Origin of the sequence: Ewingella americana ATCC 33852 (assembly GCF_000735345.1) — a bacterium.
Lineage (GTDB): Bacteria > Pseudomonadota > Gammaproteobacteria > Enterobacterales > Enterobacteriaceae > Ewingella > Ewingella americana.
Window position 1 is genome coordinate 1 of sequence record NZ_JMPJ01000076.1, and the last position, 55,941, is coordinate 55,941.

Here is a 55,941-nt window from a genome sequence, read left to right on the forward strand (position 1 = left end):
GTGATTTACAAATCATTCTGTATATCGAATTCCCACAAATGCTGCGTTTTTCAATTCCTGGCGTGATGAATGAACTGACCTCAATCCTGAAAAATACCCCTTTTGCCTACACCGTAGGGATAACGGAAATTCTGGGGCAGGCCAAAGCCTTAACCGCCTCCACCATGTTGGGAATGAATATCTACCTGATTGCCGGGATTTTGTATTTCATCATTTACCAATTCTTCGTTTTCATTATGAAAAAAACCAAAAATAAATACGCGGTTGAATAAAAACCGGGAGGAAAGCGTGTCGATTTTAAAAGTGTCCGATTTGGTGAAGCAGTTTGACGGCAACCGGGTATTAGATGGCGTCAACCTTACTATCGCCGCCGGTGCGACTCAGGTCATTATGGGGCCTTCGGGCTGTGGCAAAACCACGCTGATTCGCTGCCTAAATTTGCTGGAGCAACCAACCTCGGGGCAAATTAGCTTTCATGGTGAAGATTTGCTAGGTAAAGAGGTGGATGTGCGCCTGCTGCGCAGCAAAATCGGCTTTGTTTTTCAGAGCTTTGCGCTCTACCGCCATCTCAGCGTGTTAGACAACGTGACGCTGGCTTTGCGTAAAATTCAGGGGAAAAGCAAAGAGCAGGCGCGTGCTCTGGCACGGGAAGAGCTGGCCTATTTTGAGATGTCAGCCCACGAGAAAAAGTTTCCGGCCCAGCTGTCCGGCGGGCAAAAGCAGCGCGTGGCGCTGGCGCGAACGCTGGTAATGAAACCTGAAATTGTTATTTTGGATGAGCCTACCTCGGCCCTCGACCCTTTGATGAGTCAGGAAGTGGCGCAATTAATTAAGAAGCTCGAGAGCCGCAAAGTCACCACGGTTTGCGTGACCCACGACATCGCCTTTGCTAATGAAATAAGTGACAACGTCGCTTTTATGTACGGCGGGAAGATTATGGCGCAAGGCTCGGTGAGCCAACTGGCCAACTCTTCCACCCTTCCTGAAGTGCAGCGCTTCTTTGGGAAAATGCACTATGAGTGACAGCATGCTCAGCTTCTACCACGACTTTCTCGACCAGTGGCCGCTGATCTATTTAGGCATTTGGGCGACGATTAAGCTGACCGTGGTGATCTCCGTCACCGGCTTCCTGCTCGGTGTGGTGGTGCTCTACCTCAGCTTGAGCAAAAATAGCCGCCTCGCTCGCTGGGTTGAAGCCTATAAGTCCTTTTTTATCGGCACGCCGCTGATCTGCATTATCTACATTCTCTATTATGGGCTGCCGACCTTGGGATTCAGGATGTCTCCGTTTGAAGTGACGGTGCTGGGCTTCACCTTGAACATTGCGGCCTACAACGCGGCGTATATGCTAACAGCCTACAACGGGCTAGACAAAACCCAGTTGGAAGCCGCGTCGGCGCAGGGTTTTAGCCGTTTACAGATCTACAGCTATATCATTTTGCCGCAGGTGTTACGTACCTCTGTCCCGGCACTGACCAATCAGGTGATCCATAACCTTAAAGACAGCTCTTTGGCGTTTTTGGTGCAGTATCCCGAGCTGTTTGCGCGGATGCAGGAGCTGGCCGCGGGTAATTTCGAATTCTTCAAAACCTATTCGCTGACCGCGGTGTTCTACATCCTGATGGCTTCGGTTATCTACTTTTTCGCGAAAAATATTGAACGACGGGTGCAGGCTGTCTAACAAGGTCGATTTGGCGCAGGCTGAGGAGATTATTGCCTCAATTTTGACAGAAAGAAAAGATGGCGGAGAGCACAAAATCAAAAGCCAGCCATAGTGTTTCAGTTATTCTGAATAGGTTGCAAACCCGTATTCACACCTATTCTTATAATTTGGAGCTGCTATGTTTGACTCTACCGCCTTCCCCATCACTACCCGCTGGCCTGCGCAGCACCCGGATCGCCTGCAACTCTATTCACTGCCCACCCCTAATGGCGTGAAAGTGTCGATTATGTTGGAAGAGATCGGCCTGCCTTATGAGGTGCATCTGATTGATATTGGTAAAAATGAAACCTGGACGCCGGAGTTTTTGGCGCTAAATCCTAACGGCAAAATCCCGTCAATCCTCGACCCGAACGGGCCGGACGGCAAACCTTTGGCGTTGTTCGAATCTGGCGCGATTTTGCTGTATCTGGCGGAGAAAACCGGCAAGTTTTTGTCAAAAGACCCAGTAACTCGCATCGAAACCCTGCAATGGGTGTTCTTCCAGATGGCGGCCGTCGGCCCAATGTTCGGGCAGCTCGGCTTCTTCCATAAGTTTGCCGGTCGCGCATATGAAGATAAGCGCCCTTTGGAGCGTTACCGTAAAGAGAGCGAGCGCCTGCTGAACGTGCTGGAAACGCGTCTTGAAGGCCGCGATTGGATCATGGGCGATGAATACAGCATTGCGGATATCGCCCTGCTGGGCTGGGTTCGCGCCATTCCTACTTTCTATGGCGCGGGCGAACTGGTCGGCTACGACAAACTAAAAAATGTTCCGGCATGGCTGGCGCGTGGGATTTCGCGCGACGCCGTTCAGCGCGGATTAAATATCCCGGCACGCCCGCAATAATACAGAGTTAAAGTTTTCCCCAACACGTGTCGCATTGTAGTGATATCAAACAATATTCGCGACACAGCCCCTGTTGAAGACTCTCAGGGGCTGATTGGGGAAGCCAATGATCTACAATAATTTGCCGCCTTTGATGGCGGTTACGCAGGAAACGCCCTGCAAAGTATGTTCAGGCCACGCCACCTTGCATGGGGTTTGCGACCTAAACAAGTCGTGCGAAGAGCGGCGAGGCAGCTTTTTACCCCTTGCCGGTGTTCCTATCTATTACCACCGCTGCGACGCCTGCGGGCTGATTTTCACCCGAGCCTTCGACCGTTGGAGCAAAGCTGATTATCTACAGCACATCTACAATGAAGATTACGTCAAAGTTGACCCGGACTATGTCGACATTCGTTCTCGCGACAACGCCGCGCTAATTATCAGTTTCATCAAACCCGGGTTGCACCCAAAAGTTCTGGACTACGGCGGCGGCAACGGGCGCTTGGCCAAGCTACTTAATGATGCCGGGATTGATGCCCAGAGCTGGGACCCAATGAATGAAGAACCCCTCTCCGCGCATTTGGGAAGTTTCGATTTAGTCACGGCGTTCGAGGTGCTCGAGCACACGCCCGATCCGCTGGCGAGCCTCTGTCAGGCTTTATCTTTAATCAATGAATCCGGCGCGATGCTGTTCTCTACCCTGCTGTCGAATGCCGCATCACGACGTGGCGTGAATCACTGGTACATTTCACCTCGAAATGGCCATATCACTATATTTACTCGCGCAGCTTTAACCAAACTGCTGGGCAACTTTGGTTTTCAACTCCATTCAGTGAATGAAGGGCTGCATATTGCGGTGCGGGCATAGCGAGGAAAGAGACATTTTGTCATTACTTTCTAATCTATTTTTATATCAAACACTGACCTTCTTTCGCCAAGCCTGCTCCTTCGTAGGCTTTTAAAAACCTTCTTTTAGTTACAACATACAATTAGTTTGATTAACTTCAACCGTGTATCATGCACCATTGTGCAAATCATCCTTCGCTAATCAGCGACAAAGGTTTCAACAGCTTCTAAGCAGACGTGGATTTTATAAAGTCGAGAAAGGCGCGCAGGCTACAGCTCATATATTGGCTGCGCGGGTAGTAGAGTTGCAGGTTAGGACGTTCCGGCAGCCAGGACTCAAGCACTGAAACCAGTTTGCCGCTTTCTAGATAAGGTTTGGCCTGATAATAGTTAAGATAGCCCACCCCTGCCCCGCAGAGCGTGGCTTCCAGCGCCGAGTCCAAGTCATCTAAGACGATATTGCCCGAGGGTGCGATCTCCACCTTCCCTTCTGGCCCCTCAAATTCCCAAAGATAGGGACGCCCGGTTTGTAGCCGAAAGACGATGCATTGATGCCTGCTGAGCTCGCGAGGATCAACCGGCGGCGCGTGATGAGCGAAATACTCCGGAGTGGCGGCCACAGCTATCTTAATTTTCGGCCCAATTGGCACGGCAATCATATCGTTTTCCAGCGCAGTGCTGAGACGAATTCCCGCGTCAAAATTCTGTTTCACGATATCGACCAGTTTATCGTCCGTGGTGATCTCCACTTTAATGTCTGGATATTGGCGGACAAATCCGGCCACCAAAGGCACTAAAACCAAGCGCGAAAACAGCGGTGAAGTGTTGATCTTCAGCGTGCCCATCGGCGTGGTGCGGTAAGAGTTAACTTCATCGAGCATGGTGTCGATTTCATCAAATGCCGGTCGCAGGCGAACATACAGATTCTCCCCCGCTTCGGTCAGCGAAACGCTACGCGTAGTGCGATTAAACACCTGAATTTTCAGCCGTTGTTCCAACTGCTTGATCGCGTGACTCACCGCCGAAGCGGATAAACCTAATTCATCCCCCGCCGCTCGGAAGCTTTTGTGTCGCGCCACGGCAATAAATGCGGCGAAGTCGGCATGCTTTAATCGCATTGATGAAAATCCTTCAGTAACCCATCTCAATAACTGCGTTTCACAAAATTATCCCTTGTTTGTAGAGTAATAGCCATATGAAAACAGACTGAGATAACCTAATGAAAACTGAGAAATTATATATGATCTGGGCTCATCCGCGTACCACTTCCCTCACCGCGCGGGTGGTAGAAGAGATGCAGGGTCAGGCTGCTGAACACGGGATCAAAGTAACCAATCTTGATCTCTACCGTAGCCATTTCGATCCAGTACTGGCCGAGGCCGACGAGCCTGATTGGGACAATGCGGCGAAGCATTATTCCGACGATATTCACCGTTTGTATGCCGAAGTAGAAGCCAATGACACCGTGGTGATGGTGTTCCCCGTCTGGTGGTTCAGCTTCCCGGCCATCATGAAAGGCTATATCGACCGCGTGTGGAATAATGGGCTGGCCTATGGCGACGGCAGCACATTGAAAGGTAAAAAGTTCCGCTTTATCGCGCTGGTCGGCGGCACTCAGGCCACCCACGAGAAGTACGGCTGGGAAAAGAACATGACGGATTACGCCATCGGCATGATGAAATATCTTGAAGTGGACGACACTAAAATCGACTTTCTTTACAACACATTAGGCTTGGAAGAGCAGGTTCGCGCCGACCACTTCCAACAGCTGTTTACGCAGGCTCGTGGCATCATCAGCGACTTAGTTAAATAAACCGCTTCACAACCGAAACTGCTCAGCAATCAGCTTCTCAAGTGCCGACACCGCTTGAGAAGCTGATGTAAGTACATCGAATAAATGATCTCAGCTTTCGACTTTTCTAACTCTTAATGTCCTGAGTAGCAATTCATATAAGCTATCCACAGCAAAAGACCCCTGAGAACTACGGCTTCTGAACAGTGATACCTCCATAGGTTCAAGAGGGCCCAAAAGATGTTCACTGCCAAGCACTTGCAAATGAGGCGGCACGCTGCACTGAGTCAGAACCGCCACAGCCAAGCCACTTTCCACTGCGGTGATCTGCCCGGACAGGCTGGAACTGTTATACACCACTTTATATCTCCGCCCTTGAAGTGCTAATGCGTTGATAGCACTACGTTTAGCAAGGCTTGTGCTTTCATAAACCGCGATAGGTAATGGGTCTCGTCTCCAGACCTCAAACTGTGAAGAGCCTACCCACACCATCGGCTCATAAAATAATAATGCTCCTTGGCTGGGATGTTCACGGGAGACGAGCGCCAAATCGAGATCGCCCGCCTCAACGCGAGGAATTAATGACGTTGATTGCTCGCAACTCAGCTCAATCTCGACTGACCCAAAGTTAGGCGCAAATCTCTTTAGGGCCGGAGTAAGGTATTTTGCTGCATAGTCATCAGGAACACCCAAACGAATACGCCCTGTTAACTCCTTACCGTGGAACGCTGCCTGCGTTTCAGCATGCAGGTCGAGCATCCTGCGAGCATATCCCAGCAGTTTTTGCCCTTCAGACGTGAGTTGATGCTGACGTGGACCGCGAAGTAAAAGCTGACAGCCTAATGCGGATTCCAGCTTTTTAAGTTGCATGCTGACTGCAGACTGTGAGCGATAAACCTCAGGTGCCGCGGCCGAAAGCGATCCCGCATCGACTACCGCAACAAAACATTTGAGCCAATCCATCTGCAGGTCTTGATAATGCACAGTTAAGCCTTGTATTCGTTTATCAAATATTAACGTCAATTATTATGCGTTTTTATAGATCACACAACACTGGCATAGTGACTTCCTGTTTGTGCTCTCACTGTTTGGAAGGTCATGAGGTCCCAGATGACGTATCACGAACCCGATTTATCTCAACTTAATCATTCACTGATATGGGCTGGTTTTCGGCAACTTATTCCGGTTTCGCTGTTTGTGGCTATTTTTGGTGCCGCCTTTGGGCTCGCCGCATCGCAGAAAGGGATGGATCAGACGTCGGCGGCAATGATGAGTTTGCTGGTTTTTGCCGGCTACGCTCAATTTGCCGTACTGGAGCTTTGGGCGCCTCACGTCCCTGTATTAACACTTATAGCTACCGTTTTTGCCATTAATGCCAGACACCTGTTAATGGGGGCCACCCTCTACCCGTGGTTGCGCTGTTTAACACCAGCCAAACGTTACGGGATCATGATGGTGGCATCCGATGCTAACTGGGCTATGTCCATTCAGGCATTCAGCAGGGGAAAAGCGGGGCTGGGATTACTCTTTGGTGGCGGTCTTGCGTTATGGCTATTTTGGGTAGCAGGCACCCTAGCAGGGCTCTATTTCGGGAATGCTATACAAGATCCCAAAAACTATGGCCTTGATATGGTCATGGGCTGTTTTCTCCTTTCCATGGTGTTTGAAGGGGAAAGAAATCTGAGGTTGTTTGTTGTCTGGGCGGTAGCGGCCAGTGCATCGCTGATAGCGTATAAATGGTTACCGGAAAACAGCCACGTGATCGCCGGAGCCCTCGCCGGTGGCATCGCGGGAGCTATGTTGAGAGATGAAAAATGAGTATTGAGACTGTAGGGACGGGACCTCTGATTATTATAATCGTTATGGCTCTTGTCACTCTTGCCACCCGATGGGGCGGTGTCTGGATTATGTCTTTTGTTCCATTTAATAACAGAATAAAAGCCTTTATTCAGGGTATGTCAGGCTCCGTTCTCATGGCGATTTTAGCCCCTGTTGCTCTCACGGGTGACAAAGGCGCTCAGATGGCATTATTGACCACTGCTCTCGTGATGCTGGTGTTTAAAAGGCCGTTGATTGCTATCACTTTTGGGATTGTCGTTGCAGCCTTGGTTAGACATTTTTCAATATTCTAAGCCGGCACCGCCGTAAGGTCATTGACGCATAATGTTGATATTTAGCGGCTTATATTTAAGACTTCGCCAAAGAGAACAAAGAAAAAAGCCGTTTGTTTTCCTCAGAGTAGCTTGCTGGCTAAGTGATAGATGTCCGGATAAGTACAGTCAGGTATCTGACCCAAAGTCATCATAAATTCTCAGTCCTGCCCTTGTTCTCGTGGGGAAACCGGATGGGGACACTTTTTATCTTCGGGCTTACTTGCGTATATATTACAGATGGGTTTATATCGGAGATCTGCTATTTTTTGCCTGTCACCCACTGTCTTATCCTGAGGTTTTTTATCCCTCACGGGCCACCAGGTTAGAAGATTTGCAAGCTGTTCTAGAAATTCGTGGATCATAATCCTCACAAAGTTGTCTTAAACACTGTAGACAGAGATACACTCAGTACAGTGTTTAGATTTAAATGAATAGTTAGTAACAGTAAATATGAACCTAAAAAAATGAGCCTATGGCGACGAGTGCTCCACACTCTTCTTGTGACAGGTGTTACGTCGTTAAATGGTTTGCTTGTCGTCGTCTGTTGTTATCGGGCATATCTTGTGTCAATCAAACTACAAGTCATTTGACTACCAGCCGAATTATACTTGCGGCTCCCCCAATCGCAGCAAACCCGGCCCCGAGCAACAACGATATAACGGGTCCATTCTGTCCTGCCATACTAAAGCTAAGCGCTACGAGAGCAGTTCCAGTTGCTTGGCCGATCAACCTAGCAGTCGCCACCACTCCGCTAGCGCCGCTGGAGCGGGCTGAAGGAGCGGCTAACATAATGGATTTTTGATTCGGGGACTGAAATAGACCAAATCCAAAACCCGAAACAATCATAGCTATCACTATGCATAAGATCGGTGCGGAATTGGAGAGTAAGGTAAAGAGCAGCATTCCGGCCGACAAGAGTATAAGCCCGAGTCCACCAAGGCTGGCCGGTGCCAAGCGATCGGACAAGTGCCCAGCGAGCGGTGCCATCAAGGCAACGACCGCCGACCATGGTGTCATGACAAAACCCGTCGTCTGAGAGCTCATTCCAATTGCGTGCTCAAGATAAAACGGCAATGCAACAAATGCGAGACCCTGTGCTGTGAATGCACAGAAGCTAGTGAAAGCAGAGAGTGCAAAGATGGGGCGCATCAAAAGATCCAAAGGCAGCATGGGCGCTGGGTTGTTACGTTCATAGGTGGCGAGAGCCACCAAAGCGACGACGAAAAGAAGTAATGCTCCTGCCGAATATATCAGTGGATCCCCTTGAGCCGTCGCGCCAAGCCCGTAGATCAATGCCGCAAACGCGATTGTGGTCAAAACCGCGGCAGGAAGATCAAATTTTCCCAATGCCCGGGGCGAGTCCGGTAAACTGAAAACAGATAACGCACAGGCAATAACGCCGATAGGCACGTTAATAGCGAACAGCCACTGCCATGCACCAAATGAAAGGATAATCGACGAGGCTGTCGGGCCAAAAGCGAAAGCAACCCCGACAACAAGCGCATTTAATCCAAGACCCCGACCAAGAATTTTTCCCGGATATAAAAGTGCGATCAGCGCAGTGTTGACACTCATTATCGCGCTCGCGCCAACGCCCTGAAACGCCCGGGCAGCTATAAGGCTAGATAGATCAGTTGAAAAAGCACAGGCACCCGAAGCGATGGTGAAAATCACTAAGCCACCAATGTAAACTCGGCGATGACCAATAACGGCTCCCAACGCCGCAAATGGTAGGAGCGTTGCGACCGCGAACAACTGATAGGCGTTTATGATCCAGACAGAGGTGCCTGCGTCCGTATCGAGGCTGCGGGCTATCGTCGGTAATGCTGTATTAGCGATTGCCGTATCCAGAATCGCAAGCGCGATCGAGACCATCAATGCAGCCATTGCAAGTCGCGATTGATTTGAAATTTTTGTAAAGTGCTGTGGAATCTCGGCACCCGAATTAGTTCGATTTACCATCTAAATGATTCACGCTTATGTAGGAATGTTTTCGCATGAGCGAAGGCTGGAAGAATAAGATCGCCTTGGCGTCCAGTCTTCGTGCTTGGTATAACGCTTTGTCGTATTCCTAATTTCTGTAGCTGACTGGCTATTTCTACGCCGCCCGGAAAACGCCTAGAACGGCTACCAGTCGCCACGCAGTTGCTGATGAACTATTGAATTAGGTTTAGAGATATAAGACCGCGTTGGAATTAGCTCATAGTGCGGATCGGATCGCCCTTCAACCAAGCAGCGAGATTATCGACTGCTTGTTGGAAAAAGACATTATACGTGCGCCGTGTCACATATCCGAGGTGAGGGGTCGCTATCACATTATCCATAGTGCGGAATGGATGCGATGGTGCGAGCGGCTCGTTATCGAAAACGTCCAGAGCAGCCCCGGCTATTGTACGTCTCTTAAGCGCGTCGATCAGAGCCGTCTCATTAACAAGTGGACCACGTGAAGTGTTTACTAACCATGCTGAAGGCTTCATCAAAGCAAGATCGCTTGCGTCGATTATCAAGCGACTACGCTGCGATAAGACGAGATGAACTGTCAGCCAATCAGATTGGCGCAGCAGCGTTTCTTTGTCGACCAGCTCGACGCCCGCGGCCTGAGCTTTTTCGGCAGTCAAATTCTCACTCCAGGCAATGACGCGCATGCCAAAAACTCGTCCAATAGCCGCGATTTTCGTGCCGATACGACCCAACCCCATTATTCCAAGTGTGGCTCCCTCGAGATCCTGCCCAACAGTTAGTTGCCATCCACCGTTACGTAACGAATGTGTTTCAACGGGGATATGCCGCGCCGAGGCCATTATTAAAGCCCAAGCGAGCTCCGGCGCGCCGTTACCAACGCCGTCCGTGTAAGTTACCGTCACTCCCATTTTCTTGGCAGTATCAAGGTCGATAGATGCGTTGCTCGGTGCATTCGAGCCGATGTATTTTAGATTCGGTAACCGTGTAAGAAGCGCATGATTGAACGGGGTCCGCTCTCTCATCACGCAAATTGCATCAAAGGATTGCAGTCTCGACACTAAAGCATCGATGTCCGTAAGGTGATCTCTGAAGACCGTGACCTCCGCGAGTGCCTCAACGGGGGACCAGTCAGCACTCTCAAGTGCGGCACCTTGGAAATCATCAATAATTGCAATTTTCATATTCTTCCTCTTTCGTCTTCCAGCACAACATTACTGAGTTTTGATAGAGGCTAATGTCCCAATTATACGAAGGTATGTGGAACATCAACTGCCAACTCAACTCATCGATTGAGCTGATCTTGCAATTTACGATATCATTAGGCAACGAACGTTTTTACACTGTTGCCGTACAAAAATGTTAGGTATATATCGTGGAATGGAGTGATATTCGGATTTTCCTCGCCCTCACTAGAACCGGAACCTTTGGCGCTGCGGCCCGTTCGCTAGGCGTAAGTCATCCGACTGTTGCGCGGCGACTACAAACACTTGAAGCTTCTCTTGGACAAAAGCTTTTCCAGAAAAACACTGACGGACTAACCCTAACGCCTGAAGGGACGTCTGTGCTCGCGCTTGCCGAGAGCATGGAAGAGACCGCTTTAACAATGGAGCGCCGACTCGCAGGGCAAACCAAGGATTTTGACGGTACGCTGCGGGTTGCGGCTTCAGACTGGTTCGGCACTTGGCTGTTACCACAGGTCACAAGGCGCTACGCCCAGGCGCATCCTCGCGTAAGTATCGAATTACTCACGGCAACTCGACTTTATAGTCTTTCCTATAGAGAAGCCGATCTGGCTTTTCGCGTTGTGCCCTTCACGGAACCAGACATCATTCAACGACGTTTGATGACCTTGTCTTTTGGGATCTATGCGTCCGCCGGTACCTCAGTCGACCAAGACAGCGATGGTACAGGACTTCAAATCATTGAAGATATGCCAACTGGTGAGCGCTACGAGGCCGGATGGCTCAAACAGCGCCTGCCAAATGCCCGCTCCGTATTCCGCTCCAATAGTCGTAACGTGCAAGCGAAAATGTGTGCTGAAGGTATTGGGCTAGCGGTCCTGCCAAGAGTGATTGGTGATCGTATGGAAGAACTGAAACGGATTGAAATTTCAGCCACTCCCCCAACGCGCGACTTATGGATCGGCTATCACAGTGATTTGAAGAGAATGCATCGTTTACGTGCATTTGTTGATGCCGCTATCGCAGTTTTGGCGGTCAATGACGAGTAAAAAAATCTTCATCACAGCCGAAACTGCTCGGCAATCAGCTTCTCAAGTGCCGACACCGCTTGAGAAGCGTCGGCCGATGGCGAGCGCAGCAAATACACTTCATAAGTTGGGACTTTGGGTAAGTTTTCCAGAATGCGCATGGTCGGTTTTACCCGCGCGCGATCAATCAAGCTGATGCCTAAGCCAGTTTCCACACAGGCTTCAATTGCACTTGAAGAGGGGCTGGTGAGAATAACTCGCCAGTCCAATTGTGCGTCAGAAAGCGAACGGGTCATGGCTTCACTGTAGGGGCAATGGCTGGCGTGCAGCGCCAACGGCAGCGGACTTCCCGGCGTGAGTGCCATCCGCGCTCCCCCCACCCACACCGGCGTGGTGGCCATCAGCAGTAATCCTTCAGAACGCGAACCCGCCGCACACACGGAAATGGCAATATCGAGACGCTCCTGCCCTATCAGATTTCTCAGCGTAAAGCTGGGCGCGGTGGTGATCTCCAGCGCCACCTCGGGGTAATTCATATTGAAGGTCGGCAGGATATCGCGAATGACATAAGCCGCGTACTCATCAGGCACGCCAAGCTTGATGTGGCCCTTTAGCGGCGTGGCACGCAGCTCATCGAGAATTTGGTCGTGAGCCCGCAACAGGCTGCCGGTGGTCGCCAGCAGGCGTTCACCCAAAGGCGTCAGGATCACCGACTGGTTATCGCGTTCAAACAGCCTGCCGCCGGCAATCGCCTCCAACCTTTGGATATGCACGCTCACCGCCGCCGGGCTTTTATTCACCTGAGCGGCCGCCGCGCGAAATTGCCCTAACTTCGCCACAGCGTGGAAGGTGCGCAGCAGTTCTATATCTAAGGTTGTCGATATCATTCCGTTTTTATAAACCACTGAGTTAATTTATTTCGTTTTATTGAATTACATCGTTTCTCTAAGATCAAGTCAAAGAGAGGCGAAAAAACATGCTAAATGGCAATACAACAGACATTCTCCCGAGAAAAACTGACAAAAAGGCCGTCATCGGCACCTTTTCACTGCTGGCCTGTGAAGCACTATTAGTCGTCGCGTGGAGCTCGGGGTTCGTGGGCGCAAGATTTTCCATTGATTACACCTCGGCTTTGGTGGTGGTTTTTTGGCGCTGCGTACTGGTCACGGTCATCTTATTCCCCTTTGTTATTCGCCAGTTACGCCACACGCCGCTTGCCACCCTAGCCCTCAACAGCGGTATTGGACTGCTGGCCATGGCGGGATATCTGGCGGGGGTGGTGAAAGGCATTGAGCTGGGCGTTTCTGCGGGGCTTGCAGCATTGATGGCTGACCTTCTGCCCATCGGCACGGCCCTGCTGGCACTGATATTTATGCGCCAAAAACCGGCCAACGTGGTCTGGCTCGGCTTGCTATTGGGCGTTGCCGGGGTGCTGATGGTCAGCTGGGGCAGCCTGTCGTTGAAGGCGGTTCCGCCGTGGGCCTATGCCCTGCCGCTGCTTGGGATGCTGTCACTGGCCGGTGCTACCCTGCTGCAAAAGAAATTTCAGCCCTCGACTCCGCTCAATCTCACCACCACGCTGTGGCTGCAAAGCGCCGCGTCGTCAGTGGCATTTGCCGTCGTGGCCGGTAGTCAGGGACCCCTGCTACCGGAAATGTCACGCGGATTAGCATTAAGCGTGCTGTGGACCGGGCTGTTTTCAACTTTCGGCGGCTACGGACTGTACTGGTTCTGCCTGCAACGCACTTCGGCGGTGCGCGTCACCAGCGTCCTGTTCCTCAGCCCGCCGGTCACCCTGCTCTGGGCATGGGCGATGTTTGGCGAGCCACTTTCATGGACCATGCTGGCCGGAATGGCAGTTTCCCTGCTCGGAATTGGGATGGTTATCAAGGGAGATTCAGGTAAACCTTCAAAAATCTCCCGCTTTATGCGACGTTATAGGCCGTTTTAGCCCCTGCCAGCCAAGGATTGCGACGACAGGATTTGAAGGAAAGAGACGCATAATGAAGAAAAGCATCACCATAAAAGATATTGCCGAGATGGCCGGGGTGTCGATCACCACGGTTTCTCGCGTACTGAATAACAACCAATGGGTGGCGGATAAAACCAAAGCCAAAGTTGATAAGGTGATCAAGGAGCATAATTTCAGCCCGAACTTAGTGGCGCGCGGCATGATTTCGAAGAAGACCCACATGCTCGCGGTGGTGGTTTCTGACATCACTAACCCCTACTTCGTGATGCTGGTCGAACAGATTGAAAAGGTCTGTTTGCAGGCAGGCTATAAGGTCATGCTGTTCGACACCCAGTCCGCCAATAAAGGCCCGACCGGCTCCACGCAGCATATCGACGAGAATATCTTTACCTCGGTGATCAGCAGCCAGCTCGACGGGGTGATTATTCTTGGCGGCGAAATTGACTACCTTGTGGTGCCAGAGAGCTATCTGGAGGCACTGAAAAAACTCACCGAAACCATCCCTACCGTGGTAGTCGGGCGTAACATTGCGCAGCTCGATTACCCTTGTATCGTCCGCGACCAGACCCACAGCGTTGAGCTGGTAGCCCAACATTTGATTGATAAAGGTTATCGGAAAATCGCTTTTATCGGCGGTTCGGAGAAGGTCTACATCACCAAACAGCGGATAAAAGCCTTCAAAGATCAGTTAGCGAAAGCTGGATTAACGGCCGACGACAGCCTGATTATTGAAACCAACTTTTACCTGCAGCACGGCTATCAGGCCGCAGAACGCCTGATTCAGCACAGCCAAAAAGGCGGCTTACCTGAAGCCATTTTGGCGATTAACGATCAGGTAGCCATCGGCGCTATCCGCGCATTAAAAGATAACAACATCAGCGTGCCGCAAGATATCGCGGTCGCCAGCTGCGAGTACTTCCCCGGCAGCGAATACTATGTTCCACGCATTACCACGGTTGACCATCAAAATGCACAGATAGGTCAAGCGGTTACTACCACTATTCTGGACATCATCGAGCCGCGTGAGCAGGCGAGTGAATACCCAGAAATTGTCTCTGTGCTGATTGAAGGCGAGTCTTGCTAAGGTTGTCCCGGCTTGAGTGCTTACTCAAGCCACAAATCTCCCCCCCGTTAAACCCCAAAACGAGCAGCCGCCCCTCTCTTAACAAAAGGCGTTTTAATCCTGCCTTTTGCCACTTCGCTCACAGTTTCACTCTCCTCGTATTGATCTTCCTATTGCTGACTCCTATTTTACTGAAAACGTTTTCAGGTTTTCAGTTTAAAACCTAACAAACACCGTAAATAAGGGAGAAGACCGTGAAGCCGACCATGATGACCTATATTCATCAGCAGCATGAAGTATTGTTAAATATCCTTAATGGGTATCCTAAGACAATCCCTGTTATTCAAGACAAGAATGAATGGTTAATACTCGCCACCGGCTCCAGCATTAATGCGGCGAAAAGCGCGAAGTATTACATTGAGAAATTAACCCGCGCCAGAATTACTATCGAAGAACCGTTCAATTATCAGTTCTTTGAGAAGCCAAACCCGGCGATTGATTTAGTGATGGGCGTTTCACAAAGTGGCGAAAGCACCTCCACCCTCAACGCTATGCGCCACATTAAGCAGTACAGCAACGCGCAGACCTACGGCGTGACCAGCAAGATGGACAGCGAACTGGCGAAAAGCGTTGATATCGCTATTGATATTCAAAACGGCGAAGAACGTGTAGGCTACGTCACCAAAGGTTATACCGCGACGATCCTCACCCTGATGTTACTAGGTTTACGCAGTGCCAGAGCCGACGGCGCGATTAGCGAACAGCAAGAACACGCCGAGCTGGCAATGTTTAAGGCCGCCATTGACGCCATTCCCACTATCATTGATGACACCGAAACCTTCTACCAAACCTGGAAGGATGAGCTGGTCGCCTCGCCGCGCTTCACCAGTATTGGCTATGGCCCGGCGGTGGGCGTCTGTCAGGAGATGGCGACTAAATTTGCCGAAACCGTGCGCGTCCCCTCTCAAGGAATTGAGATGGAAACCTTTATGCACGGCCCCTATTTCGAGGTGAATCCGCAGCATCGCATCTTCTTTATCGAGGTGGAAAGCGTCGCCAAAGAGCGTTTATTGCTGCTCCGCGAGTATGAGAAGAAATGCACGCCTTTTATTTACAGCCTGAAAATCGGTAAAAGCGACGAGCCGCGAACCCTATCGATTGATGCCAAGGTCAGTGAATATATTGCGCCACTGATTGCGGTGATCCCGTTCCAGATATTGGCTCATCATATTGCTGAAGATAAAGGCAATAACCTCGGTCAGCGTATTTTTACCGATTTTGGTGTGTCGGTAAAAAGTAAAACCAAACCCGGTGATTATAACTAAGGTTTAATGAAGGAAATAACATGGCTATTGATTATAAAATGATGGCAAGTCAGATTATTTCTAATATTGGTGGTGATAACAATATTGAATATCTCACGCATTGCGCCACGCGGTTACGTTTTAATCTCAAAGATCTCACCAAGGTTAATGAATCTGCTCTTAATGACATGCCGGATATCATTAAAGTCATCAATAACAATAGCCAGTTCCAAATCGTCATTGGTCCGCGCGTCGAGCACGTTTACCGAGCAATTGAGCAGGCTCGGGTCGCCGAGCCTGCAAGCCAGACAGTCGCCGAACCGGTGGAAAAAACTTCACTGTTTAACCGCCTACTGTCCAATATCTCGGCCATTTTCACTCCCTATATTGGTGTGTTGGCGGGCGTCGGCATGCTCAAAGGTATCGTGGTCTTACTGCAAACCATGAATCTGGTCCATACCGATGCCTATGTCTTTACCGTGTTTAACGCACTGGCCAGCGGCGTGTTCACCTTCCTGCCGCTGTTTATCGCGGTCACCGCCGCTGAGAAGTTTAAAACCAATAAATACATTGCGTTAGCTTTGACGGCGGCAATGGTGTACCCACTGACCACCACGGATATTCCCGCCGCAATCAGCGTCTTTGGCCTGTCGCTGAGTATGAAAATCTACGGCGGCGCGGTGATCCCGGCGATTTTCGCGGTACTTTTCCTCAGCTATGTCGAACGCTATCTGAAGAAAGTCATTCCGGAAGTCGCCGCGCTGGTGTTCGTCCCCTGCCTGTCGCTGATTATCACCGGCTTCGTGGTCTTCACCTTTATCGGCCCGATTGCTGACTACGTGGGCATCGGCATCGCCAAAGGCTACTTCTGGCTGTACCAGCTCAGCCCGGTGATTTCCGGCGCGCTGCTGGCGGGCATTGGCCAGCTGTTCGTGGTGTTCGGCGTCCATTGGGGCATTATCCCGATTGCGCTGATCAACATTCAGGTTTCAGGCTTCGACACTATTATGCCGATGTTTATGTCGGCGGTGATGGGGCAATTCGGCGCGGCCTTTGGCGCAATCTTTATTGCCCGCAATGTAAAAGACAAACAGATTGCCATTTCAGCCTCGATTTCCGCCTTCTTTGGCATTACCGAACCGGCGCTGTACGGGGTGAATCTCAAGTACCGCATGCTATTCGTGTTTGGCTGCATCGGCGCGGCGCTGGGGGGCGGGATAACCGGCCTGCTGGGGGTGAAAACCTACAGTTTCTTGCCAGTGCTGAACGTGTTTGAGCTTGGCCTGTTCAGCGGACCTGATTCGAAGATGATTTATGAGGTCGCCGCTATCGCCGTCGCCTTTACCGTCCCGGCCATTTTGACCATTATTTATGGCAAAACTAAGCTGGCGAAGCTGCCCATTCCGGCGGCCGAAAAAGCCGTGAGATAAGGAGAGTAATAAGAGGAAACGCAGCCCGATTGACCCCGGACTGCGTTTTTTATTGCAGAGTTACTTCTTGCGCCATACCGTCAGCTGCGCCACGGTGTGCTGGTATTTGCGCGCCGTCTCGCGGATAACAAAAGGCACATCCATCGGCGGCTGCACTTCCTCAAAATCACTCGACAGCAGGCGCTGCAAGGATTGATGAGTGGTCAGGGCCTCGCCGTTTTCACGCACGCCGCCCAGCCAGTTCTCCTTCGGCGTGAACTCCTCCAGCCAAGTGTATGGCGAAGAGAGCATCAGGATGCCGCCGGGGCGAATCATAGTGACAACGTCACGTAAGAAACGCTTCGGCTCGCGCAGACGGTCAATCAAATTGGATGCCAGCACCAGATCGTAAGGCTCTTTCTGCGGCTTGAGGTTACAGGCGTCGCCCTGCGAGAAATGCACTTTCGCCGCCAGTTCGGCACTCAGCCCCACATCCGACAGGCGAGCGTGGCAGTACTCCATCAGCTCGCCCTCCTCCTGAATCAGATAGCGTAACTCTTCTCCGGCGGCCAGTGACAGCGCCACATCAATAAAGCGCGCCGAGTAGTCCAGACCGGTGACCTGCTCAAACGAGCGGGCCAACTCAAAGCTGGCACGGCCGGTGGCACAGCCGATATCTAAAGCGCGCTGGCGTTTATCACACAGTTTTTCAGCGATGGCGACCAAAGCACAGGCGTAGTTATCCACGCCGAAGTAGGACTTACCATATTGGAAATCAAGGTATTGCGACACCAAGGTGTCAGTTTCGTACGGATTCACAATCTGTTTTTCCTGATGAGTAGACACCACATAGCGGAAGCCCGCGTGTTGGAAGAAGTGCCGACGGAAGGCATAGCGCGAGGAGCGCAAGGCTTCATTTCCGGTAGAAATCCAGCTGCCGCCCTTGATGATGGAGTGCTTGCCATCAAAGGTTGGCGTGGAAAAATCGTCATACAGCGGGTGGACGCGGAAGCCCGAAAAACCGCTGATTGGCGTGGTGGTCCACTGCCAAACATTGCCCACCACATCGTAAAAATCCCCTTGTGGGAACTGGTCTACCGGGCAGGAAGAGGCCCACCACGCCAAGTTAATATTGCCCGGCGCCTGCTGCCAGTCTGGCTGGTCGCCCTCAACCTGTTCGCGCAAAACGTACCATTCGGCCTCGGTCGGTAACTGAATAGATTTACCGGTTTCATCCGCCTTCCAGCGGCAAAACGCGGCGGCTTCCAGCTGGTTCACCTCGGCAGGCCAGTCCCACGGCATGGTGACCTCTTCTGCCATCAGACGCAGCTTCAGGGAGTCCGGTGAAGCGATATCCCCCACCCAGAATGTTGGGCACGCCGCCTGCGCAAAGTCGCGCCAGCCTTGCCCTTCTTCATCCCACCAGTCGTTATTTTGATAACCACCGGCCTGAATAAACTCGAAAAACTCAGCATTGCTGACCAGCATTTTGCTGGCTTTAAAAGGTTTTACCTCAGCCTTGAATGAACCATATTCGTTATCCCAGCCGTAAGTATCATCCGTTTTGCCCAAGGTAATCTCACCACCTTTCTGCGAAATCAGTGAGTTAGCAGGGACAGCGTTGCGCTCGGTTCTCGATTGAGGGCAGACAGGCCAGTGCGCCTGCGGCTTCACCCACTCAATCGGCAACTGGCGGATCAGCACGCTAGAGGTTTCGAGGTGGATGCGTTCATGCTCGATCCCCATCAGAATCACCCACGCCGGACTGTCCCAGTCCAAAGGCAATTCCAGCGGCATCTCTTTGATAAACTGAGTAATTAACGAGTGAACCTTGCCGCGATAGTCGCGCAACTGCGCAACACTCGGCCAGCTGTAGTGGCTGTTATCAAGGTCGTCCCAGCTCATTTCATCCACGCCGATTGCCAGCATGGCTTCAATTTCATCATCAACGCGCTGCTTAATCAGCCCCGCGGCCATCAGCTTGTTAATGTAAAAAGTGGCGGTATGCCCGAAGTAGAAAATCAACGGGTGGCGCAGGGATATGGCCTTGTTGAAGTAGGCGCGCTCGTCGTCCAGACAGTCGAAAAGACGCTCATACAGCGCCCAAGTCTGCTGGAAATAGTTGAGGATCTCCTGTCGTTTTTCCTCTGAACTGCGGCCACTTAAATAGAGAGTCTGGGTCGGTGCAGGCAACCCGGCGGTCGTCGTTTTTGCTAAATTCATTATTATTTTCTCCGTTCTCTGACCATGCAAAGTACAGAGCAAAGTCTAGCATTAATTCATTTCATACCGGTTTCATGAGAAATTCTGTCACACTTTAAATTCTGAGTTTGAGGAGGGTAAAAAGGGGCTGATTGTTGGCAAAAGCCCGACGTCAAAACAGGAAAAGGGCTAGAGGCTCTTGATGAGAGTAATGACGAATGCGGTGTATCCTTCGCTAACATCATCGTTGATGTTTTCGATAGCGCGGTCATTATTGGTCTTCAGGTCAGCATCGGCTTGGTAATATCTCAATGAGTCCCAGCGGGTATTCGAATCAGGCTGAAAGCCAGGATTATGCCAGTGGCCCCCTTCCACGGTCCCGACGAAAAATCCTTTAAGGGTGGCTTCCTCACAGACTTCTCTCGCAGCATGAGGAGATAGAGCCATGCATGAATCACCTTTAAGTTCGAAGAACTTAGCCCCCTCATGATACAAAGTATCCTGTCTAAACAGTTTCCCTGTCATTGATATTCCCTTAAACATAAAAAGCTAGCAGATCATTGAAATACGCCCAACAATAAGAATTATTGGGCGTCCTAATGACAACAACTTGAAGCTCTAGATCAGAGTAATAATAAACGCTGTGTACCCCTCCTTGGCATCATCGTTGATGTTTTCGATTGCACGGTCATTATTGGTCTTGAGATCGGCATCGGCTTGATAATATTTTAATGAGTCCCAATTGGTGTTCATATCAGGTTTAAACCCCGGATTCAGCCAATGTCCACCTTCAATTGCCCCAATAAAAATCCCTCTGCGAGTTGCTTCTTCACAGACCTCTGTTGCTGCTTTCGGGGATAGTTTCATGCGTGCATCGCCATCAAGCTCGAAGAATTTCGCCCCATCCTCAAACAAAATATCCTGTCTAAACAGTGCCTCTATCATTTTATTTTCCCTAAAAACTAGCTCATCCAATTATAAATGTCGACACGTAAAACAGGCCTGAAAATATATTCAGCCATTTCTTTCATTCGCGCGGTAGTTATAAACTCTCATTATATTACTTTTCAAACCCCGTATTTACTTCTCCCCTTAAGAATATTTTAAGTAAATCTGAAAGCTCGACTTGTATTTAATCTGAAAGTATCCATTTTATTGACTGTCTTTTCATATAATGAATTTTTCTATGATGCCGGAGAATGTCGGCTTCATAAGTATCATTTTTCATCTTTGCAGGAAGGCTTGAAAGTATAAAGTGAGACATCAACCCACCATAAACAGCAGCGATCGTTCGCTAATTTGCAGCGATTCGCCTTGATAATTGTGGTGCAGGCTTTGGTAGGAGTCGCTGGAAATTATCCGCTCGATGTCTGCTGACAGGGCTTCTAGCGCCTGTTTCATCTGCGGTAAATAGTCGTGGGTGTCGTAGACGCGGTCGATGCCTTCCAGCGAGTGGTTCATGATTTTACGCGCCACGTCGTTGGCGATATTCAGTGATGCGAGTTTAGATCGCGCGGTTCGGCGCAAATCTCGGGTGGTGAAAGCCTCGATGCCAAGCCCTCTTTCTGCGCGAACCATTCTGCGCAAAGCCTGCGTGATCGCCCCGCGCGATAAAGGTTTTTGCGGGTCCGAAGGAGAAGGTACCAGCCACGGACTTTCGGCCGGACTGGCTGCGAAAAGTGCATCAACGCAGCGGGTCATCATCGCGGTGAGCGGCAAACTGTGGTCACGGCGGGACTTATTTCTCTGCCCCTGACGCCACAAACCAATGGTTAAATGAAACTCGTCTTTGCGCGCCCGAACCACTTCATCCGGGCGTCTGGCAGTGAGCAAACAGAGACGCAAAGCCCAGCGACACTGCTCTGAAATATCCCATAAATCAAGGCCATGCCAGAAAATCCAGATTTCCGCGTCGGTCAGAGATCGCTCTCTTGGCGGCGTATTTCGCCCGCCGACGTCTCGCCGTTTCATCGAGCCAATCGGTGAGTGTTCGATATAACCTTGGGTTTCCGCCCAGCTCATAAACTGTTTGCACAGAGCAAAAACGCGCTTGGCTTCGGCAATTTTTCTCTCGGCCAGCAGCACGTTAAATAGCCGGTTGAGTCGCAGTCGCGTCACTTTATTCAGCGGCAGCGAACCAATCATCGGCAGCACGTGTTTGAGCAGAGAAGAAATAGCAATTTCCGGGCGCCGCCGCGTGATCATCAGCGACAGCCTGATCCACACCTTCATCACCTGCTCGACGGTCGCGTTGCCCTCTTCTTCCATATTATCCAGCTCGGCCAAGGGCGCATTCTTGATCTGGTTAAGAAAGAGGATCACATGGCGGCCAACCTGATCGGCGGCAATGTCGGGTTCGGTCACGGCTTGGTTCATTCAGGCAATTTCTACAGGCAAAAGTCCGGAGCGCAGTTATAACAACTTCAGCAGACCGAGGCAAAACGTTTATGACTCCAGACCTATTAAGTCTGGAGTCACAAAGAGTGCGAATGGTGAATTCTAGTCACCCCGGCAGCGTCAATTTAGCCAAGGATATGCGGGGTTTATGCTCATAAAAAAGCCAATTTATTTGATTTCACTTCTATTTGATATGTTATAACATAACAATATCTATCTACATCGAATCTTTCTCTATGCTCATCCCTGACGTTCTTAGCATCGAACACCTGAGTATCCGCACTCAGCGCAATAATTTGTTGGTTAGCGGAGTGAATTTCCAACTTTCGTCCGGGGAATGTTTGGCGGTGATCGGCCCAAACGGCAGCGGCAAATCCAGCTTACTGCGCGCTCTGACCAGCGAACTCGCGCCAAGCGAAGGCAGCATTTTGCTCAACGGACAGCCATTGGCCAACTTCTCGCGGCAAGAGCGCGCCAAGCATATTGCGATTGTGGCGCAGGACGATCCGCCCGATCCGCGATTGCTGGTTGAAGACTATGTCGCCCTCGGCCGTATTCCTCATCACCACTGCTGCACACCGATTCATCATCGGCGCTGTATTGAGCAAGCACTGGTCGATACCAAACTTGAAAATTTGCGCCATCGGCTGATCGGCTCACTCTCCGGCGGTGAAAAACAGCGCGCCGCGCTGGCTCGGGCTTTTGCCCAAACGCCACAGCTTTTATTGCTCGATGAGCCAACCAATCATCTCGACCCTTTAAGCCGCGCCACCCTTTTGGCGCTGGTGCGCAGTAAAGGAATTTCGACCATTGCCGTGTTGCATGATTTGCCTCTGGTCGAGCCTTTCGCCGATCGCATTCTGGTGATGCAAAAAGGCCGACTGGTGGTATGGGGTTACCCCGAGATCGCGCTATCTGCTCAAATAATAAACCGCGTGTTTGGCATGGAAAGTTACACTGTCACCCACCCTATTACCGGCAACCCTCTGCGCATTTTTGAGGCGCCTTTGTGCGCCTAGTGTTTTACTTTTCTCCAGGACAACGTCATGAAAAATCTTGCCTTTATATTGCCCGGCTTACTGTTCTCCAGTTTGACCTTTGCCAGCGACTTCCCGGTCACGGTGGACAGCTGCGGCCAACCGCTGACCTTTACTCAGGCACCGCAGCGCGCCGTGATCAATGATTTGAATATGTCGGAAATGGCTTTTGCTTTGGGTTTGCAAAACCACATTGTCGGCGTGACGGGGATCAGCGGCTGGTACAAAGTGACGCCAGAATTCAAAATTCAGCAGGGAAATATCCCCGAATTGGCGGCTAAATATCCCTCTTTAGAAACCTTGGTCGCCGTCGCGCCCGATCTGTTTTTCGCTGGCTGGAACTACGGCATGAAACTCGGCGGTGACGTCACGCCACAGTCGCTCGCCCACTACGGGGTGAAAACGCTGGTACTGAGCGAAAGCTGTATTTTTGTTGATAAGCACCGCCCGCGCGCCAGCATGGATTTACTCTATGGCGACGAGTTGAAGCTGGGCGCAATTTTTGGCAAACGCGAAGAGGCGCAAAAATTGGTCGATGGCTGGAAAGCCCGCGTCTCGGCGGTGCAGCAAAAAATCGGCAAACACCAACCGCCAAAAGTGTTCGTGTATGACTCTGGCGAAGACAAACCTTTTACCAGTGGAAAATACGCCATGCCTACGGCCATTATTGAAGCCGCCGGAGGCAAAAACATCATGGATAATCTGGACGCCAGTTGGACCACCACCTCATGGGAGAGCGTGGCAACTCAAGAGCCGGATGTGATTGTATTGCTGGATTACCAGACCGGCGGCGGCGCGGCGGCCTTGCAGCATTTCCTCGAATCTCACCCATTAATGAAAGAGACACCTGCGGTTAAACATCATCGCTATGTGAAGTTGCAGTACAGCGAATTGACGCCGGGTCCGGCGAATATTGACGCAGTAGAAAAACTGGCCAAAGTGCTTTATCCGGATGCAACTCATTGAAAATGAGTCGTTATCGTTACTTTCTGATTATTGCGCTGAGCCTGTTTACGCTGATATTACTGATGCTGTTTGGCGTTGCGGCGGGGAGCGTTTCCCTGCCGATTTCGCAGGTGTTGTCCTCGCTGGGGCTTTATCAGCCCCCGGTTCCTGACATGATCCATCGCATCGTGTTCGAGCTGCGCCTGCCGCGAAGTTTGCTGGCGGCGCTGACCGGAGCGGGTCTGGCGATGGTGGGCGCCTTACTGCAAACCACTACCCGCAATGAGCTGGCCGACCCTTTTTTGTTCGGACTCTCGTCCGGGGCCTCTGCCGGAGCCGTGGCGGTGATCACCCGCTATGGCGATCGGCTCGGCGCGTGGGGTTTGCCGATTTCGGCCTTCGCGGGGGGCATTCTTTCTGCGGTTTCGGTGATGCTGCTCTTTATGCTGCAACGCGCCAAAGGGGCAGAAAAACTGGTGATTAGCGGTCTGGCGATCTCTTTCCTGTTTGGCGCACTGACTAACTATCTGGTGTTTTCAGGCGATCAGCGCGCGGCAAGTTCGGTGCTATTTTGGTCGCTGGGGGGATTAGGGCTGGCGCGATGGGACAACATTGGCTTTGCCGTGGCGGCCGTTGCGCTACTGTCTGCCTTGGTCGCATTGCGCTGGCGCTGGCTGGATGCCCTGCTGGCAGGAGAACAAACCGCGATTTCTCTGGGAATAAACCTCACCCGCCTGCGAATTGAAATCTTCCTCGGCTGCGCGCTGGCGACCTCTTTATTAGTCTCTTTAACCGGGGTGATTGGCTTTGTTGGGCTGATGGTGCCCCATCTGGCACGGCCGCTGTGCGGGGTTCGCCACCGATTATTGCTGCCGGTGGTGGCACTGTTCGGCGCCATATTAATGTCAGGCGGCGACCTGCTGAGTAGGTTACTGATTGCCCCCCAAGAGCTGCCGATTGGCATTATCACCGCCGGATTAGGCGGCATTTTTGTCTTGGCAATCCTGTTAAAAAGCCAATAAAAAAACCGGCGCTATGCAGCCATAGCGCCGGTTTTAAGCTGCCCAGAACTTAAAGAGATTTTAAGGTCGCCTCAATAACCTCTTGATAAGGCGTGGTTTTACGCCCGATCAGTTTGCTCAGGGTTTTGCTGTCGTCGAACAGGCCGCCCTGCGCCGCACCGGCGTCTGAATCCGCCAGCAGATTGGCGAAACCTTCCGGCAAGCCCGCGCCAAGCAGTGCCTTGGCGAACTCATCTTGCGACAGGTTAACGTAGTCCACTTTTTTGCCCGACTGGCGCGCAATCTCGGCGGAGAACTCAGCCAAGGTATAGCTTTCATCTCCCGCCAGCTCGTAAATTTTCCCGCCCTGATTTTCCAGCTGCAATACCGCCGCTGCGGCTTCGGCGTAATCTTCACGGGTGGCCGAAGAGATGCGGCCTTCGCCCACTGCGCCGATAAACGCATTGTGAGCCAGTGCCGGAGCAATGCTCGCCGCGTAGTTTTCGGTGTACCAGCCGTTGCGCAAAATCACCGCCGGCACGCCGGAGGCCTTCAGCGCCGCTTCCGTCGCGCGGTGCTCAGTGCCCAACCCCAGTTTGGTAGTGTCAGCGTGCAGCAAACTGGTATAAGCGATCAATTTCACCCCGGCGCGTTTCGCCGCGTCAATCACCGCCTGGTGTTGTGCTTCACGCTGGCCGATTTCGTTTGAGGAGATCAGCAGCACTTTTTCCACGCCTTTGAAGGCGCTGTCCAGCGTGGCGGGCTGGGTGTAATCCGCCTGACGCACATCGACGCCAAGGTCAGACAGCTCTTTGGCTTTTGCAGGGCTGCGCACTGCCGCGACAATCTGGTTCGCAGGCACTTTCTTCAACAACGCTGCGATAACAAGGCGGCCCAGTTGGCCGGTAGCACCGGTAATAGCGATCATGATGTTTCTCCGAAAGTGAATTAAGTTCGATTGGACGGTCGTCTTATGACGAAACAGTCTGAATATCGCGTCCGTGAAATACATCCTATGCGATATACTAACTTTTCGTAAGTACGTACAAAAAGGTTAGTATGAAATTAACATCATTGCCGATCGAAACGGGCGAAGAACAAGTCACAGAGAATATTCTTGGAGAGCGTCTTCGCCGGGGTGAAGTGATGAGCGCCGACTGCCCATCGCGGGAGATCCTCAGCCACGTCACCAGCCGCTGGGGCGTTTTAGTGCTGATTGCTCTGAGCGACGGCACCCAGCGATTCAGCGAATTACGCCGTAAAATCAACGGAGTAAGTGAGAAGATGCTGGCCCAAACCTTACAAACGCTGGAAACCGACGGCTTTGTTGATCGCATCTCCTACCCCGTAGTGCCACCCCATGTGGAATACAGCCTGACCCCACTTGGCGTCGAGGTGCAAACACAGCTCGCCGGGCTAACGGACTGGGTGGAAACCAACCTGCACCGCATCATTAACCAGCGCAATCTGCGTCTGGTGGACAAACAATAAGGGCCCGCAATGCAGGCCCTTGGCTGTTTAATCATAGTCCGCTTGTTAGATTGCGGCGGCGGTTTCGTGTAAATGTCGCCAGATCACTTTGCCCTCCGCATCCACTGAAAACACCACGGTCGAGTAGCGCAGCGTGGCGTTCTGGCCGGGAAGCTGTTGGCGTTCCTGATAGCTGACCACCGCGCCGTCGGCGCTTTCTGCTACCAGCTTCATGTCTGCGATTTCAATCTGAAGGCCGTTTTTTGCGCCGTGCTGCGATTGAAAAAACCCGCACAACTTCTCAAAATCCAACACATGACCACTCAGCGTCACCATCGAATAATGCGGGCTGAAGCGGCCCAGCAGCTGGTCGCAGGTGGTTTGCGAAGAGTTGGCATCACCCAGCCAGCTGGCGATTAAGTCATGTGCATCAAGCACTTCCTGAAAATAACGGTTCACGATGTCTCCTGGTTTAAGGTGTTAACAAGGCTGCGATTGGCGATTCGACAACACAGCGCAATGGGAATAAAGACGCTCAGGGCGGCCAGTAAGAAGCAGAGTTGGTAGGCGTGTTCGGCACTCAGACCGGAATAACCGAGCAAGAGGTTGAGTAGCAGGCTGAGCAGGGTTACGCCGAGACAAAAACTCAGCTGGCGGTTGATGTTCCACAGCGCGCTGGCGTCGGCCAACTGGCGGTCTTCAATCTGAATAAACGCCGTGCTTTGCGCCGTGCTGCTGCACAAACTGCTGCCGAACCCCATCAGCGCGAAGGCGGTGACTTGCAGGCCGATATCCGCCGCGCCGCTGATCTGAGTCAGCGTGGCAATGCCCATCCCCTGCACCAAACAGCCAGCAATAAACAGCGGGCGCGGCCCCAGCTTGTTAAAGGTTTTCCCCGTCAGGCTAATGGCAATAAAAGAAGCCAGCGACCACGGCAGCATCAAAATACCCACCTGCGCCGCATGCATTTTGAGCTGGTCTTGCAGGTAGAGCATGGCGACCAGGCTGACGCCGGTAAACAGCCCCGGAATGAACTGATAGATAATCATCGAAATGCGCAGCAGCGGATCCTGCACCAGTCGCAAATTGAGCAGCGGCTGAGGTAAACGCAGCGAGTAAAGCACATAAGCCGTCATCAGCAAGGCACCCGCTAGCAGCAGCCCGCCGCCGAACAGCATCTGCTGGCCATCCCCCAGATAGGTCAGGCCGAGTAAAATCAGGGTCAACGCCCCACACAGCATCACCAAACCTCGCCCATCGAAATGCCCGGCGGCAACTTTCTCGGTTTCAGGTTTTAACCAGCAGGCCGCCAGAATCAACGCAATAAAAGCCAGAGGCAGGGAGGCAAAAAACACCCAGCGCCAGCTCAGGCTGTCGACGATCATGCCGCCAACGGCCGGAGACAATGCCGGCGCCATAAGCCCCACCAGCATGATCACGGATGAAAGCTTGGCTCGCTGGTGACTCGGGTAAAGTGCGTAAGTCAGCGTCTGGCCGAGCGGGATCAGCAAGCCGCCGCCCAACCCTTGCACCACCCGCCAGCCAATCAGCTGCGCCATCGAATTCGACAGCCCCGCGCCGCAGGAGCCGAGAATAAATATCAATAATGAGATGATAAACAGTCGTTTAGCGCCAATACGCTGGGCCAGCCAGCGGCTGAGCGGAATAATCAATGTCAGGCCAAGAATGTAGCCATTGCTGACCCAAGCCAGCAGGCTGACCGGCGCGGCGAAGTGGCGGCCGATGTCCGGGTAGGCCACGTTAGCGATAAACATATTGATCAGATCGACAAAAAAGCCCAGCAGGTAGACGCTGGCGACGCGCATCCGGTAAGTCATAGAGTTCTCAGAATATAAAGCAGTAAAGCGAGCAGTCTAGAGCCTTAACTGTGCGAGATAAATCGGCTTACTGGCGTTACACTGTCAAAATAACTTTGACAATAATGTCAGCGAAGCGAGAAATCATGCTGAATTTACAGCGACTAGAAATGTATGTTGCGGTGGTGGCATCAGGCAGTTTTACTGCCGCGGCCAATACCCTCGGCCTGACTAAAGCCGTGGTCAGTTTCAACATTAAGCAGTTGGAGAATGAGCTGGGCGTCGCCCTGCTAACCCGCAGCACCCGGCGCATTGCCATGACCGACGCCGGAGAGCGATTTTACCTGCGCTGCCTGCAATTGCTGCAAGACGCCGAAAGCGTGCTCGACGACGTGCGCCGCGACCACTCCGGCCTGCAAGGTTTGCTGCGCATCACCACCACGCCGGAATATGGCGCGCGGGTGGTAGTTCCGGCGCTGGCGGCTTTCTCCCTGCTTCACCCGCAGCTTAGGGTTCAGCACGTCTCTTCATCCAATCACGACGATTTGATTTCTGGCCGTTTCGACGTGGCCATTCGCCTCGGGCAGTTGGCAGACTCCAGCCACCACGCGGCGCTGATTGACCGATTTGATATTCTGCCCGTCGCAGCCCCGGACTATTTGCAGCAATGGGGTGGCGATATCACGGATTTACCCCAGCTAGAGCAGGCGCGGTGGATTGCCCACAGCCGCCTGAATACCCCGCTAACTTGGCAAGTACTGACCCCAGCCGGCGAAAGCGTGCTTTTTAACGCCGGTCAAAGCCCGATGCTAATGGCCGACAGCGCCTCCTCTTTGCTGGCCTTTGCTCTTAACGGCGCGGGCATTGCGCTACTGCCCGCGTGGTTGGTAGAAAGTGACATTGTCACTAAAAAGCTGATCCATTTGCTGCCCGATCACCGTTTTCCGCCGCAGGGGATTTATGCCCTCTACCCCAACACACGCCACGTGCCGGAAAAAGTGCGGGCTTTTATCGACTTTTTACAGCGCCGGGTGGCAGGCTGAGGAAGTCTGGCTAAGCTAAGTGATGGAATTTTATGGGGTATGATTAAATGATTATCGAAACCGAACGCTTATATCTCCGGCCTATCGCCCAGACAGATTTAGAATCAATTTGGGCAATTTATGGCGATCCGCAGACTCACCTTTTCAATCCGGCGGGTCCTTACCCTGATATCGCCTATACCCAAGCAAAACTGACCAACTGGCTAGCCGAATGGTCTCGCAATGGCTTTGGTAACTGGGCAATTTCTCTGCGCAGCGCGCCCGCTAAGGTGATTGGCTGTGGTGGCCTTAGTCGCCGACAGATAGATGAAACGCGCAATATCAATCTCGGCTATCGGTTTTCAACGGCGGTTTGGGGGCAGGGGTTGGCGACCGAGTTGGCCTTAGCTGCACTTGATTATGGTTTTGAGCAACTTAAGTTGCCGGAGATTTCTGCGACGGTAAGAGAGAACCATCTCGCGTCGCGACGGGTGCTGGAAAAAGTCGGCATGCATCAGGTGGGTTCTCTTGCCGAAGAGGGGCATAAAATCGGCAGCGCGGTATACACCATTGTCGCCGAAAAGCATCGCGCCATGCGCTGAGTTAAAAACTCGGAACAAAAACTACGGGGAAATGCGCGGCTTTCGGAGGATAATGGCGGCATTCTGAGGATCCAGAGACAAAGGAAAGTATGATGTCCAACCAGCCAGCAGCAGAAGATTACTACTCCGAAAAATATGGCCTGACCCGCACCCACTCCGAAGTTATTTTTGCCGCCCAGCAGGTTCCGCCGGGCAAGGTGCTTGATTTAGGTTGCGGCAGTGGTCGCAACTCGCTGTATCTCAATCTCAAAGGCTCGACGGTCACCGCGTGGGATTTCAACTCGCTGAGCATTGCTAAACTCAATGACATTATCCAAGCAGAATCCCTGCAAGGGATTGAAACAGCAGAAGTTAACCTGAATGCGCATCGCTTTAGCGGCGAGTATGACTTTATCCTCTCCACCGTGGTGATGATGTTCTTAGAGCGCAGCAGCATCCCGAATATTATTGCCGATATGCACGCCAGCACCCGACCGGGGGGCTACAACCTGATTGTCGCCGCCATGGACAGCCCAGACTACCCTTGCCCGCTGCCTTTCCCCTTCAGCTTCCAGCCCAACGAACTGCGTGACTATTACCAAGGTTGGAACATAGTGAAATACAACGAAGACGTCGGCGAACTGCACAAACGCGACGCCAACGGTAATCGCTACAAAATGCGTTTCGCCACCCTGCTGGCACAAAAACCGGCCTGACCCATGGCGCAGTCGGTGAGCAAGCCTGAGCAAGTGCGTTACTATCGCCCGGATGATATTCCGGGCATGGTGCTGGGCGAGGCGCACTTCACCGATTTCAGCTTTGAGCCGCATTTCCATCTGGATTACCACATCGGCCTGATAAGCCATGGCGTGCAGCATCAGCGATTTTGTGGGCAAACCGGGCTGCTGGGCGCCGGTCGGGTTTCGATTATGCCGCCCGGCGAGATCCACACCGGCACGCCGGAAAACAACAATGCCTATACCCTGCGCACCTTCCGCGTTGCCCCTGCTTTGCTCAATAATCTGGCGGAAGAGTTTTCTGGCCGCCACCAGCCGTTGGCCGTCGGCGCGGGAATTATTGAAGCGCCAGATCTCAGCAAGCATCTGTCGGTGCTTCATCAACTGATGGCGCAAAAGAGTGATTCGGCAGGGCATTCGTTTGACGAGCAATATTTGGCCGCACTCGAGCCGCTGTTTATTCAGCTAAAAGTCACGAGGCCGGTGGAGACGCAACAGGGCTTGTCAAAACGCCAATGGGGAGAGATTGAAGCTTACTGCCACGCGCATTTGGCGGAGAAAATCTCACTGAGCGAACTGGCGGGGTTGTGCGGGTTGAATCGATTTCAGTTTCTGCGCTGTTTCAGTAAACAGACCGGCATGACGCCTTATGCCTGGCTGAAACGTCTGCGGTTGGAAGTGGCCTGTAGCCTGCTGGGGCAACCAGGGAGAAGCATTGCGGACATCGCGTCCGCAGTGGGTTTTTATGATCAAAGCCATTTCAACCGCGCGTTCCGCTGGGCTTTCGGCGTCGCGCCTTCTCACTACTAGTTATAAATCACTAATTAAATCAATAAGTATCATGGAATCCTGAAATCTCGGGATTCCACAATCATTACCAACCTTTGACCGCGTCACCGTGATAGATCTTGTCGGCAGCGGCGGCAACTTCATCAGTCTGATACGCCTTAACCAGATCCTTCACCTTCTCGCTGTCTTTGTTGTCCTCACGCGCCACAATAATGTTCACGTAAGGTGAGTTTTTATCTTCTACAAACAGGCCATTCTTGGCTGGCGTCAAGCCAACTTGGCTGGAGTAGTTGGTGTTGATGATAGCCAAGTCGATTTTGTCGTCGTCGATGGCGCGGGTTAGCTGCGGCGCTTCGATTTCAACAATTTTCAGGTGTTTCGGGTTCTCGACGATATCCAGAGAAGTCGGCAGTAAGCCCACGTTATCCTTCAGCTTGATCAAGCCCTGTTTTTGCAGCAGCAACAGCGAGCGACCCAGATTGGTTGGGTCATTCGGCACGGCAACCTGCGCGCCATCTTTCAGCTCGGAGACCGATTTGATTTTGCGCGAGTAGCCCGCGATTGGGTACACGAAGGTGTTACCGACCGCCGCCAGTTTATAGCCACGCTCTTTGATCTGTTTTTCCAGATAAGGGCCGTGCTGGAAGGAGTTGGCGTCGATGTCGCCGCTGCTCAGTGCTGAGTTTGGCAGCACATAATCGGTGAAAGTCACCACTTCAACGTCGAGATTGTATTTCTCTTTAGCGACTTTTTTGACCGTGTCCCACAGCGGCTGGTCGATACCGGCACTGATACCGACTTTGATGTGGTTGTCATCTTTCTTCGGGCCACAGCCGCTGAGGATCAGCGCGCTTGCCAAGGAAACTGTTAATAAAGAAGCTTTTACCGCGTGTTTGAGAGAGGTGCGCATAGACAATGTCTTTCCTTAAACTATAAAAAACAACCAAAGTGAAGGTGCCCGCCGGGCTAGTTTTGTGGCGTGAGTTTTTCAAACCCCGCCCGCGCTGGCAAATAAGAAAAAGACATAACCTATGCATTAAAAATGCGAGACTTTTTTCAGGCTTTCAGCCTGTAAATTCAAGGGTATAAATTAAATACAGTGGCGATGGACTTCAGCCGGGGACCAGCCGCCGACAAACGCTGAGCACCAGCTGGCGCAGCCAGCGATGGGCGGGATCCACTTCAGACCTTGGGTGCCACATTTGCGAGATGGTGATTTCTCGAGTTTGTACTGGCAGAGGGAATGAATAGAGGTTGGCGAGCTGGCCGTCGCTTTGATTAACTGGCTGATTAATCAGGAATGATGCCGGAACGTGAGCCACCAGGTCCGAGGCATAAGCAATCGCCAGCGCGGCGGAGAAGCCCGGCACCACGGCGGCAATTTTGCGCGTAAAGCCTAATTCGGTTAACGCCTGATCCACCGGGCCGGTCACGCCTTCGCGGCGCGACACCAGAATATGGCCGAAAGAGGCGTAGCGAGAGACACTCATCTCCCCCTCTTGGCACAGCGGATGGCCTTTGCGCACCACGCCGACGAATTTATCGCGAAATAGCGTTTGCAAACGGATCTCCGGCCCCATTTCCCCCAGCACGCCGATTTCCAAATCTACCCGCCCTTCGCGCAGCGGTTTCGCGCTTTTCTCCGGTTTAGGCAGAAAGCGCAGACAGACACCCGGCGCTTGTTCCGCGGCAGCGGCAATCAGCGCCGCGCCGAACGCGGTAATAAAACCGTCATTGGAGCGCAGATTAAAGGTTCGCTTTAGGGTGGCAACATTGAGGGCGGTGGCCGCTGGGCGCAGCACGGCGCGGGCTTCCAACGCGGCGTTTTGCGCACGTTCGCGCATTTCTTCCGCGTAGGGCGTGAGCACCATCTGACGCCCGGCGCGCACCAGCAGCGGGTCGCCGGTGACGGCGCGCAGGCGGCTGAGGGTGCGGCTCATGGCCGAGGCGCTGAGACTCAGGCGGCGTGCCGCAGCGGCGACGCTGACTTCATTGAGCAGCACGTCGAGGGCGATGAGTAAATTGAGGTCGGGTTCAGTCATAGCGCGCATTCTACTCCAGAGTCAGTCACAGTGAGAAGGCGTCTGGTGCAGGTTATAAGTGCAAATGCTGCGTCTTCCGCCTTATCTCAGCGACGAGTATATTCCTTTCATCAATAACGTAATGCGAGTGGTAAAGGCTATTTATGGAATTATTCTCCAACCGACCGGGTGACGACGGCTTGCCCGGCCGCGACCGTTTCTTTGCCATGCTGACCGTGATGACCATGGCGGCCATGGTGGTGTTCGACGGCTCAATGGTCAATATCGCCCTGCCGCAAATCGCACGGTCACTCGAGGTGACGGCCGCCGCCGCCGTTTGGGTGTCGAACGGCTACCTGCTGTCTGCGGCGATGTCGCTGGCTATCTTCGCCGCCCTCGGCAGCCATATTGGCTTTCGCGCGCTGTTCAGCGGCGGGCTGATCCTCTTCACTCTGGCATCAGTGGGCTGTGTGCTCTCTACCTCGTTGGACATGTTGATTGCCATGCGGCTGCTACAGGGGATTGGCGGAGCCGCCACCTTGAGTATCGGCCCGGCCATTCTGCGCACCGTGTTCCCCAATCGGCTACTGGGCAGAGTGTTAGGCGTGAATGCCCTGCTGATCGCCGCCAGCACCGCGGTCGCCCCGATGCTCGGCGGCGCGATACTGGCCGCACTGAGCTGGCAATGGCTGTTTGCGATTAATATTCCCTTGGGCATCGTGGCGCTGCTTCTGGCTTTGCGCGTGGTTCCCGGCAAAATCAGCACGGTGCGCCAACCTTTTGATGTCGCCGGAGGGGCGCTGTCTGCCATCACGCTCGGCGCGCTGATCATGGCCGCGAATAGCTTTTCCCATGCGGATAATGGCCATTTTTCATCGCAGACTCTGCTGGACGCTTTGGCCTACGCCGTGGCCGCCATGCTGGCCGGGATAGCCTTTGTCTGGCGTCAGCGCCGCGCGCCCAAGCCGCTGCTGCCCCTCGGCATGTTCGCCTCATCGCGCTTTTCACTGGCGGCGCTGACCTCGTTGGCCTCTTTTGTCAGCCAAGGCATCACCTTTGTCGCCCTGCCGTTTCTGTTCCAAAACGTTTATGGCTACAGCGCCTTTACCTCAGCCCTGCTTTTCACCCCGTGGCCGATTGGCATTATCCTCGCCGCGCCGAACGCCGGAAGACTGGCCGACCGCCATTCGCCCGCGGTGATTTCAACCATCGGGCTGGGGATATTCGCGCTGGGACTCATCTTGCTCTCTTTGCTGCCGGAACAGGCTGCAATGTGGGATATCTGTTTGCGCAGTCTGGTGTGCGGCATCGGGTTTGGCTGCTTCCAAAGCCCCAATAACCGCGAAATGCTGGCTAACGCCTCGCGTGAAAACAGCGGTTATGCCTCTGGCGTGCTGGCGATTATGCGCACCTTCGGGCAGTGTCTGGGGACCGCCTTGGTCGGGGTTATCTTGTCTATTTCCATCGGCGACGCGGCGCACGAGGCTCAGGCGATTCATTTAAGTCTGTGGGTGGCGGTGATAGCCACGGCTCTGGCCATTGTTGTCAGCCTGAGCCGCATCAGAAACACTCACCACCAGCCACAAAAGGAAGCGTAGAAGCCAAGCCTCAGGGCTGTCAGGCCAATTCGTAGCTGATTTTCACCCGCTCTTTGGCTTTGATTTTACGCAGTTCCAAGCCTTTCAACGCCGAGGTGGTGGTGGCATGGGTGCCACCACAGGCTACCGGCACATAGTCGCCAATGCGCACGATGCGCATCTCTTCGTTTTGCGGAATAGACCCCGCCAGCTCAGGCCGCAGGCGGGCGATTTCATCAAAGGAGAGGCTTTCGACGGTGACCGGCAAATTCTGCTCAATCGCCTCCGCCACCTTGCTGCGTACCTGCTCCAACAGCTGGTCGGCGGCTAGGCTGCTGTTTCCGGTGAATTCAACATAGGCTCCGGGCAAAAAGTGGTGGCCCTTGGCAGGCACTAAGGAAGGCATCAGGGTTTCCACCACGTGGGCAATCAAATGCCCCGCCGTATGGGCCAGCGACGCTCTGCGGCGAAACTCGGCGTCAATCTGCAAAGTCGCGGCTTGGCCGATTTCCAGCGTGACTTGGGGGTCAGCCAAATAATGGCGCACTTCCCCGCCATGATTGAGCGCCTGCCGCACCAAATGGCTTTGCCCGTGCTGGGACACGCTGCCGTGATCGGACATCTGCCCGCCGCCCTGTGGGTAAAACACCGTCTGCTCAACCACGAAATAGCGCCCTTTTTCATCTTCGCCGGTGTGTAAAATTGGGCTTTCACAGGTGATAAGTTCAGGTTGAGTCCGGCTTAAAATGCGCGTCATGCGATGTTCCTCTGGTTTTTATTGGTGATTTTTTTAACTGCAAACCTGAGTATGGCGCGGGTAAAAGGGGCTGGATTGTAAAAAATTGCACGTCGAGAGGATGGGGCTCAATGGGAGCCTTAGGCCGCTTTCTCACATGAATGTCAGTCTCTGGCTTTTGAGCCCTCAGTTAAAGAGCGGATTTTCTCGCAGCCGAGAAACGGCTAAGTCGACGAAAGATCTCACTTTCGCCGGAGCACGCCTGCCCTCGGGGTACATCACGTGAATTGGCAACGCAGGCTCTTCAAATTCACTGAGTACGATTTGCAATGAGCCATCGAGCAAGGCGGGGCCAATTTGATAGAGCAGCACGCGGGTCAAACCCCATCCGGCTTTTGCCGCCGCAATGGCTGATTCATTGGTATTACATTGCAGCGCGGCGTCAATTAACACCCTTTGCCCGTCGACAAACCGCCACTCGGGAGAGGCCCACGCGCTATGAGAGGCAATAATTCGGTGACTTTTTAGGTCTTCCGGCGTTGCCGGTGCGCCACGGGAATTGAGATATTCAGGCGAGCCGCAAATAACGCGGCGCACGGAACCGACTTTTATCGCGGTGAAACCCGAATCTGGCAGGTGGCCGATACGGATAGCGACATCCATTCCTTCATCAATAATGTTTACCCGACGATCGATAAAGAAAGTCCGCGCACGCATGCCGGGATAGGTATCAAGGTATTCCATCAAAATGGGCATGACGTAAAACTGCCCAAACATGGCCGAGGTGGTAATGGCTAAGGTTCCAGAAGGCGTGGCGTAATGCCCGGCGGCGGCAGACTCGGCTTCGGCAATACTGCTGAGGATCCGGCGACAATCGTCTAAGTAAATCGCCCCGGCTTCGGTGGTTTTCACTGATCTTGTGGTACGCACAAAGAGACGAGCCCCAATCAACTCCTCCAGTGCCGCCACGGTTCGGGTCACTGCTGGGGCGCTCATGTGCATCTGACGGGCGGTTTTGGCAAAACTTTCCGTTTCTGCAACTTTGACAAAAATGCGCATCGCCTGCCAACGATCCATTTCTCGGTCCCTCTCTGGTATTAAACAATCTTCATGACCGTTTCCGGGTCAATTTCGGGGTGCTGCCGCAGCATTTCACCATAATAATCTGGACGTTTGGACCAAATTTCTCTGAGATTGTTAACTAGCTTAGACAGGAATTCAGATGCCATACGCCCTGTCTGAACTCTCGGTGAATTATCGCTCATTTTGGCACACCTTAGCCGAGTGTATAACGGCCAACTCTGCCGCCATTCGCTCTATTTCTGCACAGGTCATGGTGTCGATACCGGCCCGCATCGCCTGACTGCGACTGTCGTTAAGGACGCCCTCTTCGCGCGCCAGCGCCAGAGCAATGGCTTTTGAGGTGCTGAAATCGAAACTGAAACCGCGTCGCGCCGCGTCAATCTCCGCCCTTGTTAAACCCAGCCTGCGGCCCTCTTCATCTTGCTGAGCAAAAAGCGCTGAGTCGCCGCTGTCGGCAGTCAGTGCAATCACGATGGCGAATCGTTTTCTTTCGTCCAGTCCCTGTACTGCCATGATTCTCAGTCTCCGTTAGTGGCGTGCGCAGGATCTGCAATCGCAAAGATTGAAGTAACAACCCGGACATCCTCACTGCCCGCCCGTTCCAACCTCTTCGGGCGGGCAGCAAAAACGCAGGTCATTCGCCTGAGCGATGGCATCAAACCCGGACTACCTACAAGAAATGGCGCTTAAGCCCCCAGCTCGGCGTCACATCTCAGGCAGCCTTCACGCCTAGGCGTTCAGCCCGGCTTGGGTCTTTACAAAAGGAACGAAGCCCGGTAGTGCTTCTACGCGGCTCAGCAGGCGCTTAACAGCCGTGTATTTAGCAAGGTCGACATTGCCTTCTGGTGCGCGAGCGATATAGCTGTAAGCCGCGATGTCAGCAATCGTTGGGTGATCGGCAGCAAGCCAGTCACGATTTGCCAGATGGCTTTCCATCTTGCCGAGTAAGTCATGAGCGCGGCCAATGACTTCGTCAGCATTAAAGCCAGCACCGAACACGGTGATTAAACGAGCCGCCGCCGGGCCGTAGGCAATCTCACCTGCGGCAACAGACAGCCAGCGCTGAACCTGCGCCGCGCCGATGGCGTCTTCCGGCAGCCAGCTGCTTGGGCCATATTTTTTGGCCAGATAGACCAAAATTGCATTGGCATCGGAGACCATCACCCCGTTGTCATCCAGAACCGGCACTTGGCCGAAACCGTTCATTGCCAAAAACTCAGGCTTCTTATGCGCGCCAGACATCAGATCGACTTCCACCAGCTCGGCATTCAAACCCAGCAGCGATGCGAAAAGAACCACTCGGTGAGAATGGCCTGACAGAGGATGTTGATAAATTTTCATGGTGCGGTTCCTTGGTGTTTTATCGGAGCGGGACGATTCCCGAACCGTGCAAACAGTCTAAAACCTCACTCTTTTTATAAGAATAACCAGTCTGGACACTTCTTTATTACGCTGAGTGGAATAATCCTGTTTACCAGCGTTTATTGACCGCTTTTATTCTCTAAGAGAATTGGCGTCGGGCAGGAATTAATTTCCTCAAGATTACTACCACTGATGGCAATACTCTATTCCATTTAATGAATATAGAAAAAGCGACTGAACTGCTTTAGCTTTAAATGAATTCAGATTTAATGGCCGCCAAAGTGAAATAAGGCTTGCCAATAATCACGAAATCAACCTGATCAAATTATTTTCATATTTAAACACTGGGTAAATTATATGGATAACACTATTTTCACTCCCCTCAATTTCTCAAGAGGTCCTGCTCTAAAAAACCGCATACTGCTTGCTCCACTGACGACAGAGCAGAGTAATGAGGACGGCACCGCGTCGCAGGATGATTTCGACTGGATTGAGACCTGTGCTCGCGCCGGATACAGCATGGTGATGACCTGCGCCGCCCATGTGATGGAAAATGGCAAAGCATTTAATAAACAGCTCGGTATTTACGAAGACAAACACGAGCCGGGATTACGCAAAATTGCTGATATTATTCGTGCTCACGGTGGGGTGTCGTCAGTACAATTACACCATGCAGGGATGCGCGCGCAATTTAATGGTGATAAACAGAATTTAGGCCCTTCTGACATTGAAGAATACAACACCCGAGCTATGACGCTGTCCGAAGTCGAAGAGCTGCGGGAGGCTTATATCAGCGCGGCGTTAAGAGCAGAAAGAACAGGTTTTGACGGTGTTGAGTTGCATGGCGCATTTGGATGGGTGCTCACTCAGTTCCTCTCGCCGACACTAAACCGCAGAACTGACCGATATGGCGGTTCCATCGACAATCGTGTGCGACTGATATTTGAAATCATTAATGGGATCAGAGAGCGTTGCCGCCCTGATTTCCAGATTGGGGTTCGCTTATCCTTTGAACGATATGGCCAAACCTTCGAGGATATTTATCATATTTGCCAGATGCTGGTCGATAAGCAGCAAATAGATTTCTTGGATCTTGTTCCATGGGATGTGCAGAAAACCGTCGAGTCAGGACCTTTCGAAGGGCAAAAGATGCTGGAGGTATTTAGCCGCCTTGGGGGCACATCGGTGAAAATTGGTACTTCAGGCAAAGTGATGAATGTACCAACCCTGATGAGCGTGTTCGAATATGGCCTCGATTTTATTATGATTGGCCGCTCGGCTATTTTAAATAAAGATTTTATTAACCAGATAAAAATCAATCCGGATTATATTTCCCCGCAAACACCCGTCACCAAACAACATCTTAAACAGCAAGGTTTGGGTGATGCCTTTATTAAATATCTGGATAACTGGAAGGGCTTTGTGGAGTGATTTTGCACCTTGCCATGCTGAGGCGAAAGGGAGCATAGCTGGGTCAGAGGCTGCCTGAAAATATTGTTGACTGATCAGTAAACTATTGTTTTAATCCGGTGCAGACAACAGCGACAGGACCAGACAATGAGCGGAAGACCCAAAGAGTACGATGACGCCCGCGTGATTGACGCGGCGATGGATGTCTTCTGGAGCTCTGGCTATGAAGCAAGCTCAACGCAGGAACTGTGCGAGAAAACCGGCCTGGGCCGTGGCAGCCTTTACCATGCTTTTGGCAGCAAACAAAACCTGTATGAGCAGGCTCTGCGTCGCTATCAAGAACTGGGGCTGAAAGCGCAACTTGAGATCCTGCAAGGCTCAGCCCCGGTAAAAGCACGACTTAGGGCTTTGCTGCAATGGGTGGTGAATGGCGGTCTTGACCCCGAGGGCAACCGCCCATGCATGGCTCTCTTTTCCACCATGGAAAGTGGGAACAAAAACCCGGCGATAGAAGGCATCAATCAGGCTTACCTATCCAAACTTGAGGCCGCGATATGCAGTGCTATTGCCATCGGGCAGCAGAGTGGCGAGCTAGCCAGTGACCGCCCGGCCACGGAAGTGGCTCGCGTGTTTCTGGCAAGCTATTGTGGATTGAATATCTTCCGGCACTCAGTGGAAGATAAAACTTTTCTCACTGACGTGCTTGAAGGAACAGTAGCCCGACTCTGATCCAATAGAATGGCCGCTTAATGGCGGCTTTTTTTGGATTAATTCTTTACCGACCAGTAAACAACCAATAGTAAGCGTATTTTCAAAAACCGATTGAAGACCAAGGAAAATAAGATGTTTAAAAACCCCCTTTCTCAAGAAGCCATAGCGCAAATATTTACCCAGGCCAGAACCTATCATTACTGGACTGACCGTATGGTGTCTGATGACACTCTTCATGAGATCTATGAAATCATGAAATGGGGCCCGACAGCTCTTAACTCCAACCCAGCACGGATCCTTTTTCTTAAGAATGAACAACACAAAGAGAAGCTGGCTTCTGCCATGTGGGGCTCAAACCCGGCTCAGGTAAAACGCGCGCCGGTGACGGCAATTCTGGCTTATGATGAAACTTGGACAGAATATCTACCAAGGCTTTTCCAAACCTACGATCCTCGCCCTCTTCTTGATGGAAATGAGAAATTAGTTCAAGAAACGGTGTTCAGAAACAGCACCTTACAGGGGGCGTATATGATTTTCGCCATTCGCGCTCTGGGCCTCGACGCCTGCGGCATGTCAGGTTTTGATAATCAGCAGGTGGATGAACTGTTCTTTAAAGGCACGACGTGGAAAACAAACTTTGTCTGTACCCTCGGTTATGGCGATGAAGAAAAGCTTTATCCAAGAGAGCCACGCCTTGAATTTGATGAGGTATGCAAAATCCTCTAGTCAAAGTATAGAATTATGCCGTACTAGGATTTGTATTAGGCTAGATACAAATCCTCTATTAATAGAGTCTGCATCTGAATTCTGCGTCACATCTGACTATGCAAATCGTTTTAACGTAGCTTAAGGCACCAGCACGATACGTCCATTCAGGGCGCGGCTTTCCATGAGCTCATGGGCTTGAACGGCTTTATCGAAAGTCAGGGTGTCAATGACGATTTCACCAAGCCCAGCCTCGACGGATATCAACGCGGCCCGCAGCGCGGGTTGGACAAGCTGAGGGTTCTTTCGCAAGTAAGCCCCCGCGTTGTAGCCCGTTACTGTCATGCTCCCCAGCCACAAATCATTGGTTTTAACCTGATGGCTCCAATCCCCACTAGCATTCCCAGCGACGATAAGCCGACTGCCGGGCTGCATCAGGGAAAAGCTATGGCTGCGCACTACTCCACCCACTGGGTCAATAACCACATCAAATCTTTCATTATTAAGGGCATCCGGCAGCTGGCCAGAATCCACAATGTGGTCGTAAGGCAAAAGCGTATTGGCTGCGGCTTCTAATTTACTCGCGCGGACTGTCCCCACCACCCGTGATGCGCCGAGCTGTTTTGCTATTCCGGGGAAAGCAGCTGAGAACCCACCGAGCGCGCCGTGGACCAGCACACTTTCGCCCAGTTGCAGACGAGCCACGCTGGTCAGCGCAACATAGGCCATAGCCGCATTGGGGATAACCGAAACGGCTAGCGCAGAATCAATGTCTGACGCTTCGATAGACAATACGAATGCCGCTTTGGCGACGAAAATTGACGCATAGCCTCCGGTACCAGACCCGTCCGACATAGAAACCACTCTCTCCCCGACGCGCAAGTCAGTGACCCCAGCCCCAACCTCGCGAACTCTGCCTACCACCTCTAGCCCCGGCACGAAAGGCGGGTGCGCCATACCGGGTAAATCTTTAAACGCCCCCTGTCGGAAATAGATGTCCACCAACCCGACGGCGGCATGAGAGACATCAATGGTTATCTCGCCGGGACCGGGTGTTGGGTCGGCTAGATCATTCAAAGCAAGAACGTCTGGGCCGCCAAACTGGGTGACTTGTATCGCTTTCATATAATTTCCTTCACAAGGGTGTGGTGCAATTAATTTCATATTAACGCATCACTAGGTGCGTTAACTCAAACTAGCACAGCTTTTGCTGTAACGCACCTTATGATGTGTTAAATTTGTGAGATGAAAGAGAGAGCCCGTTCCACAGAAGATAAACAGCAGCGCTCGGAAGCCCTGTTGGATGCAGCGGAGTCCCTGGCGATTGAGCTGGGCGGTATTCGTTTTCTTACCGTCGCTGCGGTAACCGATCGCGCAGGTTTACATCGCACGGGTGCGCGCCGCTACTATGCGAATAAAGAGGAATTACTGCTGGAACTGGCTGAGCGTGGATGGGAAAGATGGCGAGACGCGATAAAAAGTCGCCATTTCGCCCCCCATGAACTCACACCAACCCAAGTCGCAGATCTGGTAACCGACACCATCATTTCCCTTCCGGTTTTTTGCGACCTGCTGACTCACGTTACCCTGAGTCTGGAAGGAGGAGTTGATATCGAACGAGCACGTCAGTTCAAAACCAATGCGTTTTTGGCGCATGACGAGATTGTCAGTAGTCTTGCCTCCTCTAGCAGCATGACCACTGAACAACTGCAAAATTTGATTGCTGCCACTATTATGCTCGCCGCTGGCTTCTGGCAGGTATCACACCCTACGCCAACCCTCTCCCGTCTTTATGAGCAGGTTCCACAATGGGGGCACGTTGCGCTGGATTTTGGCCCGCGACTGCGACATTTATTGCGAGCCACCGCGACTGGACTTGCAAATTAAGTAAGTTGTAAGTTGGCAGACTAAGCATTAAAAATATTCTATTTAGCAAAGTAGAACTATTCTTATCTTTATGTAGATATATCAATGGGTAATAAAAATAGTCTGCCAAATAAAGTCCTCTTAATGACTCTACTAATCTAATGACTTAACCCACCAGCAAGGGAAAAACAATTGAAACATCAAGTTCCCCGCACCTTGTAGTCCCCGATCTACAAGGTGCGATGAGTCTTCTTATTCTGCGATTATTCCTAATAATGTTTAATGAAACCCTGTCTATGTAAGACCCCCCCTAAATAAGGGCGCGTTTTTCTTACCTACCTCAATTAACTGAGGTATCGAGAAAACACTTCCTAACCCGCTGATCCTCATAGCAGTCAAGCTCTTCAAGATTCGGCCTCATCGCTGCTGCATTGATCTCCACGGGTTCAATCGCATCCTATGGTTCTGCCTGAATCCAATCCACGATATCCCCTTTATCGATTAAGCCAGCGTACCCTCATATAAAAGAAGATCGGATTAGTTTTAACTTCTGCCCACACTTAAATTCTTACAATATTTGTTGTCCCTTCAGCATCAAGCTCCCGAGCAGTGATTACACTTATCCGTACAAAGAGTGTGTTTCACCTCTATTTAAAGGAGTTTTTATGGCTAAGAAAAGACGCGCAGTTCCCGGCATACATCCCTACGACGGGCCTGCAGGTGGCTGGGGAGCGTTGAAAGCGACGGCTATTGCCGTGCGTACACAAATGGACAATTTGACCGCGCCGGCCACGCTGCTTCGTACCAATCAGCCCGATGGTTTTGATTGTCCGGGCTGCGCATGGCCAGATAAAGAGCAGCACTCGACGTTCCAGTTTTGTGAAAATGGCGCCAAGGCCGTCACGTGGGAAGCAACCAGTAAACGCGTTAAGCCGGAGTTTTTGGCCCAGAATACGGTTACCTCACTGCTGCAAAAATCGGACTACGAGTTAGAAAATTTTGGTCGTTTGACCCATCCATTGGTTTACGACAGTGAAACAGATACGCTGCGCCCCGTTGAGTGGGAAACTGCCTTTAACCGTATCGCAGAGGTGTTGCAGGGACTCCAGTCACCCGATGAAGCAGAGTTTTATACTTCCGGGCGAGCCTCAAACGAAGCCGCCTATATGTTTCAACTCTTTGCCCGCGAATACGGCACCAATAACTTCCCCGACTGCTCCAATATGTGCCACGAGGCCACCAGTGTCGGCTTGCCCTTCTCTATCGGCATTGGTAAAGGCACCGTCTCCCTTGACGACTTTGATGAAACCGAACTGGTTATCTCGATGGGACATAATCCCGGCACTAACCATCCACGCATGATGGGGACGCTGCACGAGTTGGCGAAAAAAAATGTGCCAATCGTGGTTCTTAACCCCCTGCGTGAGCGCGCACTTGAACGATTTGCCGACCCGCAAAATGTGATAGAAATGGCGACCTATAGCTCCACCGACATCGCCTCAAACTATTTTCAGGTTAGAGCCGGTGGTGACGCCGCCGCGCTGAAAGGGATAATCAAGGCGCTGCTGCAGCTTGAGCAGCTCAAAGGTGACGTGCTAGATAAAGACTTTATTGCCGCTCATACTCAGGGTTTTGAAGCATTAAGCGCCGATATAGACGCCACAGACTGGGCTGAAATAGAAAAAGAGAGTGGCCTGCTTCGTCAGAATCTCGAACAAATTGCTGAACTTTATGCCAAATCTAAGGCCACTATCGTGACCTACGGGATGGGAATTACCCAGCATAATAAGGGCACTGCCAACGTTCGCTTAATCGCCGACCTGCTGCTGATGCGCGGCAATATGGGCAAGCCCGGTGCGGGTATTTGTCCTTTACGCGGTCACTCAAACGTTCAGGGCAATAGAACTGTTGGGATCACAGAGAAACCATCGGCGGCATTTTTAGAAAAGATTGAGCAAGTTTTTGGTTTTATTCCGCCTAAAAAGCACGGCCACGATGCGGTTAAAGCCATGCAGGCGATGGTTGAAGGTACGGCCAAGGTGCTCATCTGCCTCGGTGGTAATCTGGCGGTCGCGCTCCCCGACCCTGAAAAATGCTTTCCGGCTATGAAAACCCTCGATTTAAGTGTGCATGTCGGCACCAAGTTAAATCGTTCTCACCTGCTGGTTGCAAAAGAAACGTATATTTTGCCCTGCTTGGGGCGAACCGAACTTGATTTGCAGGCCAGCGGAAGACAATCCGTTACTGTTGAGGACTCAATGTCGATGGTGCACGCGTCGTCCGGCAAGCTCAAACCTGCTTCCGATATGCTGCTTTCCGAGCCCGCTATCGTTGCCGGTATGGCCAAGGCCACCTTGCCTGACAGTAAAGTCCCATGGATGGAGTTGGTCGCCAACTACAGTATTGTGCGTGATCTCATCGAAAAAACCGTGCCAGGTTTTGATAATTACAATGAACGAATTGCCACCCCCGGTGGATTCCGTATGCCCCTGCCTCCAACGGAGCGCAAATGGACTACGGCCTCAGGTAAAGCCATGTTCTCGGTATTTGAGGGAGTTAATGAGGACACGCTGGTTGAAGGTGATGATGTGTTGCGCATGATTACGTTGCGCAGTCACGACCAATATAATACGACGATTTATGCGTTGGATGATCGGTACCGTGGCGTATTTGGCCGCCGGGATATCTTGTTTATGAGCGATGCCGATCTTGATAAGCGCGGTCTCGAACACGGTGATTTAGTGGATATTGAAACCATGGTAGCGGGCAGCAGTCTGCGTTTGGAAAATATGACGGTCATTGCCTATAACATCGCTCCAGGCTCCGTTGGGGCTTATTATCCAGAGGCAAACATACTCATCCCATTGGACTATATAGACAAGCAGAGTGGCACGCCGTCTTATAAATCTGTACCGGTCAGGGTAACTCGGCATGCCGGGTAATTCGATACTGAAGATTTTGTCACTCATAATGCCGCACTTTGTGCGGCATTATTTTGACTGCATATTGATAAACCAGACCTACCAGCAGTTAAAAAGGCAAAACCAAACCAATCGCGGCGTTCTGCTCAGGAGAGGCCAACTGGTAACCATAGCGCTGGGCGGCGGTAAACAGATTTGCCATATCTTCCGGGGCCGGGGGCGCGAAGGTGTCCGACGGCGGTTTGCCAATTTCCAAGAAGAAATCCTTCATCTTATTGGTGGTCACAATCAGGATGCTGGCCTCTTGGTCAGATACGTTTCGCCACGCGTGATCTTTGCCATTTTTAATATCTAAAACCCCGCCTTGATTCAGTTCCTGCCACTCACCGTCCACAAATCCTTGCACCACGCCAGCCAGAATATAAAAAGTTTCCCGGTCTTGGTGGCTGTGCAGCGGGATAGCAACACCCGGCCCAATGGTTGCTAATAACACTGAGTAATCATCATCTTGGCTATCGGTTGGGGTTAGGACTTTTATTTTTGGCCCGAGAACATCCAGCCAGTCTGCATTATTATTGATAAGTTGAGCGTTAATCATTTCTTCACCTGATGAGTGGAGGTACAGCTAAAAATGGCGGGATGCCAAACCCAATGCGAAAGCGTGAAACCTCAAAATTTGTAGATTCTTTGCGCGGAGTTTCAATCCACCACGACAATATAAGAGGGCGATTTTTTCCAGTAGCGGCGATTTGAAAGCATTTATTTCCTGCATCCCTGCTACGCCATATTGACGGCTTAGGTGATGATATGGTTGTATTATACAACTTTATTTTCGAGGTCGTTTCCCATGAGTTCAGAAACCCAAATAGTCGAAGAAATCCGCGTGGCATCGCGCAAAATGGTGCGAGAGTTGGGTTTTATGAATAACACGCTGGCCGCCACCCAATACTCCCCGTCGGTGGTTCACACCCTGCTCGAAGTGGAAAACCATGGCTCCATGACGGCGGCGCAGCTGGTGCAAATCCTCGGGCTTGAGAAGTCGAGCGTCAGCCGAATGCTGACTAAGCTGGTGAGCGCCGGTGAGTTGCAAGAAACGCCGTCGGCCGACGACGCGCGGATCAAGCAGCTTAGCCTCACGACGCAGGGCAAGAAAACCGTAAAAATAATAAACAATTACGGCAGCCAGCAGGTAACCGGTGCCCTGCAAAAGATGAATTCCCTCCAGCAGCAGACTGTCTCACAGGGGCTGAGGTTCTATGCCGAGGCGCTGAAAGCCTGCCGCAAAGAGAGCGAACCGGACACTCAAAGTCAACTAGAGATTGTTTGTGGCTACCACCCCGGAATGATTGGTCGCATCACTGAAATGCACGGCAGCTATTACGCCAGAGAGCACGATTTTGGCAGCTTTTTTGAAGCCAAAGTGGCGGCGGGACTGGCCGAGTTTGCCGGGCGTCTGGATAAGCCCGGTAATCAGATTTGGCTGGCGATGTTGAATGGCCGCATTGTTGGCTCAGTAGCAATTGACGGCGAAGATCTGGGGAACGGTGATGGGCATCTGCGCTGGTTTATCCTCGACGATGGCTGTCGAGGCAGCGGCGCGGGCAGAAAGCTAATTGCCGCCGCGATGCAATTTTGTGATGAGCAAGCCTTCCCGGCGGTCCAGCTGTGGACCTTCAATAAACTCACCGCCGCGCGGCGTTTATATGAGTCCTTTGGCTTTGAACTGGCGAAAGAGTGGCAAGGCGATCAGTGGGGAAGCACTATCACCGAGCAGCAGTTTACTCGGGCCAGACGCGCATAGCGTTGTCGACCAGCGCCAGCATGGTCTCTTTCGACGCGCCCTCTTTGGCTTTGATCGACATGCCATTTAGCAGGGTGCTGAAGAAGCTGGCTAAGGCAGCCGGGTCGGCGGTTTTCGGCACATCGCCGTCGACCATGCCCAGCTCAATGCGGCCTCTAAGCGCACATTCGGTCTCATAGCGGGCGGCTTTCACCGCCTTTTGGGCGGGAGAAGTGGACGGGCAGGAGTTCACCGTCGAGACCACCAGCATGCAGCCCGGCGGGTTTTCTGGGCTGACATATCGCTCGGCGGCTTCCCGCAAAATACGCTCAATGGCGGCCTTGGCGGTGACTTCTTTACAGGCTTCCACCTGATAATGGCCCGGCCCTTTGATATAGCGATCCACCGACTCCAGAAACAGCCGCTCTTTGTCACCAAAGGTGCTGTAGACGCTTGGCGTGGTGATTTGCATCGCCTCGAGCAGTTCAGCCATCGACGTGGTTTCGTAGCCATGCAGCCAGAACAGGCGCATGGCCTGCTCCAGCACGGCTTCGCGGTCGAAGGACTTAGGTCTGCCGCGTTTCTTTAATGTGGAGGATTTTTCTGTGTTCATAGCCTCAATTCTAAAAGATGCCGCCAGACGCAGCAAGCGGCGGCCCTTGCTGGGATAACTTAGCGCACAGCGGGCCGTGGCCGGGTAAAGAGCACAATAACCGAGGCCAGCAAGGCGAGGATCCCGCCGAGCATAAAGGCGCTGCTGGTGCCGATACTGTCAGCCAGCACGCCGCCGAAGAACGCGCCGCTCGCCAGCGAAATCTGGAAGATAAACACGATCAATGAGGATCCGGTTTCAAACTGCTCTGGCGCGGCCTGATAAACCCAGATATTCAAACATATCGGCAGAGCACCAAACGCCAGCCCCCAGAGGACGATCAGGGTTGACGCGGTCAGCGCGCTGTTGCTGAGCTGAGAAGCGCCGACCACCGCCACGCCCATAATCAGTAAACAGGCCAGAAGCGTGTGCTTGACGCCAACGCCCTTCACCATCACTTCCGTCAGAAAAGTCCCGACCAACCCCGCGATACCATAAGCCATCAGCAACAGGGAGAGATTTGAGGCCGAGAGCCCGACCTGAAAACGCAGCCACGGCTCGAGGTAGGTATAGGCGGAGAACTGCGCGGCGGCCATGAATAAGGCGATGATCAAGCCATAACGCACACCGGCGATTTTCGCCACGCTAAACATCGTGCTGACTTTGATCGACTGCTTGGCTGGCAGCGAGGGCAGCGTCGCCCATTGCAGCAGAAACACCCCAACGGCCAGCGCGGTGTTCAGGGTGAACGCCATCCGCCAGCCAAAAAGTTCACCGATAAATGCCCCGGCGGGAACGCCTGCGACCGTCCCCACCGCCACGCCAGCAGAAATCAGCGACGTAGCCCTCGCCCCCTGCTCGTCGGCCACTAATCGACGCCCTGCCGGAATGGCGAATGACCAAAAACCACCCACCGCAACACCCAAAATGATACGACCGATCAGCAAAACCCCAAAAGAGGGCGCGAGCATCGCCGCCGCGTTGGAAAGAATCACCATCGCGGATAAGAACAGCAGCAGAGTGCGGCGATTCAGCTGGCGGGAAAACAGCAGCAACAGGATCGCAGAGGCAGCGGCTGCCAGCCCCGGTAGCATCACCGCCAGCCCTGCCCGCCCCTCGCTGACATTCAGCGAATGAGCAATCGGCGTCAGTAAGCCTATGGGCAAGAATTCAGTATTAATCAGAACAAAGGTTCCGAAGGCGAGTGAAATGACACTCAACCATCGTTTGAAAGCAGAGGCGTTCGGCTGGGCGTCAAGGGAAGTGCACTCAGTCATAAAAGATCCCGAAGATTTATAAGTGGAAGAAAGTTCATTTACGCCGCTATAAAACGAGATTCAGACAAAATCGTCAAGACATTTCGTAATGATCGTTACGTTATTATTTAGCTGATTATTCGCTAAGTCACTGCCCACGCTTTGCCAACACACCCACCCTGCTAAAGCTTGCCCCAAAGGGGCTCTGGCGCTATTGCGCCCGCCAAACTTACAGGTTGCACTTACAGGAAATCTTTCCACGTATGAGTATGTTGTAACTAATATTGCTGTGTTAAAAACGGTGATGAAAGCCACGGTTTTGAAGTCACGAACTTTTATGATGTATGCTCAAAGAGAGGCTAGGATAGCCGCCGTCACCTGTGTTTTTGGACAATTATTCCTAAAGGATCACTATCATGGATGAACTTGGATTCAATTCTGCTTCTTTCTCTATTTCTGTCATAAGTTACGTTATCTACTCAAAAACACGGGGGAAATTGCACAGTAAACTCAAAGTATTAATGATGCTTTGTTTGATAACCTGCTTCGTCTGTTTCTTCCACCCACTCACCTCGGATCTACTAAACGGCCCGCCTTATCTGCGAGAGAACTTTTTATTTGAGTTCTTGGGAACCCTTCTGGCATCTTTAGCTTTGAATCTGACATTATTTTGGCTTTTTAAAGTGTTAAAGGAACCAGAATGAACCAATCAATCGCCATCGTGGGTGCAGGTTTGGGTGGCTTAACGCTGGCCAGAGTTCTGCTTTTGCACGGCATTACCGCCACTATTTATGAGGCCGAAGCCTCCGCCGATGCGCGTTCACAGGGCGGTATGCTGGATATTCACGACTATAATGGCCAGCCTGCGCTGCAGGCCGCCGGGCTTTTCGAGCAGTTTCAGGCGATTATCCAGCGCGGCGCTCAGGCATCGCGGGTGCTGGATAAACACGGCAAGGTGCTGCTTGATGAACCCGACGAAGGCGATGGCGGCAGGCCGGAAGTGCATCGCGGCGATTTGCGTCAGATCCTTTTGGATTCTCTACCTGAAGGCATGATCCGCTGGGGGCATAAAGTCACGTCAGTTGCGCCCCTTGGCTCTGGGCAACATCAGCTGACCTTTGCCAATGGCTCGACGTTGGTAACGGATATCTTGGTGGGTGCCGACGGCGCATGGTCGAAGGTGCGCCCTCTTCTCTCTGCGGCCAAGCCAAGCTATGCAGGTGTCACCTTTATAGAAACCTACCTGCACAACGCCAATGTGGATCACCCGGCCAGCGCGGCGGCGGTGGGCGACGGCTCGCTTTTTGCCCTCGAACCCGGCCGAGGCATTTTGGCGCACTGCGAGGGCAATGGCACGCTGCACGCCTATACGGCGTTAACCCAGCCTGAAACGTGGCTTTCAAGCGTGGATTTTGCTGACCCGCAGAAAGCCAAAGCGCAGGTGGCCGCCGAGTTCGCAGATTGGGCACCGGAGCTTACTGCGCTTATCACCGACGGCGAAAAAGACGCCGTGGTTCGCGCCATGTACGTGCTGCCTGTGGACCATCAGTGGCAACGCGTTGCTGGCGTGACGCTGCTCGGCGACGCGGCACACCTGATGTCGCCCTTCGCCGGAGAAGGCGCAAATCTGGCAATGTTCGACGGCGCTGAATTGGCGCGCGCCATTGTCGAGCACCCCGACGATGTTGAAGCAGCACTGGCCGCCTATGAGAAAGATCTCTTCCCGCGCAGTAAGGCAGCGGCGGAAGAAGCCACGCGAAACGTGCAGCTGTGCTTTGGTGAAGAGGCGCCGCACAGCCTGCTGGCTCTGTTTGCGCAGCACCAGCAGTAGTCTCTGAATAATGCGACGCGAAATGATTGAACGGGAGGTTGGTTGATGAAAAAGAAGGAGTTTATTGCTCAGGATCTGCTGAGTAAAATTTATCAGCGAAGCGCCCTGCCGGAAGATCAGCGCCCGACCAAGCTCCCCCCCGAACGCCAGTTGGCCGAGGAGTACGGGGCTTCACGCTTCACCATCCGCAAGGCGCTGGAGAAGCTGGTGGATATTGGCGCGGTGCGAGTGGTGCAGGGTTCCGGCATCTTTATTAACCCCGGCATCAGCAATAATCCGCTGGTTTATAACTCGATTACTGAGAAGAAATTCGCTGAAATCAGCTTTCGCATGCTTAACTTGCACAAACGCCGCCCGGATAAAGAAGAGCAGCAGATTTTTGGCCTGACAGCCGAGGATTTTATCTGGGCTTTTACCCGGCTGCGGGCGGTGAATCAGCACAGCGTACAGATAGAACAGGCCAGAATGCCCTTTAGCCTGTTTACCGATTTAAATCAGAAGGTGATTGAGAGCTCGATTCAACAGTATGTGCTCGGCAAGGGCTGCCAGATTTCTCACTCCCTCACCCACTACGACGCCGTCATCGTCAATAAGGCGCAGGCCGAGCTGCTTGGCTGTAAGAAAGGCGCACCGGCGATGCACATTCTCAATCGCGGAATTCTGCGCGATGGCCGGGTTTACGCGTTCAGCGATATCATTGATATCGATTATACCTGCACCTATATCATCCCCTTCAATCAGGATAATTTGGCCTTTAGGCAGACCTGAGATAGCCCTGATTTTGCATTTTCTCTAATGTCTCGCCGTTGGCGCATACCATGCCGGTCGACAGGAATTCGAAATCGAGGCTCTGGTAAAAGTCTGTTTTACCCGGCGCGGCATAGATGAAAATCTTGCCGTAGGGCAGCAACTCTTCCCGCACGGCTTCCATCAATTGGCGACCATAACCTTTGCCCTGTTGCTGAGGCGCTACGGCCACGTCGGAAAGATAGCTGCACCAAGTCATGTCACTGATGGCTCTCGCCACCGCAATAAGCTTCCCCTGTTCATAGCCAAACCAGCAAAAGGCGCTGTGGCGAAATGCATTTTCTAAATCGGCCAGCTCACGCAAACCGAGACCGGCAGTATCAATCAGCTCGACCAAGGCCTGCCAATCCACCTCATTGATACTTTCTTTTCGTTTTAGCGTCATCATCGCGCAGGGTTCCTTAGATTTGATTGAAGGTGTTTGGTAGGAATTTAATGATAATAAAGCTGTTTTGTAAAACAGAAATTTATATATTATTGTTTGGCAGGAAGCTTGATGAATTCATGAAAAATATAGGTGCTCATAAGCTTTATTCTAAAAACCTCAAATAAAATAAAATCAAAAAAAAACAACACAGCATATTGAAAAGTGATTTTTATAGCAGGGCAGCTAATTCAATTAACTAAAAAAGCAATGAAAAATTAAATGATAGATTTAACAATGAGATCTAGCTCACGATAAAGAACATATTATTATTTAAATATGCAACTTCCAAAAACAAGGAGCTGTTTATGAAAGTTATTGATAATTCATTAGTGGAATACATATCTGGTGGCCGCGGCGGCAATACCGGTGATTATCGCTCTGAGAGGAGTAGCAACAGAAGAAATCAGGGAAGAGGTAATGACAATAGAGGTTATTATTCAAGAAACACTTCTAGCGGATGCATTAACGGCATGATGGTTGGAGCAGCCACAGGAGCATTCGGGGGTTTACTAGGAGTTGCTGTCGGTACGTTAGGTGGAGCACTTACAGGTAAATGTTTCGATAGCAGAAATGAAGGTGGCGGTAATATAGGTAAGGGAGGGAGTAGCAATAGTTGTGACGACTCTCGCGGAACATGTTCATGGTAATTGGATTTTAGTTAAAAACAAAGGCTATACAACCCATTATGAAGAGCATTATCGTCATGTTATCAGTCCTAGCTGGTATGTTTCTTTCGGCGTCTTTACTAAGCGGCGCCAGCGTAGGATATTGGTCTTGGAATCCTGCGCCAAAAGAGATTTCTATATTTTTAGTTTCATTATCTTGTTGCCTTTTTATCACTAAAAACATTTTCAAGGTACTTAGCTACATTTATAGAAACTATAGAGAGAAACATAAAATAGTGCTCAAATAGCCATTTACATTGCAATTAAATGCAAGCCCCCCCTATTGATCTTTGGTAGGGGGTGGCCTTCAAATCTAAAATAATATTAAATAAGATGATTACGTTATCATGAATCCTATCTTCCGTAAGGAATCGGTTGCCCATCAACAAACAAAATGGACAGGTAAGGCTTTATTAATATCCAGTGCTCCCACATGGTTAACCTGTATATCAACCTTAGTATTCATAACCACATTTATTTCAATTTTAACCCTCGGCAACTACACCCGCCGTATAAACGTCTTTGGTGAGATAACCAGCGAACCTCGCTCAGTGAACATTTTCGCGACTCAGCAAGGGTTTATTTCAGACCGTTTTGTGAAGGTCGGTGATGTGGTGAAAAAGGGAGATCGTCTCTATCAGATTGATTTTAGCAAAGTCACCCACGGTGGCAATTTCAGCATTAAGACCCGCGAAGCCATAGAGTCACAGCTGACTCAAATAGAGAAGATTATCGACAAGCTGCAAAAAAATAAGCAGCTGACCGTCGATAACTTACGAACGCAGAAACAGCAGTATGAATTGGCGCATAGCCAATCCTTATCCTTCCTTATGGATGCCCGCAAAGGCGCGCAATTCGCCAAAGAGAGCATGAAGAACTACTCGGACTACCATCTGAAAGGGCTTACCACGAAAGACCAACTGAACGCGCAAACCTATACCTATTATCAGCAACAGAACAGCGTCCAGATCCTCTCCAATCAGCGAATTCAAGAGTCATTACAGATAACCAACCTTGATACGGAAATCGTCACGCGCGCGGCGGATTTCGACAACCAAATATCTCAGTACCAGCTTGAACACAATAGCCTGCAACGCCAGCTTGCCGAATCTGACGCCAACAGCACGCGGATCATTGAGGCCCCGGCGGATGGCCGCATTGAGTCACTGAGCGTAACCCGCGGGCAGATGGTCAATCTGGGCGACAGTCTGGCGCAGCTTATACCCAGCACCCACTCGACCTACTACTTAGTGCTGTGGTTGCCAAACTCTAGCGTGCCTTATATTTCGCGGGGAGAGAGCGTAAATATTCGCTATGAAGCCTTCCCGTTTGAGAAATTTGGTCAGTTTCACGGCCAGATTGAGAGCATTGCCTATGTGCCCGCCTCAGCCCAAGAGATGGCGACCTATAGCAACTCCCCTATCGGCCAGCCCAATCGACAAGGCGAGGCTTACTACAAAGTGATGGTGGCTTTAACGGAAACTCACTTTCGCCATCAGAATAAAACCTTGGCACTTTCGAGCGGCATGAAAGCCGAATCCACCCTGTTTCTGGAAAAAAGGCCGCTCTATCAATGGATGTTTTCCCCTTTTTACGGCATTCGGAAAAGCGTCGCTGGGCCGGTAAATGGATAAACGCTTTTTTAACGATCTCAGTGCAAAACTGAATCTATCCTGGCGGCGCAAAGTGCCACAGATATTGCAAACCGAGGCCGCGGAGTGTGGGTTAGCGAGTCTGGCAATGGTGTGCCACTACTACGGCGCGCGTATCGATCTCTTCAATCTTCGCCAGCAGTTTGGGCTCTCTTCTCGCGGTGCCACGATGTCGATGCTGATAGACGCGGCCAGCAGCTTAAAAATGAAAAGCCGGGCTTTATCCCTTGATCTTGAAGAGCTTAATGCCCTGAAAACCCCCTGTATTTTACATTGGGATATGAACCATTTTGTGGTGCTTATCGCCGTGCGTCGCGGGCGGGTGGTCATTCATGACCCGGCGTTTGGTCGCAGAGTCTTGGGTATTCAGGAGGTGTCGAAGCACTTCACCGGCATGGCGTTAGAGCTGTGGCCAGATAGCGAATTCACTCCGGTCACCAAGCGTAGCAAATTGAGTTTTCGCCTTCTGTTGTCCAATATTGGCGGCTTAAAAGGCGCCTTGATCAAGATTTTTGCGCTGTCGGTGGTGATTGAAAGCATTAACCTGCTCATGCCGGTCGGCACCCAGCTCATTATGGATCACGTGATTCTGGCGAGTGACCACAACCTGCTGTCTCTGATTTGCATCGGACTGCTATTTTTTATTTTGTTCCGAACGGCTATCTCCATGCTGAGGTCGTGGACATCAATAGTGATGGATGCGGTTATTGATATCCAATGGGTAGCGGGTGTTTTTGACCATTTGATCAAGCTTCCTCTCTCCTATTTCGAGAAACGCAAACTTGGGGATATTCATTCTCGGTTTGGCTCTTTGGAAATTATTAGAACCACTTTCACCACCAGCATTGTAAATAGCATTATCGATACCATCATGACCGTTGGCGTATTTATCATGATGTTGTTTTATGGCGGCTGGTTAGTGTGGGTGGTACTGGGTTTCACGACCCTCTATATCATTTTACGTTTATCAACCTATAGCTATTATCGCCAACTCTCTGAGGAGCAGTTAGTTAAAGGAGCCAAAACTGACTCTCATTTTATGGAAACCTTATATAGCATCAGCACCATTAAATCTCTGGATCTGGCGGGTTCGCGCTCTCAATTTTGGATGAATCTGAACGCCGATACGGTGAATGCCGATATTAAACTCACCAAAATGAATATGCTGTTTGGCGGCATAAGCTCACTGATAGCCACTCTCGATCAGGTGGTTATTCTGTGGCTAGGGGCCTCTCTGGTGATTGAAAATCAGATGACATTAGGCATGTTTGTGGCGTTCAACGCCTACCGAGGTCAGTTCTCT

56 protein-coding genes and 1 pseudogene (1 of these 57 only partly in view) are annotated in these 55,941 nt (G+C 51.8%); 33 read left to right on the top strand and 24 right to left on the bottom strand.

Translation table 11 applies throughout. The annotated features are described in order from the left end of the window. The 5 genes and pseudogenes from GEAM_RS23310 to GEAM_RS21585 all read left to right on the top strand — a co-directional run. Positions 1 to 272, top strand: a pseudogene (locus GEAM_RS23310) (amino acid ABC transporter permease); the annotation flags it as partial. Positions 273 to 288: 16 nt separating this feature from the next. Continuing rightward, positions 289 to 1,023 (top strand): amino acid ABC transporter ATP-binding protein, encoded by a 735-nt coding sequence (locus GEAM_RS21570; protein ID WP_034795969.1) that lies wholly within the window; start codon positions 289 to 291, stop codon positions 1,021 to 1,023. Next, a complete protein-coding gene (locus GEAM_RS21575; RefSeq protein WP_034795973.1) occupies positions 1,016 to 1,681 on the top strand; it encodes an amino acid ABC transporter permease in 666 nt (221 codons plus the stop codon). The genes GEAM_RS21570 and GEAM_RS21575 overlap by 8 nt, the downstream gene beginning before the upstream one ends. A 160-nt stretch (positions 1,682 to 1,841) precedes the next feature. Further along, complete coding sequence (locus tag GEAM_RS21580) at positions 1,842 to 2,549, top strand: glutathione S-transferase N-terminal domain-containing protein (protein WP_034795977.1); 708 nt, start codon at positions 1,842 to 1,844, stop codon at positions 2,547 to 2,549. Positions 2,550 to 2,655: 106 nt separating this feature from the next. Beyond that, complete coding sequence (locus GEAM_RS21585; protein ID WP_034795979.1) at positions 2,656 to 3,396, top strand: class I SAM-dependent methyltransferase; 741 nt, start codon at positions 2,656 to 2,658, stop codon at positions 3,394 to 3,396. Between the two features lie 205 nt (positions 3,397 to 3,601). On the opposite strand, the gene GEAM_RS21590 is transcribed toward GEAM_RS21585, so the two are convergent. Continuing rightward, positions 3,602 to 4,492, bottom strand: coding sequence for a LysR family transcriptional regulator (locus tag GEAM_RS21590; protein WP_034795982.1), 891 nt, complete (start codon positions 4,490 to 4,492; stop codon positions 3,602 to 3,604). 101 nt (positions 4,493 to 4,593) lie between these two features. Here GEAM_RS21590 and GEAM_RS21595 point away from each other — a divergent pair, with 101 nt between their 5' ends. Continuing rightward, complete coding sequence (locus tag GEAM_RS21595; RefSeq protein WP_034795985.1) at positions 4,594 to 5,187, top strand: NAD(P)H oxidoreductase; 594 nt, start codon at positions 4,594 to 4,596, stop codon at positions 5,185 to 5,187. A 90-nt stretch (positions 5,188 to 5,277) separates the two neighbouring features. Here GEAM_RS21595 and GEAM_RS21600 read toward each other — a convergent pair whose 3' ends face one another. Continuing rightward, the gene (locus GEAM_RS21600; RefSeq protein WP_034795987.1) at positions 5,278 to 6,150 is read right to left on the bottom strand and encodes a LysR family transcriptional regulator; all 873 of its coding nucleotides are present in this window, start codon (positions 6,148 to 6,150) and stop codon (positions 5,278 to 5,280) included. A 126-nt stretch (positions 6,151 to 6,276) separates the two neighbouring features. On the opposite strand from GEAM_RS21600, the gene GEAM_RS21605 reads away from it, so the two are divergent. Together GEAM_RS21605 and GEAM_RS21610 are read left to right on the top strand one after the other, a co-directional pair. Next, a complete protein-coding gene (locus tag GEAM_RS21605; RefSeq protein WP_034796260.1) occupies positions 6,277 to 6,984 on the top strand; it encodes an AzlC family ABC transporter permease in 708 nt (235 codons plus the stop codon). Further along, on the top strand, positions 6,981 to 7,298 hold the full coding sequence (locus GEAM_RS21610; protein WP_034795988.1) for an AzlD family protein: 318 nt from the start codon (positions 6,981 to 6,983) through the stop codon (positions 7,296 to 7,298). Before GEAM_RS21605 ends, GEAM_RS21610 begins: the two co-directional genes overlap by 4 nt. A gap of 603 nt (positions 7,299 to 7,901) precedes the next feature. Here GEAM_RS21610 and GEAM_RS21615 read toward each other — a convergent pair. Beyond that, entirely contained in the window at positions 7,902 to 9,281 is a 1,380-nt protein-coding gene (locus GEAM_RS21615) for an MFS transporter (protein ID WP_210435896.1), read from the bottom strand. Between the two features lie 233 nt (positions 9,282 to 9,514). Next, positions 9,515 to 10,462, bottom strand: a complete 948-nt coding sequence (locus GEAM_RS21620) for a D-2-hydroxyacid dehydrogenase family protein (protein ID WP_034795996.1) — start codon at positions 10,460 to 10,462, stop codon at positions 9,515 to 9,517. Positions 10,463 to 10,653: 191 nt separating this feature from the next. Here GEAM_RS21620 and GEAM_RS21625 point away from each other — a divergent pair, with 191 nt between their 5' ends. After that, positions 10,654 to 11,511 (top strand): LysR family transcriptional regulator, encoded by an 858-nt coding sequence (locus tag GEAM_RS21625; RefSeq protein WP_034796013.1) that lies wholly within the window; start codon positions 10,654 to 10,656, stop codon positions 11,509 to 11,511. A gap of 11 nt (positions 11,512 to 11,522) precedes the next feature. Here GEAM_RS21625 and GEAM_RS21630 read toward each other — a convergent pair whose 3' ends face one another. Further along, positions 11,523 to 12,377: a LysR family transcriptional regulator gene (locus tag GEAM_RS21630; protein ID WP_244956654.1), complete on the bottom strand. Its 855-nt coding sequence runs from the start codon at positions 12,375 to 12,377 to the stop codon at positions 11,523 to 11,525. A gap of 89 nt (positions 12,378 to 12,466) precedes the next feature. On the opposite strand from GEAM_RS21630, the gene GEAM_RS21635 reads away from it, so the two are divergent. From GEAM_RS21635 to GEAM_RS21650, 4 genes are all read left to right on the top strand, one after another. Further along, positions 12,467 to 13,441 carry a DMT family transporter gene (locus tag GEAM_RS21635; protein ID WP_084674160.1) on the top strand — a complete coding sequence of 325 codons (975 nt, stop codon included), beginning with the start codon at positions 12,467 to 12,469 and terminating at the stop codon, positions 13,439 to 13,441. 52 nt (positions 13,442 to 13,493) lie between these two features. Continuing rightward, positions 13,494 to 14,546, top strand: coding sequence for a LacI family DNA-binding transcriptional regulator (locus tag GEAM_RS21640; RefSeq protein WP_034796022.1), 1,053 nt, complete (start codon positions 13,494 to 13,496; stop codon positions 14,544 to 14,546). Positions 14,547 to 14,779: 233 nt separating this feature from the next. After that, positions 14,780 to 15,850: an SIS domain-containing protein gene (locus GEAM_RS21645; RefSeq protein ID WP_034796023.1), complete on the top strand. Its 1,071-nt coding sequence runs from the start codon at positions 14,780 to 14,782 to the stop codon at positions 15,848 to 15,850. Between the two features lie 20 nt (positions 15,851 to 15,870). Next, positions 15,871 to 17,259: a PTS transporter subunit EIIC gene (locus GEAM_RS21650; protein ID WP_034796025.1), complete on the top strand. Its 1,389-nt coding sequence runs from the start codon at positions 15,871 to 15,873 to the stop codon at positions 17,257 to 17,259. 60 nt (positions 17,260 to 17,319) lie between these two features. Here the strand turns inward: GEAM_RS21650 and ovoA are convergent, their stop codons facing one another. From ovoA to GEAM_RS21670, 4 genes are all read right to left on the bottom strand, one after another. Continuing rightward, complete coding sequence (gene ovoA / locus GEAM_RS21655) at positions 17,320 to 19,461, bottom strand: 5-histidylcysteine sulfoxide synthase (protein ID WP_034796026.1); 2,142 nt, start codon at positions 19,459 to 19,461, stop codon at positions 17,320 to 17,322. Between the two features lie 168 nt (positions 19,462 to 19,629). Beyond that, entirely contained in the window at positions 19,630 to 19,965 is a 336-nt protein-coding gene (locus tag GEAM_RS21660) for a colicin transporter (protein ID WP_244956653.1), read from the bottom strand. Positions 19,966 to 20,058: 93 nt separating this feature from the next. Beyond that, a complete protein-coding gene (locus GEAM_RS21665) occupies positions 20,059 to 20,385 on the bottom strand; it encodes a colicin transporter (protein WP_244956652.1) in 327 nt (108 codons plus the stop codon). A 318-nt stretch (positions 20,386 to 20,703) separates the two neighbouring features. Beyond that, positions 20,704 to 21,816: a tyrosine-type recombinase/integrase gene (locus GEAM_RS21670; protein WP_034796027.1), complete on the bottom strand. Its 1,113-nt coding sequence runs from the start codon at positions 21,814 to 21,816 to the stop codon at positions 20,704 to 20,706. Positions 21,817 to 22,073: 257 nt separating this feature from the next. Between GEAM_RS21670 and GEAM_RS21675 the strand changes: the two genes are divergently transcribed. From GEAM_RS21675 to GEAM_RS21685, 3 genes are read left to right on the top strand one after another with little or no spacing between them, the layout of a single operon-like run. Then, on the top strand, positions 22,074 to 22,856 hold the full coding sequence (locus GEAM_RS21675; RefSeq protein ID WP_034796038.1) for an ABC transporter ATP-binding protein: 783 nt from the start codon (positions 22,074 to 22,076) through the stop codon (positions 22,854 to 22,856). 27 nt (positions 22,857 to 22,883) lie between these two features. Further along, positions 22,884 to 23,840: an ABC transporter substrate-binding protein gene (locus GEAM_RS21680; protein ID WP_051899610.1), complete on the top strand. Its 957-nt coding sequence runs from the start codon at positions 22,884 to 22,886 to the stop codon at positions 23,838 to 23,840. Positions 23,841 to 23,842: 2 nt separating this feature from the next. Then, entirely contained in the window at positions 23,843 to 24,841 is a 999-nt protein-coding gene (locus GEAM_RS21685) for a FecCD family ABC transporter permease (protein WP_034796045.1), read from the top strand. 49 nt (positions 24,842 to 24,890) lie between these two features. Here GEAM_RS21685 and GEAM_RS21690 read toward each other — a convergent pair whose 3' ends face one another. Continuing rightward, positions 24,891 to 25,748: an SDR family oxidoreductase gene (locus GEAM_RS21690; protein WP_034796055.1), complete on the bottom strand. Its 858-nt coding sequence runs from the start codon at positions 25,746 to 25,748 to the stop codon at positions 24,891 to 24,893. Positions 25,749 to 25,966: 218 nt separating this feature from the next. Between GEAM_RS21690 and GEAM_RS21695 the strand changes: the two genes are divergently transcribed. Further along, complete coding sequence (locus tag GEAM_RS21695; protein ID WP_236942834.1) at positions 25,967 to 26,311, top strand: winged helix-turn-helix transcriptional regulator; 345 nt, start codon at positions 25,967 to 25,969, stop codon at positions 26,309 to 26,311. A 45-nt stretch (positions 26,312 to 26,356) separates the two neighbouring features. Here the strand turns inward: GEAM_RS21695 and GEAM_RS21700 are convergent, their stop codons facing one another. Both GEAM_RS21700 and GEAM_RS21705 read right to left on the bottom strand, forming a co-directional pair. After that, positions 26,357 to 26,749: a hypothetical protein gene (locus GEAM_RS21700; RefSeq protein WP_034796061.1), complete on the bottom strand. Its 393-nt coding sequence runs from the start codon at positions 26,747 to 26,749 to the stop codon at positions 26,357 to 26,359. Then, positions 26,746 to 28,128, bottom strand: coding sequence for an MFS transporter (locus GEAM_RS21705; RefSeq protein WP_034796063.1), 1,383 nt, complete (start codon positions 28,126 to 28,128; stop codon positions 26,746 to 26,748). The genes GEAM_RS21700 and GEAM_RS21705 overlap by 4 nt, the downstream gene beginning before the upstream one ends. A 125-nt stretch (positions 28,129 to 28,253) precedes the next feature. Here GEAM_RS21705 and GEAM_RS21710 point away from each other — a divergent pair, with 125 nt between their 5' ends. The 4 genes from GEAM_RS21710 (at position 28,254) to GEAM_RS21725 (ending at position 31,257) form a co-directional block, all read left to right on the top strand. After that, positions 28,254 to 29,150 carry a LysR family transcriptional regulator gene (locus GEAM_RS21710; protein WP_034796065.1) on the top strand — a complete coding sequence of 299 codons (897 nt, stop codon included), beginning with the start codon at positions 28,254 to 28,256 and terminating at the stop codon, positions 29,148 to 29,150. 47 nt (positions 29,151 to 29,197) lie between these two features. After that, positions 29,198 to 29,731: a GNAT family N-acetyltransferase gene (locus GEAM_RS21715; protein WP_034796067.1), complete on the top strand. Its 534-nt coding sequence runs from the start codon at positions 29,198 to 29,200 to the stop codon at positions 29,729 to 29,731. A gap of 92 nt (positions 29,732 to 29,823) precedes the next feature. Next, positions 29,824 to 30,426, top strand: coding sequence for a tellurite resistance methyltransferase TehB (gene tehB / locus GEAM_RS21720; protein ID WP_034796069.1), 603 nt, complete (start codon positions 29,824 to 29,826; stop codon positions 30,424 to 30,426). Positions 30,427 to 30,429: 3 nt separating this feature from the next. Further along, positions 30,430 to 31,257, top strand: coding sequence for a helix-turn-helix transcriptional regulator (locus GEAM_RS21725; protein ID WP_034796071.1), 828 nt, complete (start codon positions 30,430 to 30,432; stop codon positions 31,255 to 31,257). Positions 31,258 to 31,321: 64 nt separating this feature from the next. On the opposite strand, the gene GEAM_RS21730 is transcribed toward GEAM_RS21725, so the two are convergent. Both GEAM_RS21730 and GEAM_RS21735 read right to left on the bottom strand, forming a co-directional pair. Next, positions 31,322 to 32,146, bottom strand: a complete 825-nt coding sequence (locus GEAM_RS21730; RefSeq protein WP_034796073.1) for a MetQ/NlpA family lipoprotein — start codon at positions 32,144 to 32,146, stop codon at positions 31,322 to 31,324. A 202-nt stretch (positions 32,147 to 32,348) separates the two neighbouring features. Continuing rightward, positions 32,349 to 33,278 carry a LysR family transcriptional regulator gene (locus tag GEAM_RS21735; protein WP_034796272.1) on the bottom strand — a complete coding sequence of 310 codons (930 nt, stop codon included), beginning with the start codon at positions 33,276 to 33,278 and terminating at the stop codon, positions 32,349 to 32,351. Positions 33,279 to 33,421: 143 nt separating this feature from the next. Between GEAM_RS21735 and GEAM_RS21740 the strand changes: the two genes are divergently transcribed. Then, entirely contained in the window at positions 33,422 to 34,855 is a 1,434-nt protein-coding gene (locus GEAM_RS21740) for an MFS transporter (RefSeq protein WP_034796076.1), read from the top strand. A 19-nt stretch (positions 34,856 to 34,874) separates the two neighbouring features. Here the strand turns inward: GEAM_RS21740 and GEAM_RS22430 are convergent, their stop codons facing one another. From GEAM_RS22430 to GEAM_RS21760, 5 genes are all read right to left on the bottom strand, one after another. Further along, complete coding sequence (locus tag GEAM_RS22430; protein ID WP_051899611.1) at positions 34,875 to 35,591, bottom strand: alanine--tRNA ligase-related protein; 717 nt, start codon at positions 35,589 to 35,591, stop codon at positions 34,875 to 34,877. 165 nt (positions 35,592 to 35,756) lie between these two features. Beyond that, positions 35,757 to 36,647 carry a LysR family transcriptional regulator gene (locus GEAM_RS21750; RefSeq protein ID WP_034796078.1) on the bottom strand — a complete coding sequence of 297 codons (891 nt, stop codon included), beginning with the start codon at positions 36,645 to 36,647 and terminating at the stop codon, positions 35,757 to 35,759. A 20-nt stretch (positions 36,648 to 36,667) separates the two neighbouring features. Further along, complete coding sequence (locus GEAM_RS23215) at positions 36,668 to 36,835, bottom strand: hypothetical protein (RefSeq protein ID WP_156965806.1); 168 nt, start codon at positions 36,833 to 36,835, stop codon at positions 36,668 to 36,670. Further along, the gene (locus tag GEAM_RS21755) at positions 36,825 to 37,166 is read right to left on the bottom strand and encodes a hypothetical protein (RefSeq protein ID WP_051899612.1); all 342 of its coding nucleotides are present in this window, start codon (positions 37,164 to 37,166) and stop codon (positions 36,825 to 36,827) included. Before GEAM_RS21755 ends, GEAM_RS23215 begins: the two co-directional genes overlap by 11 nt. Positions 37,167 to 37,382: 216 nt before the next feature. Then, the gene (locus GEAM_RS21760; RefSeq protein ID WP_034796081.1) at positions 37,383 to 37,994 is read right to left on the bottom strand and encodes a glutathione S-transferase family protein; all 612 of its coding nucleotides are present in this window, start codon (positions 37,992 to 37,994) and stop codon (positions 37,383 to 37,385) included. A gap of 378 nt (positions 37,995 to 38,372) precedes the next feature. On the opposite strand from GEAM_RS21760, the gene GEAM_RS21765 reads away from it, so the two are divergent. From GEAM_RS21765 to GEAM_RS21775, 3 genes are all read left to right on the top strand, one after another. Further along, complete coding sequence (locus GEAM_RS21765) at positions 38,373 to 39,446, top strand: NADH:flavin oxidoreductase (RefSeq protein WP_072009946.1); 1,074 nt, start codon at positions 38,373 to 38,375, stop codon at positions 39,444 to 39,446. A 126-nt stretch (positions 39,447 to 39,572) separates the two neighbouring features. Beyond that, complete coding sequence (locus GEAM_RS21770; protein WP_034796084.1) at positions 39,573 to 40,154, top strand: TetR/AcrR family transcriptional regulator; 582 nt, start codon at positions 39,573 to 39,575, stop codon at positions 40,152 to 40,154. Between the two features lie 114 nt (positions 40,155 to 40,268). Continuing rightward, complete coding sequence (locus tag GEAM_RS21775) at positions 40,269 to 40,862, top strand: malonic semialdehyde reductase (protein ID WP_034796087.1); 594 nt, start codon at positions 40,269 to 40,271, stop codon at positions 40,860 to 40,862. A 120-nt stretch (positions 40,863 to 40,982) separates the two neighbouring features. Here the strand turns inward: GEAM_RS21775 and GEAM_RS21780 are convergent, their stop codons facing one another. Next, complete coding sequence (locus GEAM_RS21780) at positions 40,983 to 41,966, bottom strand: quinone oxidoreductase family protein (protein WP_034796090.1); 984 nt, start codon at positions 41,964 to 41,966, stop codon at positions 40,983 to 40,985. A gap of 120 nt (positions 41,967 to 42,086) precedes the next feature. On the opposite strand from GEAM_RS21780, the gene GEAM_RS21785 reads away from it, so the two are divergent. Next, positions 42,087 to 42,728, top strand: a complete 642-nt coding sequence (locus tag GEAM_RS21785) for a TetR family transcriptional regulator (RefSeq protein WP_128124661.1) — start codon at positions 42,087 to 42,089, stop codon at positions 42,726 to 42,728. Positions 42,729 to 43,372: 644 nt separating this feature from the next. After that, positions 43,373 to 45,649 carry an FdhF/YdeP family oxidoreductase gene (locus tag GEAM_RS21790; RefSeq protein WP_034796092.1) on the top strand — a complete coding sequence of 759 codons (2,277 nt, stop codon included), beginning with the start codon at positions 43,373 to 43,375 and terminating at the stop codon, positions 45,647 to 45,649. Positions 45,650 to 45,737: 88 nt separating this feature from the next. On the opposite strand, the gene GEAM_RS21795 is transcribed toward GEAM_RS21790, so the two are convergent. Next, positions 45,738 to 46,226 carry a cupin domain-containing protein gene (locus tag GEAM_RS21795; RefSeq protein WP_051899614.1) on the bottom strand — a complete coding sequence of 163 codons (489 nt, stop codon included), beginning with the start codon at positions 46,224 to 46,226 and terminating at the stop codon, positions 45,738 to 45,740. Positions 46,227 to 46,475: 249 nt separating this feature from the next. Here GEAM_RS21795 and GEAM_RS21800 point away from each other — a divergent pair, with 249 nt between their 5' ends. Further along, positions 46,476 to 47,429, top strand: coding sequence for a bifunctional helix-turn-helix transcriptional regulator/GNAT family N-acetyltransferase (locus tag GEAM_RS21800; protein WP_034796093.1), 954 nt, complete (start codon positions 46,476 to 46,478; stop codon positions 47,427 to 47,429). On the opposite strand, the gene GEAM_RS21805 is transcribed toward GEAM_RS21800, so the two are convergent. Further along, entirely contained in the window at positions 47,407 to 48,021 is a 615-nt protein-coding gene (locus tag GEAM_RS21805; protein WP_034796094.1) for a TetR/AcrR family transcriptional regulator, read from the bottom strand. The two genes, GEAM_RS21800 and GEAM_RS21805, sit on opposite strands and share 23 nt — an antisense overlap. A 59-nt stretch (positions 48,022 to 48,080) precedes the next feature. Beyond that, positions 48,081 to 49,277 (bottom strand): MFS transporter, encoded by a 1,197-nt coding sequence (locus GEAM_RS21810; protein ID WP_034796095.1) that lies wholly within the window; start codon positions 49,275 to 49,277, stop codon positions 48,081 to 48,083. 679 nt (positions 49,278 to 49,956) lie between these two features. On the opposite strand from GEAM_RS21810, the gene GEAM_RS21820 reads away from it, so the two are divergent. After that, positions 49,957 to 51,087 carry an FAD-dependent oxidoreductase gene (locus tag GEAM_RS21820; RefSeq protein ID WP_034796097.1) on the top strand — a complete coding sequence of 377 codons (1,131 nt, stop codon included), beginning with the start codon at positions 49,957 to 49,959 and terminating at the stop codon, positions 51,085 to 51,087. 45 nt (positions 51,088 to 51,132) lie between these two features. Then, positions 51,133 to 51,855, top strand: a complete 723-nt coding sequence (locus GEAM_RS21825) for a GntR family transcriptional regulator (RefSeq protein WP_034796098.1) — start codon at positions 51,133 to 51,135, stop codon at positions 51,853 to 51,855. On the opposite strand, the gene GEAM_RS21830 is transcribed toward GEAM_RS21825, so the two are convergent. Beyond that, complete coding sequence (locus tag GEAM_RS21830; protein ID WP_034796101.1) at positions 51,842 to 52,282, bottom strand: GNAT family N-acetyltransferase; 441 nt, start codon at positions 52,280 to 52,282, stop codon at positions 51,842 to 51,844. The genes GEAM_RS21825 and GEAM_RS21830 overlap by 14 nt on opposite strands. 344 nt (positions 52,283 to 52,626) lie before the next feature. On the opposite strand from GEAM_RS21830, the gene GEAM_RS22920 reads away from it, so the two are divergent. From GEAM_RS22920 to GEAM_RS21845, 3 genes are all read left to right on the top strand, one after another. After that, the gene (locus GEAM_RS22920) at positions 52,627 to 52,968 is read left to right on the top strand and encodes a hypothetical protein (RefSeq protein WP_072009948.1); all 342 of its coding nucleotides are present in this window, start codon (positions 52,627 to 52,629) and stop codon (positions 52,966 to 52,968) included. 365 nt (positions 52,969 to 53,333) lie between these two features. Next, entirely contained in the window at positions 53,334 to 54,620 is a 1,287-nt protein-coding gene (locus GEAM_RS21840; RefSeq protein WP_034796106.1) for an HlyD family secretion protein, read from the top strand. After that, a protein-coding gene (locus tag GEAM_RS21845) for a peptidase domain-containing ABC transporter (RefSeq protein WP_034796108.1) crosses the window boundary here: on the top strand, positions 54,613 to 55,941 show its 5' portion. The gene runs 783 nt beyond the window's last position; the window shows 1,329 of its 2,112 coding nt (coding positions 1-1,329); it begins with the start codon at positions 54,613 to 54,615; its stop codon lies off the right edge, out of view. The genes GEAM_RS21840 and GEAM_RS21845 overlap by 8 nt, the downstream gene beginning before the upstream one ends.

What these genes read in the sequence shown, in the direction of transcription:
- GEAM_RS21575 (WP_034795973.1), top strand. Translation starts at nt 1,016, where the DNA reads ATGAGTGACAGCATGCTCAGCTTCTACCACGACTTTCTCGACCAGTGG.
- GEAM_RS21580 (WP_034795977.1), top strand. Translation starts at nt 1,842, where the DNA reads ATGTTTGACTCTACCGCCTTCCCCATCACTACCCGCTGGCCTGCGCAG.
- GEAM_RS21585 (WP_034795979.1), top strand. Translation starts at nt 2,656, where the DNA reads ATGATCTACAATAATTTGCCGCCTTTGATGGCGGTTACGCAGGAAACG.
- GEAM_RS21590 (WP_034795982.1), bottom strand. Translation starts at nt 4,492, where the DNA reads ATGCGATTAAAGCATGCCGACTTCGCCGCATTTATTGCCGTGGCGCGA.
- GEAM_RS21595 (WP_034795985.1), top strand. Translation starts at nt 4,594, where the DNA reads ATGAAAACTGAGAAATTATATATGATCTGGGCTCATCCGCGTACCACT.
- GEAM_RS21605 (WP_034796260.1), top strand. Translation starts at nt 6,277, where the DNA reads ATGACGTATCACGAACCCGATTTATCTCAACTTAATCATTCACTGATA.
- GEAM_RS21610 (WP_034795988.1), top strand. Translation starts at nt 6,981, where the DNA reads ATGAGTATTGAGACTGTAGGGACGGGACCTCTGATTATTATAATCGTT.
- GEAM_RS21615 (WP_210435896.1), bottom strand. Translation starts at nt 9,281, where the DNA reads ATGGTAAATCGAACTAATTCGGGTGCCGAGATTCCACAGCACTTTACA.
- GEAM_RS21620 (WP_034795996.1), bottom strand. Translation starts at nt 10,462, where the DNA reads ATGAAAATTGCAATTATTGATGATTTCCAAGGTGCCGCACTTGAGAGT.
- GEAM_RS21630 (WP_244956654.1), bottom strand. Translation starts at nt 12,377, where the DNA reads ATGATATCGACAACCTTAGATATAGAACTGCTGCGCACCTTCCACGCT.
- GEAM_RS21635 (WP_084674160.1), top strand. Translation starts at nt 12,467, where the DNA reads ATGCTAAATGGCAATACAACAGACATTCTCCCGAGAAAAACTGACAAA.
- GEAM_RS21640 (WP_034796022.1), top strand. Translation starts at nt 13,494, where the DNA reads ATGAAGAAAAGCATCACCATAAAAGATATTGCCGAGATGGCCGGGGTG.
- GEAM_RS21650 (WP_034796025.1), top strand. Translation starts at nt 15,871, where the DNA reads ATGGCTATTGATTATAAAATGATGGCAAGTCAGATTATTTCTAATATT.
- ovoA (WP_034796026.1), bottom strand. Translation starts at nt 19,461, where the DNA reads ATGAATTTAGCAAAAACGACGACCGCCGGGTTGCCTGCACCGACCCAG.
- GEAM_RS21660 (WP_244956653.1), bottom strand. Translation starts at nt 19,965, where the DNA reads ATGACAGGGAAACTGTTTAGACAGGATACTTTGTATCATGAGGGGGCT.
- GEAM_RS21665 (WP_244956652.1), bottom strand. Translation starts at nt 20,385, where the DNA reads ATGATAGAGGCACTGTTTAGACAGGATATTTTGTTTGAGGATGGGGCG.
- GEAM_RS21670 (WP_034796027.1), bottom strand. Translation starts at nt 21,816, where the DNA reads ATGAACCAAGCCGTGACCGAACCCGACATTGCCGCCGATCAGGTTGGC.
- GEAM_RS21675 (WP_034796038.1), top strand. Translation starts at nt 22,074, where the DNA reads ATGCTCATCCCTGACGTTCTTAGCATCGAACACCTGAGTATCCGCACT.
- GEAM_RS21680 (WP_051899610.1), top strand. Translation starts at nt 22,884, where the DNA reads ATGAAAAATCTTGCCTTTATATTGCCCGGCTTACTGTTCTCCAGTTTG.
- GEAM_RS21685 (WP_034796045.1), top strand. Translation starts at nt 23,843, where the DNA reads ATGAGTCGTTATCGTTACTTTCTGATTATTGCGCTGAGCCTGTTTACG.
- GEAM_RS21690 (WP_034796055.1), bottom strand. Translation starts at nt 25,748, where the DNA reads ATGATCGCTATTACCGGTGCTACCGGCCAACTGGGCCGCCTTGTTATC.
- GEAM_RS21695 (WP_236942834.1), top strand. Translation starts at nt 25,967, where the DNA reads ATGAGCGCCGACTGCCCATCGCGGGAGATCCTCAGCCACGTCACCAGC.
- GEAM_RS21705 (WP_034796063.1), bottom strand. Translation starts at nt 28,128, where the DNA reads ATGACTTACCGGATGCGCGTCGCCAGCGTCTACCTGCTGGGCTTTTTT.
- GEAM_RS21710 (WP_034796065.1), top strand. Translation starts at nt 28,254, where the DNA reads ATGCTGAATTTACAGCGACTAGAAATGTATGTTGCGGTGGTGGCATCA.
- GEAM_RS21715 (WP_034796067.1), top strand. Translation starts at nt 29,198, where the DNA reads ATGATTATCGAAACCGAACGCTTATATCTCCGGCCTATCGCCCAGACA.
- tehB (WP_034796069.1), top strand. Translation starts at nt 29,824, where the DNA reads ATGTCCAACCAGCCAGCAGCAGAAGATTACTACTCCGAAAAATATGGC.
- GEAM_RS21725 (WP_034796071.1), top strand. Translation starts at nt 30,430, where the DNA reads ATGGCGCAGTCGGTGAGCAAGCCTGAGCAAGTGCGTTACTATCGCCCG.
- GEAM_RS21730 (WP_034796073.1), bottom strand. Translation starts at nt 32,146, where the DNA reads ATGCGCACCTCTCTCAAACACGCGGTAAAAGCTTCTTTATTAACAGTT.
- GEAM_RS21735 (WP_034796272.1), bottom strand. Translation starts at nt 33,278, where the DNA reads ATGACTGAACCCGACCTCAATTTACTCATCGCCCTCGACGTGCTGCTC.
- GEAM_RS21740 (WP_034796076.1), top strand. Translation starts at nt 33,422, where the DNA reads ATGGAATTATTCTCCAACCGACCGGGTGACGACGGCTTGCCCGGCCGC.
- GEAM_RS22430 (WP_051899611.1), bottom strand. Translation starts at nt 35,591, where the DNA reads ATGACGCGCATTTTAAGCCGGACTCAACCTGAACTTATCACCTGTGAA.
- GEAM_RS21750 (WP_034796078.1), bottom strand. Translation starts at nt 36,647, where the DNA reads ATGGATCGTTGGCAGGCGATGCGCATTTTTGTCAAAGTTGCAGAAACG.
- GEAM_RS23215 (WP_156965806.1), bottom strand. Translation starts at nt 36,835, where the DNA reads ATGAGCGATAATTCACCGAGAGTTCAGACAGGGCGTATGGCATCTGAA.
- GEAM_RS21755 (WP_051899612.1), bottom strand. Translation starts at nt 37,166, where the DNA reads ATGGCAGTACAGGGACTGGACGAAAGAAAACGATTCGCCATCGTGATT.
- GEAM_RS21760 (WP_034796081.1), bottom strand. Translation starts at nt 37,994, where the DNA reads ATGAAAATTTATCAACATCCTCTGTCAGGCCATTCTCACCGAGTGGTT.
- GEAM_RS21765 (WP_072009946.1), top strand. Translation starts at nt 38,373, where the DNA reads ATGGATAACACTATTTTCACTCCCCTCAATTTCTCAAGAGGTCCTGCT.
- GEAM_RS21770 (WP_034796084.1), top strand. Translation starts at nt 39,573, where the DNA reads ATGAGCGGAAGACCCAAAGAGTACGATGACGCCCGCGTGATTGACGCG.
- GEAM_RS21775 (WP_034796087.1), top strand. Translation starts at nt 40,269, where the DNA reads ATGTTTAAAAACCCCCTTTCTCAAGAAGCCATAGCGCAAATATTTACC.
- GEAM_RS21780 (WP_034796090.1), bottom strand. Translation starts at nt 41,966, where the DNA reads ATGAAAGCGATACAAGTCACCCAGTTTGGCGGCCCAGACGTTCTTGCT.
- GEAM_RS21785 (WP_128124661.1), top strand. Translation starts at nt 42,087, where the DNA reads ATGAAAGAGAGAGCCCGTTCCACAGAAGATAAACAGCAGCGCTCGGAA.
- GEAM_RS21790 (WP_034796092.1), top strand. Translation starts at nt 43,373, where the DNA reads ATGGCTAAGAAAAGACGCGCAGTTCCCGGCATACATCCCTACGACGGG.
- GEAM_RS21795 (WP_051899614.1), bottom strand. Translation starts at nt 46,226, where the DNA reads ATGATTAACGCTCAACTTATCAATAATAATGCAGACTGGCTGGATGTT.
- GEAM_RS21800 (WP_034796093.1), top strand. Translation starts at nt 46,476, where the DNA reads ATGAGTTCAGAAACCCAAATAGTCGAAGAAATCCGCGTGGCATCGCGC.
- GEAM_RS21805 (WP_034796094.1), bottom strand. Translation starts at nt 48,021, where the DNA reads ATGAACACAGAAAAATCCTCCACATTAAAGAAACGCGGCAGACCTAAG.
- GEAM_RS21810 (WP_034796095.1), bottom strand. Translation starts at nt 49,277, where the DNA reads ATGACTGAGTGCACTTCCCTTGACGCCCAGCCGAACGCCTCTGCTTTC.
- GEAM_RS21820 (WP_034796097.1), top strand. Translation starts at nt 49,957, where the DNA reads ATGAACCAATCAATCGCCATCGTGGGTGCAGGTTTGGGTGGCTTAACG.
- GEAM_RS21825 (WP_034796098.1), top strand. Translation starts at nt 51,133, where the DNA reads ATGAAAAAGAAGGAGTTTATTGCTCAGGATCTGCTGAGTAAAATTTAT.
- GEAM_RS21830 (WP_034796101.1), bottom strand. Translation starts at nt 52,282, where the DNA reads ATGATGACGCTAAAACGAAAAGAAAGTATCAATGAGGTGGATTGGCAG.
- GEAM_RS22920 (WP_072009948.1), top strand. Translation starts at nt 52,627, where the DNA reads ATGAAAGTTATTGATAATTCATTAGTGGAATACATATCTGGTGGCCGC.
- GEAM_RS21840 (WP_034796106.1), top strand. Translation starts at nt 53,334, where the DNA reads ATGAATCCTATCTTCCGTAAGGAATCGGTTGCCCATCAACAAACAAAA.